Raw genomic sequence first — 56,242 nt, 5'->3', positions numbered from 1 at the left:
GGGGCGGACGAGGCGTTCGTCGCCGCGGCGGTGCTGCACGCGATGGCACCGGAGGCGGTCGAGGTTCCTCCGCCCCTGTTGCATGTGCATTGCCTTCTGGTCGGCTTCCAGGACGGGCGGGGACGGCTGTTGCCCGCCGATCCCGAAATCCTCAACAGGGATTCCGCGACGCGCGAGTACGGGGCGTTCGCGCGGGCGCAGCTGGCCGAGCAACTGAGGAAGCTCGGCTTCCAGCTCCGCGCCCGCACCGGATACGGACGGCGCTACTTCGAGATCGACGGCGTCCCGGACGGGTTGCTGCGCACCGGGGTCTCGGCGCGTGCACGGTGCGGAGGCCCCGTCCAGGAGCCCGAATACGCGTGGGACGAGTACGACTCCTAGGCCCGCGGGTCAGGGGCGGACGAGGACCTTCAGGGCAGTGCGGTCGCTCATCGCCCTGAAACCGGCGGGGACGTCGTCCAGGGCGACCGCCAGGTCGAACATCGCGCCCGGCGCGATCGTGCCGTCGAGCACCTCTGCCAGCAGTTCCGGAATGTAGCGGCGGGCCGGGGCGACGCCACCGGTGATGGTGATGTTGCGCATGAAGACGTCGAAGTCCAGGCGCGCCTCGGCGTACTGCGGGACGCCCACCCGGCTGATCGTGCCGCCGTCGCGGACGACGCCCAGCGCCGTCTCGAACGCGGCCGTGTTGCCGACGCACTCCAGCACGTGGGGCGCGCCGTCGCCGCCGGTCAGGTCGCGGACGGCGGCCACGGCCTCCGCGCCCCGCTCCGGCACGACGTCGGTCGCGCCGAACCGGCGGCCGAGGTCGGTGCGGGCGCGGTGGCGGCCGAGCAGGACGATCCGCTCGGCGCCCAGCCGCGCGGCCGACAGCACCGCGCTCAGCCCGACCGCCCCGTCGCCGATGACGGCGACCGTGGAGCCCTTCCCGACGCCCGCGGTGACCGCCGCGTGATGGCCGGTCGGCAGGACGTCCGACAGCGCCATCACCGAGGGGATCACCGGGTCGTCGGCGCCGACCGGCAGCTTGATCAGCGTGCCGTCCGCCTGCGGGACGCGGGCCGCCTCGCCCTGCCCGCCGTCGAGGCCGTTCAGCGCCCAGCGCCCGCCGTTGCGGCACGAGCCGTACAGGCCCTCCCGGCAGAAGTCGCAGGTGTTGTCGGTCCAGAGGAACGGGACGAGGACGACGTCGCCGCGTTTGACGGAGCTCACGTCGGCGCCGGTGTCCTCCACGACGCCCATGAACTCGTGGCCGATGCGGAGACCCTCGTCCACCGGGTCCATGCCGCGGTAGCGGTGCAGGTCGCTGCCGCAGATGCAGGCGCGGGTCACCCGGACGATCGCGTCCGCCGGCGCGGCGAGGACGGGGTCGGGCACCTCCTCGACCCGGACGTCGCCCCGGCCGTAGATGAGGGTGGCTCGCATCTGTTGATCACTCCTTCGGATCGGCGATGGTGGCGCCCACGAGGTCGCGGACGGGACGGCGGTCGAGGTCGAGGGCGACCGCGATGAAATCGTCCAGCCGTGCGGGCGGCAGCGGTGTCTCGGCGACCATGGCGCGCAGCCGGGCGGCTGTCTCGTCCCGGTCCCAGTCGAACGTGGTCTCGTCAGGGGCGAACGCGTCGGCGCGCGTCCCGTCGTCGCGGGTGGTGATGGTGATCCGGCAGCCGCCCTGCGGGACGTCGCCCGCGGCGGCCACCGTGATCCGGCGGGTCAGGTCCATGAGGGCGGGGTCGTCGAAGCCGGTGAGGTCGTCCAGCTCGATGTCGCCGTTGCGCAGGGCCACGGCCAGACAGTACGGCAGGCTCATCAGGGTGCCGCCGACGTCGCGGAACGGGCCCTGGGCGTCGATGCCGGGGTAGGCGGCGTCGTCCGGGGACAGCTCGGCGGTGACGGACGCGACGTCGTCCGCCTTGACGCCGTGGCGGCGCGCCAGCCCGGTCAGCACGGTGACCGGGACCTGGTTGATCGCGCAGATCGGGTACGGCTTGTAGGTGACGCGGCGGATGCGCCAGTCGTCGCCGAGCCCTGCCGGTTCCTGCGTGTCCTCGGTGCCGGAGAAGGCGCGCAGGTGCCCGGCGGCGCCGTCCAGCGCGTCGGGTGCGCCGGTGACGCCGCGTGCGGCGAGCAGCGCGGCGACCATGCCGTTGCGGCTCGCGGAACCGACCTGGTAGCGCCATTCCTGGGTTCCGGCGAGCCACGTCTGGTTGGTGCCGCCGCCGAACGCCGCGGCGAGTCCCAGCGCGGAGATGGTCCGGGCCGTGTCGAGGCCCAGCAGGCGGGCGGACGCCGCGGCCGCGGCGAGCGGTCCGTAGATGCTCGTCGCGCGGAAGCCGCGAGTCGTGGACGGCCCCGCCCGCCCCTCCGCGATGACCGACGCGGCCTCGTACCCGGCGATCATCGCGGTGAGCAGGTCGCGGCCGTGCAGGCCGGCGCGGTCCGCGAGGGCGAGCAGCGCGGGCAGCGTGGTCGATCCCAGGTGGACCGACACCGAGACCTGGGTGTCGTCCTGCGTCCGCGCGTGGATGAGTGCCCCGGTCGCCAGCGCGCAGGACTCGACGGTCACGGCCGTCCCGTCGACCGGGAGCCGTGCCCCGCGCGACGGGTCGCAGGCGCCGTGCTCCTTCGCGAACGCGAAACCGGTCGCGGCGAGCCGGTGCCCGGCGAGGCCGACGCCGAGGTCGTGCAGCAGCGTCACCTTCGCCTTCTCCACGACGTCGGGCGGGACGGCGGACAGGTCGAGGCCCGCGGTGAACTCCGCGATCCGCTCGGCGAGCGTGCCCTTCACGGTCCCTCCCCGGTGTCGATCCTGGCGATGACCTGGCCCACGACGACGTCGGCGTCCTGGGCGACGAGCAGCTCGGCGACCGTCCCGGCGACCGGGCTGACGATCTCGGCGGTCGCCTTGTCGGTCTCCATCTCGGCGATGGGCTCGTCCTCGGCGATCCGGTCGCCGACGCCCTTCAGCCACTGGACGATCGTCGCCTCGTCCATGGTCGCGCCCCACTTCGGCACCACGACGTCCGTCATGCGCCCTTCCCTTCGATCGTGCCGAGGGCCGCCGACACGACGTCGCCGGGGCCCGGGTAGTAGGCGCGTTCCAGGTCCGGCGCGAACGGCACCGGCGCGAACGGCGGGCGGACCTGCGCGGCCGGGGCGCGCAGGGACGCGAAACCGTCCGTGGCGGCCAGCCGGATGACCTCCGAGCCGACGCTGCACGGGCCCTGCGCGTCCTGGACGACGACGAGCCGTCCCGTCTTGGCCAGCGACCGCAGGATCAGCACCTCGTCGAGCGGGCTCAGCGTCCGCAAGTCGAGCACTTCTGCGCCGATACCGTGATCGGCGAGCGTCTCGGCGGCCTCCAGGGCGGTCGGCACCGTGTCGCCCCAGCACACCAGCGTCACGTCGTCGCCCGGACGGCGGATCAGCCCGGCGCCGATCGGCACCAGGTGATCGGGATCGTCGGGGACCTCACCGCGCCGCGTCCACAGGCTCAGGCTCTCGATGACGATCACCGGGTCGTCGTCCCGGATCGCGGCCTTGAGCAGCCCCTTCGCGTCGGCGGGCGTGCCGCCCCAGACGACCTTCAGCCCGGGGACGGCGGCGAGCCAGCCCTCCAGGCTCTGCGAGTGCTGCGGGCCCGAGCCGCGATGGCCGCCGCAGAGCGTCCGGATCGTCAGCGGCACCGCGAAGGCGCCGTCCGACATGTACGACATCTTGGCGGCCTGGTTCACGAGCTGGTCCATGGCGAGGGTGATGAAGTCGAAGTACATGACCTCCGCGATCGGCCGCAGCCCCGCCATCGCCGCGCCGACCGCCATGCCGGTGAACGTCGACTCGCTGATCGGGGTGTCGCGGACCCGCCACTCGCCGAACCGCTCCCGCAGCCCGCGCGTCGCCGCGAACGGGCCGCCGGGCAGGCCGACGTCCTCGCCGAACAGGTGGACGGACTCGTCCCGCTCCAGCTCCTCGTGCAGCGCGGAATTGACCGCCTGCCAGTACTTCACGGTGCTCATCCGAGGGCACCTCCGTTCACCGGACGGCGGTAGACGTGCGCGGAGACCGATTCGGGCGAGGCGATGGGATCCGCCTCGGCGGCGGTGATGGCGTCGGCCATCTCCTGGCGCGCCGCGTCCTCGATGGCGGCGAACTCGGAGGTCTCGGGCAGGCGTTTCAGCGGGTCCGCCGCCTTCCACTCGGCTACCTCGGTGGCGTCGCGGTAGCGCTGCGGGTCGCCCTCGAAGTGGCCGTGCCAGCGGTAGGTCAGGCATTCCAGCAGCGACGGGCCGCCGCCCTCGCGCGCCCGCTCGACCGCCTCCCCGGCGGCCCGCCGGACGGCCATCACGTCGTTGCCGTCGATGCGGGCGCCCGGGATCCCGTACGGGGCGGCATGGTCGGCGACGCGCTGCGCGGCCAAGTGCACGGAGACCGGGGTCAGCTCGACGTACTGGTTGTTCTCGCACACGAACACGATGGGCAGCTTCCACAGTGCCGCGAGGTTCAGCGACTCGTGGAAGACGCCCTGCGCGACCGCGCCCTCCCCGAAGAACGCCACCGCGACGGCGCCGCGCCCCTGCCGGGCCGCCGCGAACGCGCCGCCGAGCGCGATCGGGATGCCCGCCCCGACGATCGCGTTCGCGCCGAGGATCCCGGCCGCCGGATCGGCGATGTGCATCGAGCCCGACCGGCCGCCGCAGTATCCGGTCGCGCGGCCGAGCAGCTCCGCCATCATCGCCTTCGGCTCGCCACCCTTGGCGAGGCAGTGCCCGTGGCCGCGGTGGGTGGTGGTGATGAGGTCGTCCCGGCGCAGGACGTCGCAGACCCCGGCCGCGACCGCCTCCTGGCCGATCGAGACGTGCAGCGTCCCGGGCAGCCGTCCGGTGGCCATCAGCCTGGACGCGGCGATCTCGAACTGCCGGATCCGCGCCATCGTCCGGAACAGGCGGCGTGTGGTGGCGGTGTCGGTGTCCTGCTGGACGGTCATGCCTAGGCGTCCTCTCTTGGGAGTTCCAGGACGGCGGTTGCGGGGGCGCAGAGCGTTCCGTCGTCCTTGCGTTCCTCCAGTGCGCACTCGACGAGCCCGGCGCCCGAGCCGTCGACCCGGCAGGCGGTCACCACGCCGGTGCAGGTCAGCGTGTCGCCGGGCACGGCGATGCCGCGGTTGCGCCAGCCGAACGAGCGCAGCCGTGCGCGCGGGCCCGCCCAGCCGAGCGCGGTCCGCAGCAGGAAGCATCCGTGCAGATGGGACTGGACGAGCACGCCCGGATACCCCTCCGCCGCCGCGTACCGTGCGTCGTAGTGGATGCGGTGCGCGTTCCATGTCGCCGCGCTGAACCGGAACAGCTGCGTCGGGGTCGGGCGGACCGTCACCGGGTCGAGCGCCATGCCGACCGCGACGTCCTCGAAGGTCCGGGGCGTCATGCGCTCGCCTCCGGACGGGCGATGAGGTTGTCGCGGCAGGTCAGCAGGGGAGTGCCCGACTCGTCGAGGAACCTGCGGAGCCTCGTGATGACCAGGAACGGGCCGGACCGGCCGTCCTTGAGCGTCACGTCCTCGACCGACGTCTCCCGGACGACGCGCACGCCGTCATGCACGGGGTTGTGGAAGTCGAGGTCCTGGCCGGCGCCCATCAGCCGGAGCCCGGCGAGGGGGAGCCCGGCCGTCTCGTCGCCGGTGCCGTCCGCGCCCAGCTCGCCGTCGGGCGGGCCCGCGCCCCAGCCGAGCACGCTGCTGAGGAACAGCGGCGGGGCGATGGCCCCGGGAAGCCCGGCTGCGCGCGCCGCCTCGTCGTCGAAGTACACCGGGTCGGTCTCGCCCGCGGCGATCGCGAACCGCTGGAACTCCGTGGCGGAGACGCGTCCGAGGCTGTCGCGGACGACGGTCCCGACCTGCTTCCGCACCTGCTCGCACACCTCGTCCAGGTTCACCGCTCACCTCCCGAAGCCGTCTCGGACAGCCGCGCCCGCAGCAGCTTCTTCTCGACCTTGCCGATCGAGGTCTTGGGCAGTTCGGGGACGACATGGATCCGCGTCGGCACCTTGAACCCCGCGAGCCGCGTCCGGCAGTGCTCGGTGATCTCCTCGCGGGTGGGCGGCCCGCCGGGCGCCGCCGGGACGACGAACGCGACGACCTCCTCGTCCCGTACCGGGTCGTGCCCGGCGACGACCGCCGCCTCGGCGATCGCCGGATGCGCCAGCAGCGCGAACTCCACCTCGCTCGCTGACACGTTCTCGCCCGCGCGCTTGATCACGTCCTTTTTCCGGTCGAAGAAGTACACGTAGCCCTGCTCGTCGAGGTAGCCGTGGTCGCCGGTGTGCAGCCAGCCGTCCCGGACGGTCGCGGCCGTGGCCGCCGGGTCCTTGAAGTAGCCCTTCATCAGCGTCCGGCCGGGGACCCCGGACACGAGGATCTCGCCGACCGCGCCCGCCGGGAGGTCGCGGCCGTCCTCGGCGACGATCCGGATCCGCCGGTCGAAGTTCGGCAGCCCGATGGACGGCCACCGCCGGTCCCCGAAGACCGGGGACATCGTGACGACGGTGCCGCCCTCCGACAGCCCGTAGCCGTTGATCAGCTCGACGCCGAAGCGGCGCTCGAACTCGTCCTTCTCCCGGTCGGTGACGTTGATCGCGTAGATGGCGCGGTGGACGCGGTGCGCGGCGTCGTCCGGTGAAGGCGGCTGCGCCAGCATGGTCCGCACCTGCATGGCGACCAGGCTCACCGAGGTGGCGCCGTGGTGCCGGACCCGCGACCAGAACCCGCCTGCGTGGTACTCCTCAAGCAGCACGGCCGTCCCGCCGACGGTCAGCGCCGCCAGCACCGTGATCTCCTGCGCGTTGATGTGGAAGAGCGGCAGCGCGGTCAGCAGCCGGTCGCCGCCGTGCAGCGCGGCGCCGCGCGCGACGCGCTCGCCGCCCCACAGGCAGTTCGCGTGCGTGATCATGACGGCCTTGGGGCGGGCCGTGGTGCCCGAGGTGAACAGCATCTCCACGACGTCCTCGGAGCCCACGCCCTTGGCGGGCTCGGCGGGCGGGCCGGACGCCACGTCCGCGAACGGCACGAACCCGTGCGATGTGCCGTCGCCGCGCGCGACGATCCGGTGCCCGACCTTGGGCGCGCCCGCCAGGACCTCGGCGAACATCGGGAGATGGGCGGGCTCGGTCAGGACGCCCACCGCCTCCGAACGCTCGATCAGGTAGGCCAGCTCGGCGGCCGTGTTCGCGACGTTGGACGGCACCATCACGGCCCCGAGCCACGCCAGCCCGAACCACGCGAACACGAACTCGGCGCTGTTGCGGAGCTGGATCACGACCGCGTCGCCGCGCCCGATCCCGAGGCCGGCGAACCCGCCGGCGGTCCGGCGGACGGCGTCGAGCGTCTCCCGGTAGGTGTATTCGGTGACGGCGCCGGTCCGGTCCTCGACGATGAGGCAGGCGCGGTCCGGATGCCGGCCGGCCCGCTCGGTCAGCAGGTCGGCGAGGGTGCGGTTCCCGATCAGATCCACGACGGCTCCCGAGGGTGAGCGGTTCAGTCGCGTGACGACAGGCCGAGCAGGTTACGCGCGATCATCCAGCGGTGGATCTCGGACGAGCCGTGCCCGATCCGCCACACCCGCACCTGCCGGTAGAAGCTCTGGATCGGCAGCTCCTTGCTGTAGCCGAGGCCGCCGAAGATCTGCAGGCAGCGGTCGGTGACGCGCTGGGCCATCTCCGTCGCGTAGAGCTTGGCCATGAACGCCTCGTTGCGGATCGGCTGGCCCTCGTCCGCCATCCACGCGGCCCGGTAGACGAGGAAGCGGGCCGCGTCCAGCTCGACGGCGGAGTCGGCCAGCATCCACTGCACGGCCTGCCGCGTCGCGATGGGCTTGCCCCAGGTCACGCGCTGTTTCGCCCATTCGACGGCCATGTCGATGCAGCGCTGCGCGATGCCGAGCTGATAGGCGGCGATCTTGAGGCGGCCGTGCGTGAGCTGCTCGTTCGCGAGTGCCCAGCCGCCGCCGACCGGGCCGAGCCGGGCCGAGTCCGGGACGACGCAGTCGGTGAACGACAGCTCGTAGGGCTCCCAGTCGTCGCCCATGGTGGGGATCGGCCGGGACGCGTCGAAGCCGGGCGTGCCCATGTCCACCAGGAAGCAGGTGATGCCGCGGCTTCCGGCGCCCGGGTCGGTGCTGGCGAACAGGATGCAGAAGTCGGCCCGGTCCACCTCGGAGATGAAGATCTTGGTGCCGTTGATGACCCAGTCGTCGCCGCTGCGGACCGCCGTCGTGGCGATCCGCGCGAAGTCGGAGCCGGTGCCGGGCTCGGTGAAGGCGTAGCAGCTGCGCCGCTCGCCCGCGATGACCGGATACAGGTAGTTCTTCTTCTGCTCGTCGTCGGCCTCGTAGAGGACCGGTTCGGGGCTGCCGCCGAAGTCGAACATCGCCGGATGCTTGTACAGCTCCTCGGCGACCAGGCAGGCGGCGAGCGTGCCCATGCCCTGGCCGCCGTGCTCCTCCGGGACGTCGAGCGCCCATAGCCCCTGGTCCCTGGCCTTTTCCTGGAGCTCGCGGCGCTCCTCGGGGGAGAGCCTGCCCTCGGCGAGGAAGCGCGGCTCCAGCGGCATCAGTTCCCGCTCGCGGAACCGGCGCACGGAGTCGACGAACATGCTGAGCTCGGCCGGGATGCTGAAGTCCATTACGCCGTCACCCTTCATCCGACCGACTAGTCGGTCGGTTTCGACTTTTACATGGCTTCGAGCCGATGTCAATGCGGGAATCCGGGGGTTGACGATCCCGCGAGGGCGGTTTTTACTAGAGTCGCCCGACCGGTCGGTCGGCATCGCTTGTCTGGCCTATGACCTGCATAGATATCGTCACTCGAATCCCCAGGAGGACGGATGGCCGGCGATCTCACCACAGTGCCGACCGCGGGCGAACTCGTCACCGCCTACGCCGCCGGGACGCTCTCCCCGGTGGAGGCGGCGACCGCGGCCCTGGACGCGATCCGGGAGCGCGACGCCGGCGTCAACGCCTTCGCCCTGGTCGACCCGGAGCAGGCGCTGGAGTCGGCCCGCGCCGCCGAGAAGCGCTGGCGGGACGAGACCCCGCTGGGCCCGCTCGACGGCGTCCCGATGTCGATCAAGGACCTCTTCCTCACCCGCGGCTGGCCGACGCTCCGCGGCTCGCGGCGCATCGACCCCGGCCAGGCGTGGGACGTCGACAGCCCCGTGGCCGCCCGCCTCCGCGAGGGCGGCCTGGTCCTGCTCGGCAAGACCACCACCCCGGAGATGGGGTGGAAGGGCGTCTGCGACAACCCGCTCACCGGGATCACGCGCAATCCCTGGGACACGTCCCGCACCTCGGGCGGCTCCAGCGGGGGCAGCGCGGTCGCGGTCGCCACCGGCATGGGCCCGCTGTCGGTCGGCACCGACGGCGGCGGCTCGATCCGCATCCCCGCCGCGTTCTGCGGCGTCGTCGGCTTCAAGCCCACGCACGGCCGCGTCCCGCAGTACCCGCTCAGCTCGCTCGCCGTCCTGGCGCACGCCGGACCCATCGCCCGCACGGTGGACGACGCCGCACGCCTCCTCGACGTCCTCGCGGCGCCCGACCACCGCGACCCCTACGACCTCGGGCTCCACGACGGCCCCTACAGCCGGGCGGTGGACGGGGACGTCCGCGGGGTGTCGGCCGCCTTCTCCGCCGACCTCGGCTTCGTCCGCGTCGACCCGGAGATCGGTGCCGCCGTCGCGTCCGCCGCGCGGGCGCTCCAGGACGCGGGCATGCGCGTCGAAGCCGCCGACCCGGGCTTCGCCGACCCGCTCCCCGCGTTCGACGTGCTGTGGTGCGCGGGCGCGGCCAGGTGGCTCGACGTCTTCGACGCCCGCGCCGACGACGTCGACCCGGGGCTGCGCGCCGTGATCGAGCGCGGGCTCACCTACTCGGCGGGCGACTACCTGGCGGCGGAGGCGGAGCGGCTGGCGCTCGCCGTCCGGATGGGCGAGTTCCACACCCGCCATGACGTGCTGATCACCCCGACGGTGCCGATCCCGGCCTTCGAGGCCGGGCACGACGTGCCGCCGGGCAGCGGCCTCAGCGACTGGGCGGAGTGGACGCCGTTCACCTACCCGTTCAACATGACCCACCAGCCGGCGATCAGCGTCCCGATCGGCTTCACCGCCGCCGGGCTGCCCATCGGCCTGCAGATCGTCGGACCGCGCCATGCCGAGGGGCTGGTCCTGGCGGTGGCCCGCGCGGTCGAGCGGACACGGCCCGCAGCGGACCGCCGCCTTCCCGTCCCCTCCCCACGCAGCACGACCGCGGCCTAGCGCAGGCCGTCGGTGAACGTCGCCAGGGCGTCGAGGGCGTGGAGGGCCTCGGTCTCCGGCGCGGTGGGGAGGGCGAGGCCGATCCGCTCCACGCCCGCGTCGGCGAGGTCCGTGACCGCGCGGGCGTCGGCGTCCAGGCCGCAGAGCGTGATCGGGACGCCGGGCCTGCCCTGCTCGGCGAAGTGCGCCGCGACCCGGCGGATCTCGGCCGGCGGGGTCGCGGCGCGGGGCAGCCAGCCGTCCCCGTGCCGGACGACGCGGGCGAGCGCCGCCGGGCTCTCGCCGCCGACGTAGATCGGCGGGTGCGGCCGCCGGACGGGCTTCGGCCACAGGTGGATCGGGTCGAAGTCCACGTGCGTGCCGTGGAACTCGGGCTCGTCCTCGGTCCAGATCGCCTTGATCGCGGCGAGCTGCTCGTCGAGCAGGGCGCCCCTGGTGCGCGGGTCGGTGCCGTGGTTGCGCATCTCCTCGCGGTTCCAGCCGGCGCCGACGCCGAGGAGCGCCCGCCCGCCGGACAGCACGTCGAGCGTCGCGACCTCCTTGGCGGTGTGGATCGTGTCGCGCTGGGGGAGGAGCGCGACGGCGGTGCCGAGCAGCAGGGTGGACGTCGCCGTCGACGCGGCGGCGAGCGCCGTGAACGGGGCCAGGGTGCGGTAGTAGGCGTCCGGCAGCTCGGCGCGGCCCTGCCAGAGGGTCTCGCGCTTGACGGGAATGTGCGAGTGCTCGGCGATGAAGAGGGAGTCGAAACCGCGCTCCTCCGCCGCACGGGCCACCACGTCCGGCCGGATGCTCGCCGCGGTCAATAGCGTGTAGATACCGAACTTCACTGGGCCACCCGCCTTTTCAGGATCGACTTCTTGAGCTTAGGAGCGGGGCGCTGGAGCGGCAACCGCACAATGGTAATGGATCATGCTGGTGAGGGTTGACACGCCCCCTCCCACCTGCAATCGTACTTGTACGCCCGACCGGTCGGTCGGGAGGATGGGACTACCACATCGGAAGTGATGTGAGCTGACATCGAGATCGCCGCCTTCAATGACGTCGCGGCCGATCACCAAGGCGCTGCCCGGGGGTATCAGCGCGCACCTGAGCCGAGGCGGAAAATTGTCGACCCGGCGGCACGGAACCCTGGGCCATAAACACTTTTCACGCGCGGCGAATGACCGGGAGACCGCCGGTGGGCGGTCCGCCACGTCGGTGAAAGGAAAACGCGGATGGTCTCCGGAACGACACCCGCGAAAGAAGCGCCCAAGAAGGGCACGCTGCGGATCGCCGCCGCGGCGCTGGCGGCGTCGAGCATCGAGAACTACGACTTCTTCATCTACGGGACGGCCGCGGCGCTGGTCTTCCCCGACCTGTTCTTCCCCGGGCACAGCCCGCTCGCCGGGGCGCTGCTGTCCTTCTCGACGTTCGCCGTCGGGTTCGTCGCCCGGCCGCTCGGCGCGGTGATCTTCGGCCATCTCGGCGACGTCCACGGCCGCAAGCGGTCCCTCGTCATGGTGCTCCTGACGATGGGCATCGGCACCACGCTCATCGGCGTGCTGCCCACCTACGACGCCATCGGCCCCGCGGCCCCGCTCCTGCTGGTGCTGCTGCGGCTCGTCCAGGGGATCGCGCTCGGCGGCCAGACCGGCGGGGTGATCCTGCTGGCGCTGGAGAGCGCGCCGGCCCACCGCCGCGGGTTCTTCTCCAGCTTCGCGCTCGCCGGCGGGCCCGCCGGGATCCTGGTCGGCAACCTCGCCTTCCTGCTCGCGGGCCTGGTCACCACCTCGGAGTCCTTCGACGCCTGGGGCTGGCGGCTGCCGTTCCTCTCGAGCGTCGTCCTGCTCGGGCTGACGCTCTACATCCAGCTGCGGATCGAGGAGACCCAGGCGTTCAAGCGCCTGCAGCGCGCCGCGAAGGCCGACACGGCGGCCGGCAGGGTCAAGGAGCGGCCGAAGCCGCCGGTGGGGCGCTCGCCGGTGCTGGAGGCGCTGAGCCGCTACCCGCGGAAGATCGTGCTGATCGGCGGCGCCTACGTCGGCATCAACGTCACCTACTACCTCTTCATGACGTTCGCCGTCGCCTACGGCACCAACGAGGACATCCTCGACATGCCGAAGAACAGGATCCTGCTGGGCGTGCTGCTCGGCGCCGGGTTCCAGCTCGTCCTGCTGCCCGTCGCCGGGGCGCTGTCTGACCGCGTCGGCCGCAAGACGATGCTGACGGCCGGTTCGGCGCTGGTCGGGGCGTGGGCGTTCGCGTTCTGGCCGCTGCTCAACACCGAGTCGCCGGTCGTCATCGCGTTCGCGTTCATCGTCGGGCTGGGGCTGCTGCACACGACGATGTACGCGCCGCAGGGCGCCTTCTTCGCCGAGACGTTCCCGACCGCGACGCGCTACTCGGCGATGTCGCTGAGCATCCAGGTGGCCTCGGTGGTCGGCGGCGCGCTGGCTCCGCTCATCGCCACGTCCCTGTACGCCTGGACGGGATCATGGCTGTCGATCGCGGCCTACATGGCGGGCGTGTGCCTGATCACCGCCGTGTCGGTGCTCCTGCTGCCGGAGACCTACCGGGACGACATCGAGGAGCCGGTGACGCCGGACGAGGACGAGGCGGGCACGGTCACCACCGCCTGACGCCCACCGCCGGTCTGGGGCCCTGGGCCCTGCTCTCTCAGGGCCTCAGGCCGCGGTAGGCGTAGTCCCAGAAGGCGTCGGCGATCTCGTCGTGGGTGAGCTCGCCGTCCGAGTGGTACCACTGGTAGGCCCAGTTGCTCATGCCGAATATCGCGAGGCTGAACAGTTTGGCGTCGACCTTGCGGAACGTTCCGGCGGCGATGCCGTCGCGGACGACGTCCTGCACCATGGCCTCGTAGCGGGCGCGCTTCTCGGTGGCGACGGCGAGATCGGCGTCCGGAAGCTCGCGGTGGTTCTCGAAGAAGACCCGGCACTGGCCGCGCCGCGTGGCGATGTTGTGCAGAAAGTCCTGGATGACGCCGCGCAGCAGTTCGGCCGGTTCCCAGCCCTGCTCGACCCGGGCCGAGTGCGACTCGATGAGGCCGTCGATCAGCTCCTCGTGCATGTACCACAGCAGTTCCGACTTACTGCGGAAGTAGTGATAAAGAGTGGGCTTGCCGATTCCGACGGCGGCGGCGATGTCGTCCATGGAGGCACGGGCGTACCCCAATTTCTCGAAGAGGTCGGCGGCGACCCGGATGATCTCGGCACGCCGTTCGTCCTTCGACATCTGCCGGCGCCTCGACCGCCGCGCCGACTCAGCTTCCGACATCCGCGTTCACTCCGCATCATTGGGAAACCTCAGAGCGCGAGTATACCAGGATCTTCGCAATTAACTTGCCGGGCGGTCCGGCGGGGCGGCGCAACGCGGCCGAGCCAATGGCGGAATGAATTGCGACCCGCCGGTCGCGCGGCAACGTCGATCAAGGCGGGCGCGGGGGGCAGAATGGGGGCATGACTCGGACTGTGAATCTGCCCGGCGGGACCGCGCTGCCGTTGATCGGATTCGGGACGTGGGAGCTGCGGCGCGATGCGGCGTACGAGTCCGTGCGCGCGGCGCTCGATATCGGCTACCGGCATCTCGACACCGCGACGCTGTACGAGAACGAGACGGACGTCGGCAGAGCCGTGAAGGACAGTGGCGTGGACCGCGAGGAGGTCTTCGTCACCACCAAACTGCATCCGCGGGACGCACGGCACGCCCGCCGCGCCCTGGAGACGAGCCTCCGCAAACTCGGCACCGGCTATGTGGATCTGTGGCTGATCCATTGGCCGACCGGCCCGGGCGAGCTCGTCCCGGCGTGGGAGGAACTGCTGTCCGCCAAGAACGACGGACTGGCGCGCAACGTCGGGGTCAGCAACTACAGCACGGCGCAGATCGACCGGCTGACCGAGGCCACCGGGGAGCAGCCGGCGGTCAACCAGATCTCGTGGAGCCCGGCCCGGCACGATCCGGCCCGGCTGGAGGAGCATCGTCGCCGGGGAATCGTCGTCGAGGGCTACAGCGGCCTGAAGAACACCGATCTGAGCGATCCGGCCCTCACCGAGATCGCCGGGCGGCACGGGGTCACTCCCGCCCAGGTCGTCCTCCGCTGGCATCTGGAACACGACATCGTGATCCTCCCCAGGTCGTCGCGCCGTGAGCGCATCGCCTCCAACTTCGACCTGGAGGGCTTCGAGCTCACCGCGGAAGACGTCGCCGCGATCGACGCGCTCACCTAGGGCCGACCCTTAGGGAGAGGACGCCTTTCCGGTTTCGCGGGCCGTGTCGCCGGGGTCGGTGTCGGGGTCGAGGACGGCCCAGGTCTCGGCGAGGGTGCGCAGGCGATCGTCGTCCAGCCGGTTGAAGAAGAGTTCGCGCAGGTCGGCGTGGTGCCGCTGGCGGGCCCGGCGGATCAGGGCCCGGCCCTCGGCGGTCAAGGTCGCGTCGAAGCCGCGGCCGTCGGCGGCCGACCGCCGCCGTTCGATCAGGCCCCGGCTCTGGAGGCGGTCGGCGAGGCGCGTGAACCCGCCGCTGGACATCAGGCGGCGCTGGGCCAGCTCCGACATCCGCATGCCCTGCGGGGCGGCCTCGTAGAGCAGGGACAGCACGCTGTACTCGGCCATGCTCACGTTCAACGGGGCGAGCCCCGCCTCCAGCGCGCGCCAGAGCCGTTCGTGGGTGTACAGGAACCCGCTCCAAGCCTCCTGCTCAAGGTCCCGCAGCCGGTCGGTCGCCATGTCGGCACGGTATCCGGACGGCGCCCCCGCGGCCAACCGGAATATTTGTCTGCGCACGCAAGTTGTTCGCGTCGTGCCGGCCGGGACCGCTCCGGACCCGCCGGCCGCCATGCAGCAGGGCGCGGCCCGAGCGCCGCGCCGCCGACGAGAGAGGACCGGACATGGCATTCGAGATCGGCATCATGACGTTCGGCGAGATCACGGAGGACCCCCGCACGGGCGCCGCGCCATCGCCGCGGCAGCGCGTCCGCGAGACGATCGAGCAGGCGAGGGTCGCCGACGAGGTAGGGCTGGACGTGTTCGGCGTCGGCGAGCACCATCGCTCCGACTTCGTCGGGTCGGCGCCGTCCATCCTGCTGGCGGCCGCGGCCGAGGCGACCGAGCGCATCCGGCTGACCAGCGCGGTCACCGTGCTCGGCTCGGAGGACCCCGTCCGCGTCTGGGAGCAGTTCGCGACGATCGACCTGCTGTCGGCGGGCCGGGCCGAGATCATCGCTGGACGCGGCTCCTACACCGAGTCGTTCCCGCTGTTCGGCCACGACCTCAAGGACTATGCCGACCTGTTCAGGGAGAAGCTCGACCTGCTGCTCAGGATCCGCGAGCGGAACCCGCTCACCTGGCAGGGACGTTTCCGGGCGCCGCTGGCGGACGCCGACATCGCGCCCCGCGCCGACGGCGCCACGCTGCCGATCTGGGTCGGCGTCGGCGGGTCGCCGGCATCCGCGATCAGCACCGGACGGCTCGGCCTGCCGATGGCGCTCGCCCTGCTGCTGGGGCCGCTGACCTTCCACGAGCAGACCGTCGACCTCTACCGGGAGTCCGCCGCGGAGGCCGGGCATGACGCGGGCGCGCTGCCGATCAGCATCAACACGCACGGTTATGTCGGACGCACCAGCCGGCAGGCGAGAGACGTCATGTACCCGTACTTCGCGAAGGGCATGGCGGAGAACAACCATCAGCGAGGGAAGGGGCTCCTTCTGCCCCGGGCGGCCTTCGACGCGCAGTCCTCACCGAGGGCGGGTCTGCTGGTGGGGAGTTCGCAGGAGGTCATCGACAAGCTGCTCGCCTACCACGAGCTGTACGGGCTGAACCGCGCCATCATCCAGATGGGTTTCGGCGGGATGCCGCAGAAAGAGCACCTTGAGGCGATCGAGCGGCTCGGCACCGAGGTGGCGCCGGTCGTGCGCCGCGAGACCGCCGCGCGCGTGGGGAGGGCGGCATGACCGTCATCGAGGCAGAAGCCCCCGCCACGGCGGGGGACGGCGCGGTCTTGCGGGTCGTGGTCGTCAACGGCAGCCCGAGCCGTCCGTCCAAGACGATGGGACTCGTGGACGTCGTCCTCGACACGCTGCGGGGCATGCTCCCCATCGAGACGTTCCGGATCGACGTGTACGGCCTGGGGCCGGGGTTCACCGGCGCGATCGAGCGCGACGGCGTCCCGCCCGAGGTCGAGGCCGCGCTCCGGCTCGCCGAGGACGCCGACCTCCTGATCGCGGCGGCGCCGGTGTTCCGCGGTTCCTATCCCGGCATGTTCAAGCACTTCTTCGATCTCGTCGAGCAGTACGCGCTGGCCGGCAAGCCCGTCCTGCTCGCCGCGACGGGCGGGGGCGATCACCACGCGCTCGTCCTGGAGCACGCCATGCGGCCCCTCTTCGCCTTCTTCCAGGCGCTGACCGTGCCCGTCGCGATCTTCGCGAACGCGGGGGACTTCGACGGCGCGACGCTGCTCAACCCCCGCGTGTACGGACGCGTCCAGACGGGCCTCGCCGACGTGGCGGACCTCCTCCGGGCCCGCGCGACCTCCTCCGGTCTCGCGCGCCCGGCGCCGCCCGGCGCGTACCGGCACCATTCAAATAATTGATCGAGACGCTCGATGAGCGGATGTCCAGAAATCGGGGTCGCGGCGGCCTCGATTTCTGGACCACTTTCATAAGGCTGGAAGATCGTCCGAGACGGCCAATTGGCCGATCAATGTCAGGGCGGAAATCAGCCATTTTCATGCTGGCTTTTGTTCACCCTGAACGGGCGTGGATTTTGCCATGTCTCCTTACCTTCGGTGATGCCGCGGCAACGGATCGTCTCACCCCCAGCCGTCAGGAGACACCGCCGATGAAACGTCGTACCTTCCTGCGCACCTCTGTCCTCGGAACGGGGGCCGTCGCGTTCTCCGGAACCCTCTGGCAGAACGCCGCCCTCGCCGCCCCCGCCCAGCTCGGCCCCGGCCCGTACGGGGCACTGGGGTCCGCCGACGCCAACGGCATCCAGCTGCCGTCCGGGTTCACCAGCCGGATCGTCGCCCGGTCCGGCCAGCCGGTGCCCGGCACGTCCTACACCTGGCACAGCGCGCCCGACGGCGGAGCCGTCTTCGCCGACGGCACCGGCTGGATCTACGTGTCCAACTCCGAGGTCTCGGGCTCGGGCGGCGCCTCCGCGCTCCGTTTCAACTCCAGCGGCACCGTCACCTCCGCGTACCGGATCCTGTCGGGCACCAGCCGCAACTGCGCGGGCGGCGCCACGCCGTGGAACACCTGGCTGTCCTGCGAAGAGGTCAGCACCGGCTACGTGTGGGAATGCGACCCGTGGGGCGCCCCCGCCACCCGCCGCGACGCCATGGGGCGCTGGAACCACGAGGCCGCCGCGGCCGACCCGGTCCGCAAGGTGATCTACCTGACCGAGGACGCGGGCGACGGCGGCCTCTACCGCTTCATCCCGGCGACCTGGGGCAACCTGTCCACGGGCACGCTGCAGGTCCTCACGGGCGGGACGGGGACGTCCGGCTCGTTCTCCTGGGCGAACGTCCCCGACCCAGACGGCTCGCCGACCCCGACCCGCGACCAGGTCTCCGGCATGAAGGTCTTCAACGGGGGAGAGGGCTGCCACTACGCAGGCGACACCGTCTGGATCACCACCAAGGGCGACAACCGGGTGTGGCAGTTCAACCTGCTCAACAACACCTACGAGCTCGCCTACGACGACAACCTCGTCAACCCCGGCCCGGCGCCGCTCACCGGCGTCGACAACATCACCGGCTCCACCTTCGGCGACCTGTACGTCGCCGAGGACGGCGGCAACATGGAGATCTGCGTGATCTCCCCGGACGACAAGATCTCGGTGTTCCTGCGGGTCAACGGGCAGAGCGGATCGGAGATCGCCGGTCCGGCGTTCACCCCCGCCGGGAACCGGCTGTACTTCTCGTCCCAGCGCGGCACCTCCGGATCCGGCATCACCTACGAGATCACCGGCCCGTTCCGCACCTGACGGCCGGCCCGCCGCCGGCTCGCGGCATCGCGCCCGCGGCCGGCCCGGCGTCCAGCGCCCCCCTCCCCCGGGCGCTGGACGCCATCGGCGTGCGCCACCAGGCAGGATGGGCCCATGCGCCGAATTCTGGATCTTGAAAGCAGTGAGCTCGCCGCGCTGCGCGGGCGGGAGCTGACCGCCTCCGTCGCCGCGAGCGAGGGCCGCGCCGTGGTCGCCGAACTGTGGGCGGACGCCGCGATGCTCGCCGGGGCCCACGGCACCGGCGGGGTCAGCAACATCGAGCTGGTCGCCGCGTTCGGGGCCGACATCGTCATCCTCAACCTGGTGGAGCGGGCGTTCGACGGCACCCGGTGGCGGCTGCCGGTCCTCGGCGAGTTCGGCTCGCTGGCCGAGGTCGCCGGCTCCGTCGGACGTCCCATCGGCGTCAACCTCGAACCCGGTGACGTGCCCCCGGGCCGGAAGGCCACCGTGGACAACGCCCGCCGCCTCGTCGACCAGGGCGCCGCCCTCCTGTGCGTGACGGCCAATCCCGCCACCGGCGCCGATCTGGCCGACATCGCCGACGCCAGCCGGGAGCTGCGGCAGGCCCTGGGCGAGGACGTCGCGATCTGGTCCGGGAAGATGCACATGGCCGGACGCATCGAGCCGCTGGACGCGTCCGGCATGCGCGCCGTCGCCGAGGCCGGCGCGGACGGCGTCCTGGTCCCGCTGCCCGGCACCGTTCCCGGCGTGACCGGCGCGATCGCGGCCGAGGCGGTGCGGGAGATCCACGCCGCCGGAGCGATCGCGATGGGCACCATCGGCACCAGCCAGGAGGGCTCCCATCGCACCCTCGTCCCGCAGCTGGCGCTGAACGCCAAGGAGATCGGCGTGGACGCGCACCACATCGGCGACGCCTACATCGCCGGCGCGATGGACCCCGAGTTCCTCTACGACTACTCCGTCGCCATCCGCGGCCGCCGCCACACCTGGCACCGCATGGCACGCAACGTCCGCCGCCGATGAGTTTTCGAGAGCCGTCCGGTCTGCATGGAATCGGGTGACACAGAAGTGTGCTAGATCGGATCTAGCGGACATCGCGCGGGTTCTAGCGCCTTCTGGGTGAACACCCAAGACCTAGGGGAGGCAACCGATGATCAATGATGCGGCGCCCCTGCGGGTGGCGGTCATCGTCGGCAGCACCCGCGAGGGCCGGGTGGGCGACCGGATCGGCGGCTGGTTCGCGGAGCAGGCCCGGCGGCGCGACGATCTCGACGTGGCCGTCATCGACCTGCTGGACGTGCCGTTCCCGGCCCGCTACCCGGCGGCGGCCACCCCCGGGGTCGCCGAGTTCACCGCCCGGCTGGCCGGGGCGGACGCCTTCGTCGTGGTCACCCCCGAGTACAACCGCAGCTTCCCGGCCGCGCTGAAGGAGGCGATCGACTACGCCTACGACGAATGGCAGGCCAAACCGGTCGGCTTCGTGTCGTACGGGATGGGCTCCACCGGCCTGTACGCGGTGGAGCAGCTCCGCACGGTCTTCACGGGCCTGCACAGCATGACCATGCCGTGCCGGGTGAGCTTCGACCTGCTGGACGGGAGCGTCGACGACTGCGGCGAACCGTGCCAGGCGGAGGCGCCCGCGCAGCGCGTCAAGGCGATGCTCGACCAGCTCACCTGGTGGGGCACGGCCTTGCGGGACGCGCGCGCGGCACGCCCCTACGTCTCCTGAACCTTGAACCACATGCGGAGAGGAACATCATGAGCAAGCAAGATCTGGCGATCGAGACCGAAGGGCTCGTCAAGACCTTCGGGAAGACACGGGCCCTCGACGGCCTCGACCTCCAGGTGCCCACCGGCACCGTCTACGGGGTGCTCGGTCCGAACGGCGCCGGGAAGACCACGGCCGTGCGGGTGCTGGCGACCCTGCTGCGTCCCGACGGCGGTCAGGCGCGGGTGTTCGGCCACGACGTCAAGAAGGAGGCCGACGCCGTCCGCGGCAAGGTCAGCCTGACCGGCCAGTACGCGTCGGTGGACGAGGACCTCACCGGCACCGAGAACCTGATCCTGCTCGGCCGGCTGCTCGGCCACCGCAAGGCGGCGGCCCGCGAACGGTCGGGCCAGCTGCTGGAGGCGTTCGGGCTGAGCGACGCCGCCGACAAGCAGGTCAAGAACTACTCGGGCGGGATGCGGCGGCGCATCGACATCGCGGCCAGCATCCTGAACACCCCCGACCTGCTGTTCCTCGACGAGCCCACCACCGGCCTCGACCCCCGCAGCCGCAACCAGGTCTGGGAGATCGTCCGGCTGGTGGTGGCGCACGGCACCACGGTGCTGCTGACCACGCAGTACCTCGACGAGGCCGACCAGCTGGCCGCCCGGATCGCGGTCGTCGACCACGGCAAGGTCATCGCCGAGGGGACGCCCGGGGAGCTGAAGGCGTCGATCGGCGCCGGCGCGGTGCACGTGCGGCTGCGCGACGCGGCGCAGCGCCCGCAGGCGGAGGAGGTGCTGGCACGGGAGCTCGGCGCGTCCGTCCAGCTGGAGGCCGACCCGGTTGCGCTCACCGCCCGCATCTCCGGCGACGAGACCAAGCTCGGCGCGGCGGAGCAGGCGTCCCGCGCGCTGTCCGAGCTGTCCCACGCCGGGATCACCGTGGACGACTTCTCCCTCGGCCAGCCCAGCCTGGACGAGGTGTTCCTGACCCTGACCGGTCACCCTGCCGAGAACGGGGCCGAGAACGGCGCCAAGGATGAGGAGGTGGCGGCATGAGCACCGCGACACAGGAATCGACCGCTTCGACGTACGTCCCGTCGGCCGACACCATCGGCACCGTGCTGGCCCGGGGCGACCGCCCGGCGAGACCGAGCGCCCTGTCGGCCTCGCTGACCTTCGGCTGGCGGGCGATGCTGAAGATCAAGCACGTGCCCGAGCAGCTGTTCGACGTCACCATCTTCCCGGTGATGATGGTGCTGATGTTCACCTACCTGTTCGGCGGTGCGCTGGCGGGCTCGACCAAGGAGTACCTGCAGTTCCTGCTGCCGGGGATCATGGTGATGAGCGTCGTGATGACCACCATGTACACCGGTGTCGCGGTCAACATCGACATCGAGAAGGGCGTGTTCGACCGGTTCCGCAGCCTGCCGATCTGGCGGCCGTCGCCGATGGTCGGCTACCTGCTCGGCGACATGTTCCGGTACACGATGGCCTCGATCGTGATCCTCGTCCTCGGGCTGATCCTGGGCTTCCGCCCGGACGGCGGCCCGGTCGGGGTGATCGCCGGGATCGCGGTGCTGGTGGCGTTCTCGTTCGCCTTCTCCTGGATCTGGACGATGGTCGGCCTGCTGATGCGCGGCGAGAAGGCCGTGATGTCGGTCAGCATGTTCGTGCTGTTCCCGCTGACCTTCCTCAGCAACGTCTTCGTCGACCCGGAGACGATGCCCGGCTGGCTGCAGGCGTTCGTCGACGTCAACCCGGTGACGCAGGTCGTGGACGCGGTCCGGAGCCTGATGGCCGGCGAGAACGCGGGCAACGAGCTGATGTGGGTGCTGATCTGCGGGATCGCGCTCGTCGCGGTCTTCGGGACGATCACGATGCGGCTCTACAACCGCAAGTAGCCGGAAGGCTGGAGATCGCCTGGTGGTCAGAGCCGCCAGGCGATCTCGCGTTCCGGGCGGTAGGAGCAGGACGAGCCGGTGGAGACCGCGTCCCGCAGGTGGGCGGCGAGCTCGGGATGGCGCCCGTCGAGCTTGCGCAGCGTGTCCTTGATCCGGGCGGTGACCGTCTTGCGGGCGCGTTCGGCCTGGTCGCCGAGGCGCCGGGTGCGTCCGGCGAGACCGGCGGCGGCGCGCAGCTCGTCCAGCAGCGCGGCCCGTTCGCGGTCGTAGCCGGCGGCCCGCTCGTCGTCGCCGAGCGACGCGGCCTGGTCGATCTCCTCGTCCAGGACGGCCAGGCGGCGCTTGTACCGGGCCTTGGCCTCCTCGTCGAGGACGGCGTCGCCGCCCATCCGCCCGGCCGCGACCACGGCCTCGCCGCCGTCCGGGCTCAGCAGCCGCACCGCGGGGACGTCCACGCCCGGGCGTTGCAGCAGCGTGTGCAGGTCGTGCAGGCCCTTGCCGTCGGGCATGTGGACGGTGCGCCCGCCGAACGCGAGCGTCCAGACCTGCCCGTCGAACCGGAACACGTGCTCGGCCTCCGGCGCCGGGGCCGTGGGCCCGGCCGGCTCGGACGGCCGCAGCTCCTCGACGCGCCGGCCGACCTGCCGCATGCCGATCTCGGCGGCGACCCGGCCCGCCTCGTCCAGCAGCCCGGCGGCGGCCTCAGCGTCGCCCGGCCCGCCGCGCCCCAGCAGTGCCTCTGCCAGCCGCGACGCCGCCTCGATCGACCAGGGCCGCGACCGGAGCACGTCGGCCGACCGGCGGGCCTCGGTGAAGCCGGCGATCGCGTCGTCCCAGCGCCCTTCGGCCAGGTCGAGCAGCGCCGACCAGTGGCTCATCGGCCCGCCGATGTCGCAGCCGCACAACGACACCGCCCACAGCCCCGCGTAGGGCGAGAGGTCGGCGCGGGCCTTCGCGCACAGCTCCGGGTCGCGCAGCTCCGCCGCCACCTGCGCCTGGAGCCGCAACCACATCGGCAGGACGGTCGGCGGATACGGCTCGGCGACCCCCTCGTACTGCCGGACGTGCGCCAGCGCCGCCCGCACGTCACCGCGCTGGACGGCCGTCAACGCCTCCATCAGCCGCGCGAACGGGTGGGCGACCTCGTTCAGCGCCCGGTGCACCTCGTCCGAGTCGTCGAACCGGCCCTCCAGCAGCCGCAGCGCCCACCGCAGGTGCTTGAACATCACCGACCACTCGGCCAGGGGCCGCGCGCCGAAGGCGTCCACCTGGTCGAGCAGCTCTTCGGCGGCGGCGAACCGGCCGAGGAAGCCGGAGATGATGCTCTGGTCGGCCATCGAGGCGAGGCTGAACCGCGGCCGCCCGTTGCGCTCGGCCATCGCGACGAAGTCGTGGTACTGGTCGAGGAAGCGCGGGTCGCCCTGCTCCAGCAGCGCCACCCAGCGCAGCGACCCGGCGAAGTACTCCATCATCTGGTTGCCGGTCCGGCGCCCGACCTCGGTCATCACCCTGGTGAGCGCCTCGCGCTCGACGGCGCTGCCCGGCCCCCAGATCAGGGCGTACCGGGCCCACAGGGTGAACGACAGCTCCTCGTCGTTGCCCGCCTCCTCGGCCGCCGCACACAGATGGACGGCCAGCTCCTTGGCGAGGTGGTCGGCGGAGCCGGGGTCGGCCGGCGGCCCGTCGCCGGACGCGCCGCCCATGCGGACCAGCAGGTCGCGCGCCTCGCGGAGCAGGTCGATCTTGAACGCGGTCCGCTCGGCGTTCTCGTCGTAGAGGTGGAGCCCGAGCGCCACCCGGGCGAGCATCTCGGGACGGCCGGACGAGCGGGCCGCCGTGACGGTCTCGTCGAAGATCCGCCGGCTGCCGTCGTGATCGCCCAGCGCCCGGAGCTGGTTGCCGAGGTCGAGCGCCACCCGCAGCCCGGCGACCGTGTCCCGCCCGGCGCGCTCCAGCGCCCGCCGGTAGTGCCCGGCGGCCTCCTCGAACGCCAGCCGGTCACCGGCGTCGCGGGCCGCGGCCTCCAGCAGCGCCACCGCCCGGGCCGGTTCCAGCTCGCCGCCGGCCAGGTGGGCGTGCCGGGCCAGCTCCGTCACCAGCATCTTGTCGCGCAGCGCCGGGGCCGCGTCGACGGCCCGGACGATCGCCGCGTGCCGCCGCCGGGCCGTGTCCTCCTCCAGCGACGCGTACAGCGTCTCGCGGACGAGGTCGTGCGCGAACGCGAACCGCCCGCCGCCGAGCGAGGTCACCAGCCGGGCCGACGACGCCTGGTCGAGCAGCCGGTCGACGCTGGCCACCGGCGCCGCCGCGCACGCCGCGAGCACCTGCCGGTGGAACTCGCGGCCGAGCACCGCCGCGTCGGTGAGCAGCCGCGCCACCGCCGCGGGCAGCAGCGAGAGCCGCCGCCGCAGCGCCTCCCGGACGCCGGGGGCGATGGCCGTGACCGACCCGCCGCTGCGCCACAGCCTGGCCGTCTGCTCCACGAAGAACGGGTTGCCGCCGGTCCGCAGGTGTACCTCGTCGACCAGGCTCTCCTCGGGCTCCCGCCCGGCGGTACGGGCGATCAGCGCGCCGACCGCGTCCCGGTCGAGGCCGGTCAGGGTGACGGTGGTCGCCTTCGCCACGAGCCCCAGCATCCGCGAACGCAGCGGATGCTCGGCCGGCTCGATCTCGACGTCCCGGTAGGTGCCGACGAGCAGCAGCCGCTCGAACCAGGTGTGCTGCGCGGCGAACTCCAGCAGCTTGAGGGACGCCGAGTCGGCCCAGTGCAGGTCGTCCAGGACGACCACGACCGGGCGGCACTGCGACACCGACACCAGCGCGGTGGTGACCGCGTCGAACAGCCGGAACCCTTCGGCGGGGTCACCGCTCCCGGACCCGCCGCTCCCGGAGTCGCCGAGCAGCACCGACAGGCCGCCGGCCGTCGCGTGCTCCACCTCCGCCCACTCCTCCGGGGCGGCGGTCCGGCGCAGCGACCGGATCACCTGGACCCAGGGCCAGTAGCCGGGGGCGCTGTCGGAATCCCAGCACGATCCGCTGAGCACGAGCGCGCCCTGCCGCCTGGCCTCCTCGACGGCCTCGGTCACGAGCGTGGTCTTGCCGATCCCGGCCTCGCCCGCGATCAGCACCAGCCCGCCGTGGCTATCGGCGGCCCGGCCCATTTCGGCACGCAGGACACCGGCGGGGTGGTCCCTCCCGATCAGCACAGGTGTCATCGTGGGCGGTCGGCTTTCGTGGACGGCACTTCCCCTAGAAGGTATCCGCTCCACTCGGGTTTCACGTGCTGAGATAGCTCTCCAACCGCTCGGCGAGCTCCTTCGGGTGGCTGAGCATGACGCAATGGCAGCCGGGGATCTCGTCCGGGACGATGCCCAGCCGTTCGGGCACGAGCCGCCGGAAGAAATCGGCGGGGAAGAGGCGGTCGTCCCTCGCCAGGACGAACTTCGTTGGCACCTCCGGGTGGGCCTTCAACGGCCACGGTTCGGAGTAGGTGATGTTCGACTGGCCGCGCGCATGGCTTAGCGCCTCCTCGGCCAGCGCGCGCGGGACACCGTTGTAGAAGCCGATGAGCGGGTCGTCGTTACCGGTCAGCCCGCCGTCTTTGGCGGACTGCTCCTTGGCGGCCGCGCCGTGGCCGGTGTTGTCCCACCATTGCGCGGGGGCCTCGCCGGGGGCCGGGATCATCGCCGCCAGGTAGACGAGCACGTCGACCGGCAGCCGGCCGGCGATCAGCGGGGCGGTGAAGCCGCCGAACGAATGGCCGACGACCACCAGATCCCGGCGGTCGCCGATCTCCCCGACCACCATGTCGGCGGTCTCGCCCATGCCCTTGGTCTCGTCCTCGCAGGGCAGGTCGGGGGCGACGACGTCGTGCCCCCGCGCGCGCAGCTCGGCCTCCACGAGATGCCAGGACCAGCCGACATCGCCCCCACCATGAATCAGCACAAAGGTAGCCATTACCGAAGCCTAGGTTCGCAGGGTCGCGGAGTGGTCGGGAACGTAGGTCTGCATCTCGCGCGGTGACCGCTCGTAACCCTTCGAGGGAGGCCGCTCGGGCAGTTCCAGCCGCGGCCGCTCCACGGCGCGATACGGGATCGTCGACAGCAGATGGGCGATCATGTTGATCCGCGCGCGCCGCTTGTCCTCGCTCTCCACCACGTACCAGGGCGCCTCGGGAATGTCGGTGTGGACGAACATCTCGTCCTTGGCGCGCGAGTAGTCCTCCCAGCGGGTGATGGACTCCAGGTCCATCGTCGACAGCTTCCAGCGGCGCATCGGGTCGTCGAGCCGGCTGCGGAAGCGGCGTTCCTGCTCGGCGTCACTGACCGAGAACCAGTACTTGCGCAGCACGACGCCGTCCTCGACCAGCAGCCGCTCGAAGATCGGGCACTGGTGCAGGAAGCGCGTGTACTCCTCTTTGGTGCAGAACCCCATGACGCGCTCGACGCCCGCCCGGTTGTACCAGGACCGGTCGAACAGGACGATCTCCCCGGCGGCGGGCAGGCGCTCGGTGTAGCGCTGGAAGTACCACTGCGTGCGCTCGCGGTCGTTCGGCGCGGGCAGCGCCACGATCCGGGCGACGCGGGGGTTGAGATACTCGGTGACCCGTTTGATCGTGCTGCCCTTGCCAGCCGCGTCCCGTCCCTCGAACACCACGACGACGCGGGCGCCTTCGTCGCGCACCCATTCCTGTAGCTTCACCAGCTCCGCCTGGAGCCGCGCCAGCTCCGGCTCGTACACCTTTCGCGGCAGCCGCTTGACCTTGCTCATGCCCCATCCTTACCCGGTCCCCGTCCCTGACCGTTCCGGGCTTCAGTGATCGGTGAGGGGGAGGCCGGAAGCGGCGGCGTGGTCGAAGGTGTCGTCGATGTGCACCACGCGGCGTCCGGCCCGCTGGAGCAGGCTGCTCGCGGCGGCGGCGCGGTAGCCGGAACCGCAGTGCGCCCACACGGTTCCGGACGGCACCTCGTCCAGGCGGTGGGGCAGGTCGGGGAGCGGGACGTGGGTCGCGCCCTCGATGTGCCCGGCCTCCCATTCGCTGCGCAGCCGCACGTCCAGCACGACGTCCGGGGCGGGCAGGTTCCGGGGGGCGTTCCCGGCGCGGGCGGCGGCCAGGTCGGTGAACGACGCCGAGGCCAGCTCGGCGAGGAGCGCCGTGTCCCCGGCGGCCCAGTCCTGCGGTGTGCCGGACGCGGCGGCGGCCGGGCGGTCGATGCCGATGCGCGCCAGCTCCCGCTGCGCGGTCGCGACCTGCTCGTGGCTGTCGCCGAGGAGTGTCAGGGGCGTGCCCCACTCGGCCATCCAGGCGAGCCAGGTCGACATGGGGCCGTCGAGGCCGAAGCTCAGTGTCCCGGCGAGGTGGCGTTGCCCGAACGCCTTGCGGGAGCGCAGGTCCACGACCCACTCACCGGCGGCGATCCGCTCGCGCAGCTCGGCGGCGCCGGCGGCGTGCGCCGGGGTGAGGTCGATCAGGTCGGCGCCGGTGGTGTTGAGGACGCCCATGTGCGCGTAGTAGGCGGGGTAGGCGTCCAGCCCGTCGAGGGTCTGCGCGACGAAGTCGTCGGCCTCCAGCCGCAGTGCCGGGTTGGACCGCTTCTCCTGGCCGATGGTCGAGTCCGTCGCGTCGGACTGGCGCACGGTGCAGAAGCTTCCGAAACCGTGCGTGGGCCAGATGTGCGCGCCGTCGGGCAGGAGGCCGGCGAGGCGGCGCGCAGAGGCGTGCTGCCTGCGGGCCAGGGGACGGGCGTGTTCGGGCCCGACCAGGTCTGTCCGGCCTGTGGTGCCGAACAGCAGTGACCCGCCCGTGAACACCCCGATCGGGCCGTCCGGCCCGGACAGGACGTAGGACAGGTGGTGGAAGGTGTGCCCGGGGGTGGCGACCACGCGGACGCGCATCGTGTCCGACACGGCGATCTCGTCGCCGCCGGTCACGGCCGTCCGGTCGAAGGCGACGTCGTCGTCCACGGCGACCAGGTACGCGGCACCGGTCACCCGCGCGAGCGCCAGACCGCCCGAGACGTAGTCGTTGTGCACATGGGTCTCGGCGACGTGCGTGATGCGGACGCCCAGCCGTCCGGCCAGGGTCAGGAACCGGTCGATGTCGCGCTGTGGATCGACCACCAGGGCGACCCGCCCGTCATGGGCCAGATAGCTGCGGTCGCCCAGGGACGAGGTCTCCACGACCTCGATGCGGATCGCGGGCATGCTCCCCCTCTTTCCTGCCGTTTCCGGTCACGTGCCCCACCGAACCCATCTCAAAAGGGGGCCTTTCGGCCCTGTTCCGGTGACGCGGCCCCGAGGCCGGATGAAAGGCGAAGGTCCTTGTCGATGATTAGCGGCGTCCACCAGGGTGAGAAACGCGGAAGCCGATCATGGCGTTCCGGTCGAGACCAGGGATGAGACGGAAGCGGAGCGGGTCATGAGCCGACGGAAGGGAACTCCGGGGCAGTGAGTTCGACGAAGGGCCGGCCGGGCATGGACGGGCCGCTGGAAGAGGCGCTGGTCGGCACGCGCAGGTTCTTCACCCGCGCGCAGGTGTCGCCGGACCTGCGGACGCTGACGAAGAAGGGCGGCAGGGAGGCGGACGCCTTCTACCGCGACCGCTGGTCGCACGACAAGGTGGTCCGGTCGACGCACGGGGTGAACTGCACGGGTTCGTGCTCGTGGAAGGTGTACGTCAAGGACGGCATCATCACCTGGGAGGCGCAGCAGACCGACTACCCGTCGGTGGGCGCGGACCGTCCCGAGTACGAACCGCGCGGCTGCCCGCGAGGCGCGTCCTTCTCCTGGTACACGTACTCGCCCACACGCGTCCGGTACCCGTACGTGCGCGGCGTGCTGCTGGAGATGTACCGGGAGGCGAAGGCGCGGACGGGTGACCCGGTGGCGGCGTGGCGCGAGATCGTCTCCGACCCGGAGAAGGCCCGCACGTACAAGGGCGCGCGGGGGCGCGGCGGCCTGGTGCGGGCGTCGTGGGACGAGGCGACGGAGATGATCGCGGCGGCGCACGTCCACACGATCAAGGAGTTCGGGCCCGACCGGATCGCGGGGTTCTCGCCGATCCCGGCGATGTCGATGGTCTCGCACGCGTCGGGTGCGCGGTTCATGTCGCTGATCGGCGGGACGATGCTGTCGTTCTACGACTGGTACGCCGACCTGCCCGTCGCGTCCCCGCAGGTGTTCGGCGACCAGACCGACGTCCCGGAGTCGGGCGACTGGTGGGACGCCGGATACCTGATCATGTGGGGCTCCAACCTGCCGGTGACGCGCACCCCGGACGCCCACTGGATGACCGAGGCCCGCTACCGGGGCCAGAAGGTCATCGCGGTGTCCCCGGACTACGCCGACAACGTCAAGTTCGCCGACGAATGGCTGGCCGCGCAGCCCGGTACGGACGGCGCGCTGGCCATGGCGATGGGTCACGTCGTGTTGAAGGAGTTCTTCGTCGACCGGCAGGTCCCGTATTTCACCGACTACGTCAAGCGCTACAGCGACCTGCCGTTCCTGGTGCGGCTGGAGCAGCGCGGCGACGCCTACGTGCCCGGCAAGTTCCTGACGGCCGCCGACCTTCCGGGCGCCGAGGCGGAGTCGGAGCATGCCGCGTTCAAGACCGTGATCCTGGACGCGTCGACCGGCCGCCCGCTGGTCCCGAACGGGTCGCTCGGGTTCCGGTTCGGTGAATCGGGCCAGGGCAAGTGGAACCTGGACCTCGGCGACGCGGACCCGCTGCTCTCGGTCGAGGGCGGGAACGCGGTGGAGGTCGAGCTGGCGCGCTTCGACGCCGCCGACGGCTCCGCCGCGACGCTGCGGCGCGGCGTGCCGGTCACCGAGGTCGGCGGCCACCTCGTCACGACGGTCTATGACCTGCTGCTGGCCCAATACGGGGTCGGGCGGGACGGTCTGCCCGGGGCGTGGCCGTCCGGGTACGACGACGCGTCGCAGCCGTGCACCCCGGCGTGGCAGGAGGGGATCACCGGCGTGCCCGCGCGGGCCGCCGAGCGGATCGGGCGGGAGTTCGCCGCCAACGCCGAGGAGTCCCGTGGCCGCTCGATGATCATCATGGGCGCGGGGACGAACCACTGGTTCCACTCCGACACGATCTACCGGGCGTTCCTGGCGCTGACGACGCTGACCGGCTGCCAGGGCGTGAACGGCGGCGGCTGGGCGCATTACGTGGGGCAGGAGAAGTGCCGTCCGGTGACGGGATGGGCGCAGCTCGCGGGCGCGCTGGACTGGTCGCGCCCGCCCCGGCAGATGATCGGCACCGCGTTCTGGTACGTCCACACCGACCAGTTCCGCTACGACCACTTCGACGCGGGCACCCTGTCGGCGGCGACCGGCGGCGGGCAGCTCGCGGGACGGTCCACGGCGGACGTGATCGCGCAGGCGGCCCGGCTGGGCTGGATGCCGTCCTACCCGACCTTCGACCGCAACCCCCTCGACCTCGCCGACGAAGCGGACGCCGCCGGAAAGCAGGTCGGCGAGCACATCGTGGACGAGTTGAAGGCCGGCCGCCTCAGGTTCGCCGCCCAGGACCCCGACGCACCGGAGAACTTCCCCCGCGTCCTGACGGTGTGGCGGGCCAACCTGCTCGGCTCGTCCGCCAAGGGCAACGAGTACTTCCTCAAGCACCTGCTCGGCGCGGGTTCGTCGGTCCGTGCCACGGAGACGCCACCGGACGCGCGGCCGAAGGAGGTCGTCTGGCACGACGAAGCCCCCGCCGGGAAACTCGACCTCCTCCTCTCGCTCGACTTCCGGATGACCAGCACCACGGTCTACTCCGACGTCGTGCTCCCGGCGGCGACCTGGTACGAGAAGCACGATCTGAACACCACCGACATGCACCCGTTCGTGCATTCGTTCAACCCGGCCATCGCGCCGCCGTGGCAGACCCGCAGCGACTGGCGGGCGTTCCAGGACATCGCCGCCGCGTTCAGCCGCCTCGCCGGGACGCACCTCGGCGTCCGCAAGGACGTCGTGGCGGTCCCGCTGCTGCACGACACGCCCGACGAGCTGGCCACCCCGCACGGCCGCGTCGCCGACTGGGCCAAGGGCGAGTGCGAGCCGGTGCCCGGCGTGACGATGCCGAAGCTCGTCAGCGTCGAGCGCGACTATCCGGCCGTCGCGGCGAAGATGACCGCGCTCGGCCCGCTCGCCGAACGGCTCGGCGCCACCACCAAGGGCGTCACGTTCGACCTGAAACGCCAGGTCGAATACCTGAAGAACACCAACGGCGTGGTGCGGGGCGGCCCGGCGGACGGGCGCCCGTCGCTGCGCCGCGACGTGCACGCCTGCGAGATGATCCTCGCCTTCTCCGGGACGACGAGCGGGCATCTGGCCGTGCAGGGCTTCCGCACCCTGGAGCAGCGCACCGGCACCCGGCTCGCCGACCTGGCCGCCGAGCACGAGGGCACGCAGATCACCTTCGCCGACACCCAGGCCCGCCCCGTCCCCGTGATCACCTCGCCCGAATGGTCGGGGTCGGAGAGCGGCGGGCGCCGCTACTCGCCGTTCACCATCAACGTCGAGCGCCTCAAGCCCTGGCACACCCTCACCGGGCGCCAGCATTTCTATCTCGACCACGACTGGATGGCCGAGCTCGGCGAGCAGCTGCCGACGTTCCGGCCGCCGCTGAACATGCACGCCCTGTTCGGCGAACCGCGGCTCGGCGAGACGGGCGAGCTGGGGCTGACCGTCCGGTACCTGACCCCGCACAACAAGTGGTCGATCCACTCCGAGTACCAGGACAACCTGTTCATGCTGTCGCTGTCGCGCGGCGGCCCGGCGATCTGGATGAGCGGGGCGGACGCGGCCAGGATCGGTGTCCGCGACAACGAGTGGATCGAGGCGGTCAACCGCAACGGCGTGGTCGTCGCCCGCGCGATCGTCTCGCACCGGATGCCGGAGGGGACGGTGTACATGTACCACGCGCAGGACAGGCTGATCGACGTCCCGGTGGCGGAGACGTCGGGCCGGCGCGGCGGGATCCACAACTCCCTCACCCGGCTGCTGATCAAGCCGTCGCATCTGATCGGCGGGTACGCGCAGCTGTCGTTCGCGTTCAACTACCTCGGCCCGACCGGCAACCAGCGCGACGAGGTCACGGTGATCCGCCGCCGGTCCCAGGAGGTGACCTACTGATGCGGGTCATGGCGCAGATGGCGATGGTGATGAACCTCGACAAGTGCATCGGCTGCCACACCTGCTCGGTCACCTGCAAGCAGGCCTGGACCAACCGGTCAGGGGTCGAATACGTGTGGTTCAACAACGTCGAGACGCGTCCCGGGCAGGGCTACCCCCGCCGCTACGAGGACCAGGAGCGCTGGCGCGGCGGCTGGACGCTCAACCGCCGCGGACGCCTCGCGCTCAAGGGCGGCGGACGCCTCCGCAAGCTGCTCACCATCTTCGCCAACCCGAAACTGCCGGGCATCGCCGACTACTACGAGCCCTGGACCTACGACTACCAGACCCTCACCGACGCGCCGCTCCAGGAGCACACGCCCGTCGCCCGCCCCAAGTCGCTGCTGACCGGCAAGGACATGAAGATCTCCTGGTCGGCGAACTGGGACGACGACCTGGGCGGCTCAATCGAGCACGGTGACCAGGACGTCCTGCTCGCCGAGATCGCCGACAAGGTGAAGCTGGAGTTCGACCAGACCTTCATGTTCTACCTGCCGCGGATCTGCGAGCACTGCCTCAACCCGTCGTGCGCGGCGTCCTGCCCGTCCGGCGCGATCTACAAACGCACCGAGGACGGCATCGTGCTGGTCGACCAGGACCGGTGCCGCGGCTGGCGGATGTGCGTGTCCGGCTGCCCGTACAAGAAGATGTACTTCAACCACCGCACCGGCAAGGCGGAGAAGTGCACGTTCTGCTTCCCGCGCGTCGAGGTCGGCATCCCCACCGTCTGCTCGGAGACCTGCGTCGGGCGGCTGCGCTACATCGGCCTGGTCCTCTACGACGCCGACAAGGTCCTGGAAGCCGCGTCCACCCCCGACGACACCGGGCTGTACGAGGCGCAGCGCGAGGTGTTCCTCGACCCGTCCGACCCCCGGGTGATCGCGGCGGCCGAACGCGAGGGCATCCCCGGCGACTGGATCGAGGCCGCGCAGCGCTCCCCGGTGTACGCCCTGATCAACACCTACAGGGTCGCGCTGCCGCTGCACCCCGAATACCGGACGATGCCGATGGTCTGGTACATCCCGCCGCTGTCGCCCGTCGTGGACGTCGTCCGCGACACCGGCCACGACGCCGAGAGCGCCGGGAACCTGTTCGCCGCGATCGACGCGCTGCGCATCCCCGTCGAGTACCTCGCCGAGCTGTTCACCGCCGGGGACACCGCGCCGGTCGACGCCGTCCTGCACCGGCTGGCCGCTATGCGCGCCTACATGCGCGACCTCAACCTCGGCCGCGACCCCGACGACGCCATCCCCGCCCGCGTCGGCATGACGGGCGAGGCGATGTACGACATGTACCGCCTCCTCGCCCTCGCCAAGTACGACGAGCGCTACGTCATCCCCACCGCGCACGCCGAACAGGCCCACCACCTCGAAGAACTCGCCACCGACTGCTCGCTGAACTACGAGGGCGGCCCCGGCATGGGCGGCGCGGGCGCCGGCGGCGGGTCGGGGCCGTTCGGCGAGGCGTCCGGCACCGCCAACCCGATCGCGGTGGAGAACTTCCACATGCTGCGCCAGCGGCAGACCGCCGACCACCCGGCAGACCCCGCCGACAAGCAGAACCGCGTCAACCTCCTCAACTGGGACGGCAAGGGCGCCCCCGCCGGGCTGTTCCCCGACCGCCGCGAGGGGAACCCGCCCGCCGACTCGGGCGACGCCGAAACGGAGCCCAAGCCATGAGGATCAGGAAGGCCGCCTTCGGCGACACCGAGCTGGCCACGGCCTGGCAGGTGGCGTCCCTCCTGCTCGGCTACCCCGACGCCGAACTGCTGGAGCGCCGCCCGCTGCTGCGCCGCGCCACCGGCACCGTGCCCGACCCGGCGAGGACGCACCTGCTCGCCTTCCTCGACCACCTGGACGCCACACCCCCGCCCGACCTGGCCGCCGACTACGTCGCCACCTTCGACCACCGCAAACGCTGCTGCCTCTACCTCACCTACTACGCCTACGGCGACACCCGCAAACGCGGCATGGCGCTCCTCCGGTTCAAGCAGGCGTACGGCGCGGCCGGGCTCGTCCTGGACGACTCCGAACTGCCCGACCACCTGGCCGTCGTCCTGGAGTTCGCCGCCACCGGCGACCTCACCGAGGGACGGCGCCTCCTCCTGGAACACCGCGCCGGCCTGGAACTCCTGCGCCTCGCCCTCACCGAATCCGGCTCGCCCTGGGCGGCCGTCCTGGACGCGGTCACCACGACCCTCCCGCCCCTGACCGGCCGCACCGAAGACGCCGTCGCCCGCCTCATCGCCGAAGGCCCGCCCGAAGAAGAGGTAGGCCTGGCCCCATACGGGACGGGCGACTCCGGCCCCATCTTCCTGCCCGACCCGGTCATGGGAGCCCGCTCATGAACACCCTTACGGCCGCCACCGACTCCGAGCCGGGCGTCCTCGGCACCATGCTGTGGGTAGCCCTGCCCTACGTCACCATCGCGGTGTTCGTCCTCGGGCACATCTGGCGGTACCGGTACGACAAGTTCGGCTGGACGACCCGCTCGTCCCAGCTCTACGAGCGCCGCCTCCTGCGCGTCGGCAGCCCGCTGTTCCACTTCGGCATCCTGCTCGTCCTCGTTGGCCACATCGGCGGGCTTATCATTCCCGACCGCTGGACGGAGGCCGCCGGGATCTCCGAGCACGTCTACCACATCATCGCCGTCGTCCTCGGCACCTTCGCGGGGTTCTGCACCCTGGCGGGCCTGGCGATCCTGATCTACCGGCGCCGCACGGTCGGCCCGGTGTTCCTCGCGACCACCCGCAACGACAAGATGATGTACCTGGTGCTCACCGTCACCATCGTGCTGGGCCTCGCCGCGACGGTCGCGGCCAACATCGCCGGCGGCGGATACAACTACCGCGAGACCGTCTCCCCGTGGTTCCGGTCGATCTTCTACCTGCAGCCGGATCCCGCCCTCATGACGGGCGTCCCGATCCTGTTCCAGCTCCACGCGCTCAGCGCGCTCGCCCTGTTCTGCATCTGGCCGTTCACCCGCCTGGTGCACATGCTCACGGCCCCGATCGGCTACCTGACGCGCCCCTACATCGTCTACCGCAGCCGCGACGAGCAACTCGGCATGCACCGAACCCCCCGAGGCTGGGACCGCGTGACCTGACCCGCACCTCTGAAAGCGAGACGGCGCCCTCCGCCGTGGCGGAGGGCGCCGTCGGGTTCAGCCCACCTTCTGCATGCCCGCCCGCAGCCGGGCGCCGTACAAGGGACGCATGGCTATGCGGAGCAGGACGAGCGCGTTGTCGTCTCCCGCGATCCGGTTGACGCTCAGTTCGCCGCACGACAGGCAGTGATGGATGAGCATCCATTCACCGTCCGGCCGCACGGTGAGGCTGAGCGGGGCCATCCGCCCGCGGCAGCCCGCACGCCGGTCGCCGGGCGTCCGGTCGTCGAGGTGCAGGCTTGTCAGGCAGTGCGGGCAATGGTTGCGATGCGCCGTTCCCGGTGCGCTGAACGGGACGTCGAGACGGCACCCGACGCACCGGAACGCGTCGCGCCGCCCGTTCGGACCGGTCTTGCGCCGCTGGACTCTTCCCTGCCGGGGATTTCTCCGTGGCATACGAGCCTCAAAGATCGCCGAAGGGTTCGAGCGGGAACGGCGGTTGCGCCAGCGGGCGCACGGCCATCCGCATCAGGATGAACTGGTTGTCGTCACCACAGATCGGATTGGACGTGAGCTCGCCGCATCGGGTGCAGCGGTGGACGACCATCCAGTCGCCGTTGCGCAGCACCGCGATGGAGATCGGCGCCATGTGCGACCCGCACCGCGGCGGCCCGCCCTCACGGTCGAGGACGTGCCGGGAGTGCAGGCAACTCGGGCAGTGGTTGCGCCGGACGCCGTCCGGGGCGAACGCGGCCACGTTGAGGCCGCAGCGAACGCAGTCGAATGTCTCGGTGCTGAGTACGGAGCGTGAGACGTCCTTGGACACAGCAGGGTCCTCCTTGCCGATCGATCATGGAACAGCAGCAAGGAAGCGCCGAACGCGCCTGAAAGACCGCCGGGCGCGGCGGTTCTGGCCGTCCAGCCGACAGGGAGAACTGTCAGAAGCGGTGACGGCCCGGGGCATGGGTAAGCGCGCTCGGCGCTGACCGGTGCATCAAAACCTGACTTTCTAGGCACAGAGGCCGAAACATGACTGACGGAACGTCTCGATCCTAGGAACCCCGCACGCAGCAGGTCCAACGATTTTCCGTCCGAGACGTGGACGCCGCCGAGGACGGGAGCTGGACGCCACCACGGCGTTGTCCCGGCTGTCAGAGCTGTTTGAGCGGGCCGGGCTCCGTGGTGTCGTGCCGGGGACGGGGCGCTGCGGATTCGGTGAGTGGCCGCCCGTGTGTTTCCGGGGCCATGACCAGGGAGCACACTGCGCCCACGGCGCTGATGACACCAACGACGATCATCGTGCCGGAGACTCCGGTGTGGTCCAGCAGGAGCGGGACGGCGAAGGTTCCGAGGATGGTGCCGACCCGGCTGATCGACAGGCCGATGCTGAAGGCCGTCGCGCGGATCTCGGTGGGGAAGATCTCGTTCGGGTAGATCCACTGGAGGATCGTCGGGCCGCCGATCGCCATGGCGTACACCGCGAACAGCACCACCACGACGATCGCCGTTGCATCGGCGAAGGCGCCGAGCGCGAGCAGGGCGGCACTGGCGATCATGAAGGGCCAGATCAGCAGTGTCCTTCTGGGCAGCCGGTCGGAGACCACGGTGGCGAAGATGGTTCCGACGAGGAAGAACAGCCCGACCAGCACGGAACCGATGTCCACCGCGCCCTGCCCGCTGAGGTCGAATGCCTCCAGCAGCTTGGGGGCGAATGCGTAGATCGCGTAGACGGGGGTGATCGAGCACGCCCAGAAGGTTCCGACGAAGATCGTTCTCTTGAGGTAGGGCGAGCGGAAGATCAGCCTGAGGCTGGTCGGGGTGGACTCCTCGCCGATGCCGTCAAGGGTTGCGTGCGGTCCGTAGACCTTCTGTACGACGCCGAGCGCCTCGTCCGTCCTGCCCTTGCTGATCAGCCAGCGTGGTGATTCGGGTGTGCCGATGCGCAGTATGGCCAGCAGGGCGCCGATGACGGCGGGGGACAGCAGGATCCATCGCCACGCCTCCGTTCCGAGTTGCAGCAGTGCCGCGCCGACGAGGTAGGCGGCGGCGTTGCCGGCCGTCCACATGATCGTTTGCAGGCCGATCAGCTTGGCTCTGGCCTTGCGCGGGGCGAACTCGGCCAGCAGTGACGAGGCGATGGGGTAGTCGGCGCCGATCGCGATGCCGAGCAGCACGCGCAGGACCAGGAGCTGCACGGGACCGGTGACGAAGAACTGCGCGACGCACAGCAGCGTGATCGCCGCGATGTCGGCCACGTACATGATCCGCCGGCCGAGCAGGTCGGTCAGGTAGCCCACCCCGATGACGGCCGGGACGCCGAGCAGGGGGGCCACGGCCAGGAACCCCTGCCACGTTCCGCTGAGCTGCCACTGGTCGGCGATCTGCGGAAGCGCGAAGCCGATGACGCCGAGCGCGAAGCCGTCCAGGAACGGTCCACCCGAGCAGAACATCGTGAGCTTGCGGTGGAACGCGGTCAGCGGGGCGTCGTCGATGACGTTCGATGCCGGCCCCGCCGCGGTGGCCGGCGAGGTGAGGGGGTCGGGAGTGGTCATGGTTCCTCCCATCGGTGGTTCCGGCAGGCGAGCGCCGCCGAAGTCACGAGGACATTAGATTGCTCAACAATCTGACGTCAATAGGTGAGAACAAAACAGCACTTAGCTCGGGAGTCTCGAAGTTGTGCAGGTCCATCGGCCGGCATGCCCGGCTTGATTGTTGAGCAATCTGTGGACTAGTCTTCCCGGCATGTCACTCGATACCGCCGAGACGGAGGCGCCCAGCGCCGCTGAACGGATCGCCGGCCTGCTGCGCGACCGGATCCTGGAAGGCGAGCTGCCGCCGGGCTCGCCCCTGCGGGAGGTCTCGCTCGCGACCGACCTGCAGATCTCCCGCAACACGTTGCGGGAGGGCCTGCGCCAGCTGTCCTTGGAGGGGCTGGTGGCGCAGGTCCCGAACCGGGGGGCCGCGGTCAGGCGGCTCACGCCGGCGGATGTGCGTGACATCTACCGGGCGCGAAGAGCGCTGGAGGTCCAGGCGGCCACCGCGAGCGCTCTCGCGGAGGACGAGCAGTTCACCGATATGGAGTCGGCGGTCATCGCGGGGGAGCGGGCCGAGCGGGAGCGCGAATGGGCGGCCGCGAGCACCGCGAGCCTGCGCTTTCACCAGGCGCTGATCGCCCTGCTGGGCAGCCGCCGGCTCGACGACTTCTTTCACTCCCTCCTCGCCCAGCTCCGCCTGGCCTGGGGCGAGACGCAGGACGAGGAACTCTTCCAGCGCTCGTGGGCCGGACGCGATCGCGAGCTCCTCGACCTGCTGCGCACGGGCCGCCGGACGCAGGGCGTCGGCGCATTGCTGGTCTACCTCGACGACTCCGAAAGCCAGACGCTCGACACGCTCCGGCGAGCGCGCACGGCATGACCGTCCCCCGACTTCGAGACGGTTCGCCCCCGGCCGTCTCGCACTCCACGATCGAGAGGTATCCGATGAGCCACCCTCCCGCCGCTTACCAGCCGAAGGCCGGCAGCATCCTGGACGTCGACAGGGCCTTCTACGACCGCCTGGCCGAACGGACGGACGAGCGTAAGCCGGTAGAAGAATTCGTCATCCCGATTCGCTCGGGACGCGCGTGGGAGGTCCCGGCCGGTCACCTGTGCCGTGTGATCACTCCCGAGGGCCCGCAGGTCGGCGACTTCAACGTGTGGAACCGCCACAATCCGCGGGAGCGGCTGTGGGCCGCGCGAACCCGCCAGTTGCAGAGCGCCCACGTGACGAGGTACGACCGGCTGTGGTCCACGCTTCCCTACCTGCGCCCGCTGCTGACGATCACTAACGACACGTTGGAGTCCTACGGAGTGGACGATGACGGCGGGCGGGTGCACGACCTGCTCGGCTCACGCTGCGACCCGTACGTGAACCGCATCCTCAGCGGCGAGGACTTCGACTTCCACTGCCATTCGAACCTCGTCCGCGCCGTGCTCCCCTACGGGCTGACCGAGTTCGACGTCCACGACGTGCTCAACATCTTCCAGTGCACCGGCCTCAACGATGAGGACCGGTACTTCATGAAGGCCTCACCCGCGAAGCCCGGGGACTTCTTCGAGTTCTTCGCCGAGCAGGACCTGCTGTGCGCGCTGTCCACCTGCCCGGCGGGCGACCTGTCGATCCCGCTGTGGGGTCCGGACGCCCGCGATCCGCTGGAGGTGTGCAGGCCGCTCGCGGTAGAGGTGTACCGGCCGGACGCCGGGCTGCTCGAAGGGTGGAGCCCGCCGCCGGTCGCGTCCTACGCCGGGTTGCACGGCCTCGGCCTGCCCGCCTGGCCGGCCGATGGTGCGGAGTAGCCGATGCCGGGCACGACACCACGGTCCCTCGACCTGAACGCCGACCTGGGGGAGGGATACGGCCGCTACACCCTCGACGGGGACGTCGACGTGATCCCCCACATCACCTCCGCGAACATCGCCTGCGGATTCCACGCCGGCGACCCGCGCACCCTGGACGCGGCGGTGGCCATGGCGGCCGAGCACCGGGTGGGGATCGGCGCGCATCCCGGCTTCCCCGACAGGGTGGGCTTCGGGCGGCGGATGATGGCCCTGAGCTCCGAAGAGATCATCACCGACGTCGTGTACCAGATCGGCGCGGTGCAGGCGTTCTGCCGGCGCCATGGAACCCGGCTGCGGCACGTCAAGCCGCACGGGGCACTGGGCAATCTGGCCTGGACGGACGATCGGGCGGCCGAGGCGGTGGCGGCCGCGGTGGAGTCCGTGGATCCGCGGCTGACCGTCATGGCATGGCACGGTTCCGCGCTCGAAAGGCAGGCTCGCCGCAGGGGGCTCGCGGTGGCCAGGGAGGCGTTCCTGGACCGCGCCTACGCTCCCGACGGAACCCTCGTCCCCCGATCGCGGCCGGGAGCGGTGCTGCACGGCGAGGGCGCGATCCTGGACCGTGCCCGGCGGTTGGCGCGCGACGGAACCCTCGAAGCCATCGACGGGACGGTACTGGACGTCGCCCCCGACTCCCTTTGCCTGCACGGTGACACGGCCGGGGCGGTCGATCTGCTCGCCAAGGTCGGCGCCGCTCTACAGGCAGAAGGCGTGACCCTGCGAGCGTTCAGCGCAGCAGGGGAGGGCACATGAGCGTGCCGCCCGCCCCGCCCGGCGAGGCACTCGAATTCCGGCGTCTGACCGTGACACCGCGTCCGCCGTCACAACGGGCCGCCGTCCTGGCCGCTCCCGTCTTCGGGCGGACGTTCACCGATCACATGGTGACGGCCCGTTACACCGAGGAGGCGGGCTGGCATGACTTCACCGTCGGCCCCTTCCAGGATCTGCCGCTCTCCCCGGCCACATCGGTTCTGCACTACGGGCAGGCCATCTTCGAGGGCCTGAAGGCCTACCGGCAGCCCGACGGGTCGGTGGCGCTGTTCCGGCCGGAACTGAACGCCGTGCGGTTCGCGGCCTCCGCCGCGCGCATCGCCATGCCGCCGCTGCCGCGGCCCGCGTTCCTGGCAAGCCTCCGTGCCCTGCTCGAGGCCGACCACGCATGGGTGCCGGACGGTGCGGACAGGACCCTCTACCTGCGGCCGCTCATGATCGCGACCGACCCGGCGGTCGTCGCCACCGCCTCCGGCGGCTACCTCTTCGTTCTCTTCGCGAGCCCCGCGGGCGCCTATTTCGACGGCGGAACCCGGGCGCTGCGCGTCTGGGTCGAACGCGACCGGGTACGGGCGGCGCGCGGAGGCACCGGCGCGGCCAAGTTCGCCGGCAACTACGGCGCCGGCCTTCTCGCCCAGAAACTCGCGCGGGAGCATGGCTGCGACCAGGTGATCTGGCTCGACCCCGAGCGGCGCCGCTACGTCGAGGAGCTCGGGGCGATGAACCTCTTCCTCGTCGCCCGGGAGGAGAGCGGGGACGTCCTGCTCACGCCTCCGCTGAGCGACAGCCTGCTGGCCGGGGTGACCCGTGACTCGATCATCGATCTCGCCCGGGACGGCGGCATGACCGTCCGGGAGGAACCGATCGCCATCGAGCGGTGGCGGGACGGGGCACGCGACGGCGGCATCCGCGAGGCGTTCGCCTGCGGAACGGCGGTCGCGGTCGCGCCCATCGGAAGGGTCGATGACGCCACCGGGCACTTCGTCATGGGCGACGGTCGGCCCGGTCCCGTGGCCCGCACCCTCGGGCAGCGCCTGCTCGACCTCCAATTCGGCCGGGCCGAAGACACCCGCCGATGGCGCCACACCGTCTGGAAGGCATCATGACCACCTCTGATTTCCCCGGAGCCGCCTCCGTGCACGAGGCGGCGGGCGGCATCGGGGCACTGCCCGGCAGGCTCCGTCCCGTGACCCCCCGGATGCGGGCCCACGGTCCCGCCTATACGGTGCGCTGCCCCGGAGGCGACAACCTGTGGCTCCACCGGGCGATCGCGACCGCCCCGCCCGGCTCGGTCATGGTCGCCGAGACCGGCGGCCTGGCCGAGTTCGGCTACTGGGGCGAGATCATGACCCGCGCCGCACGGGCGAAGGGCCTGGCCGGGCTGGTCATCGACGGCGGCGTCCGGGACACCACGGCGCTGGCCGCGCTGGACTTCCCCGTGTTCAGCAGCGGTGCGTGCATCCGCGGGACGGGCAAGGACCCGGCACGCGGCGGGGCGCTCGCCGTGCCCGTCCTGCTCGGCGATGTCCTGGTCCGCCCGGGTGACCTGGTGGTGGGCGACGCCGACGGCGTCGTGATCGTCCCGGCGGACGCCGCCGTCGCGGCCGTCGAGGCCGCGCGGCGCCGGGACCTGGCCGAGACCGCGATCACCGCCCGGCTCGAGGCCGGAGAGAGCACCCTCGACATCTACGGGCTCCCGGCATGACCGACCACCATGTCGGCAGGCTGTCCAGGCTGGACACCTGCCTGCTCAGCGATGCGCTCGCCGCCGAAGCGATCCCGGGCACGCTGTCTGGCCTCGTCCCCGTCGCCGCGGGCCGCTCCTTCGCCGGCCGCGCCAGCACCGTCGATCTGGGCCCCGCCGGTCCGGCGACCGCGGGCGCCCGCCATCTCGGTACCGCCGCGCTGGACGCCGCCGTTCCCGGCACCGTCATCGTCGTGGCCCACCACGGGGTGGCCGGCGTGGCGGGCTGGGGCGGAATCCTCAGCCGGGGCGCGGTGCGGGCCGGGGTCGCCGGAATCGTGGTCGACGGCGCGGTACGCGATGTCGACGAGATCCGCGAACTGGGCCTCGCCGTGCACGCCGCCGCCGTCACGCCCCGGTCGGCTCGCGGAACGGTCGTGGAACGCGGCTGGAACCGCCCGGTCGACGTCCAGGGTGTCACGGTGACCCCTGGCGATCTGGTCCGCGCCGACGGCTCCGGCGTTGTGGTCGTCCCCGCGTCGATGGCCGGCAGGGTCCTGGACACGGCCGAAAGGCTCGCCGAAAGAGAAGCCGCCATGGCGGCGGCCGTTCAGGACGGCATCGCGATGAGCCAGGTCATGGGCGCCGCCTACGAGCGCGCCATCCAGGCGCAATTCCACACCGCCACGAAAGGACCCGACGACCATGACAGCACCTGAGGCCGTGCGTTCCTATATAGCGGCCGGCAGCGAAGTGTTCTTCGCCGAACTCGCGGAATGGCTCGCGATTCCCTCCATCTCCAGCGACCCGGACCATGCGGGCGACGTCCGGCGGTCGGCGGAGTGGCTCGCCGCCGCCCTGCGGCGGGCCGGCTTCCCGATCGTGGAGATATGGCCGACCGGCGGCCATCCGGCGGTGTACGCCGAGTGGCCCTCCGCCCTGCCGTCGGCCCGGACGGTCCTGGTCTACGGGCACCATGACGTCCAGCCGGTCGATCCGGTGGAAGCGTGGGACACCCCGCCCTTCACGGCGACGGTCGACGGAGACCGCATGTACGCGCGGGGCGCCTCCGACGACAAGGGCCAGGTGCTCTTCCACGCGTTCGGGGTCCGCGCGCACCTGGCCGCCACCGGCCGGACGGCGCCGGCCGTCACCCTGAAACTGCTCATCGAAGGTGAGGAGGAGGCCGGGTCGCCGCACTTCGACGCACTGGTACGGCGGCACGCCGACCGGCTGGCGTGCGACCTGGTGGTCAACTCCGACTCCGCCATGTGGTCGGCGGACGTCCCGACCACCTGCACCGGTATGCGCGGCATGGTCGCCGCCCAGGTCACCTTCCGCGGGCCTGCCGAGGAAGTCCATTCCGGTTCCTTCGGAGGCGCGATCCCCAACCCGCTCACCGAACTGTGCCGGGTACTGGGCGCACTGCACGACCGCCGATCCCGGGTGACCATCCCCGGCTTCTACGACCGCGTCGTGGAACTCACCGGCACCGAACGCGACCTGTTCGCCAGGCTTCCCTTCGACGAACGGGAATGGCTGTCCGCCGCCCGGTCCCGCGCGGCCCACGGCGAGGAGGGCTTCACCACCCTCGAACGCGTGTGGGCCCGGCCGACCGCCGAGGTCAACGGCATGTGGGGCGGGCACACCGGCCCCGGCATGAAGACGATCATCCCGCGCGAGGCCCACGCCAAGGTCTCCTTCCGGCTGGTCGCGGACCAGGAACCGGCCGAGGTGCGGGAGTCCTTCCGGCAGTGGCTGCGGGAACAGGTGCCGCCGGGCATCGCCGCCGAGGTGGAGTTCTTCGGCGAGGGGAACAAGCCCTGCCTCACTCCACTCGACCACCCGGCCGTGGAAGCCGTGACCCGGTCTCTCGGGCGGGCCTTCGACCGTCAGGTGCTCTACACGCGCGAGGGTGGATCCGGCCCTTCCGCCACCCTGGCAGAGGTGCTGGACGCCGCCGTCGTCTTCCTGGCGGTCACCCTTCCCGATGACAACTACCACGGGCCGAACGAGAAGGCCGAGATGCCGTTGCTCCTCAAGGGCGCCGAGGCGGTCGCCCATCTGTGGTCCGAGCTGGGAAGCGAGAACTAGATGGCCATCGACCTGAGCGAATGGCGCGATCTCGGCACCAGCACGGTCTCCGACGCGCTCGATCGTGCCGGGATCGCCGGGCAGATCCCCGCGATCGCGCCCCTCGAACCGTCCTTCCGGCTCCTCGGCCCGGCTTTCACGGTCCGGTACGGGCCGGTCGGCCAGGACGCGGGCACGGTCGGTGACTACATCGACGAGGTGCCGCCGGGCTCTGTCGTCGTACTCGACAACCAGGGACGCGCGGACGTCACCGTCTGGGGAGATCTGCTCACGCTGACCGCGCACCGCGGACGGCTCGGCGGCACGGTCGTCGACGGGACCTGCCGTGACACCGACATCGCCCTGGAGATGGACTATCCGCTCTTCTCCCGGCACCGGTGGATGCGCACGGGCAAGGACCGCGTCCAGGTCGAGGCGGTCCAGCAGCCCGTCAGCTGCGGCGGAGTCCGCATCGAGCCGGGCGATCTGCTCGTCGGGGACGCCGACGGAGTACTCTCCGTCCCCGCCTCCAGGGCCAAGGAGGTCCTGCGGTCCGCGCTGGACATCGCCCGGGCGGAGCAGGCCATCCGGGAACAGATCGTGAACGGCGCGACCCTGCGGGACGCCCGTGCCGCCGTCGGTTACCACCGCCTGCAGACGCGGCGGTGAACCACGACCCCGTGATCTGCGCCGTCCGCCCGGTCGGAGACCGCGCCGTGCTTCTCGATATGGATGATCCAGAGGCCGTCCGGCGTATCCACGCCTACCTGATGTGTCACCCCGTGGAAGGCATCGCCGATGTGGTGCCCGGTGCCCGGACTCTGCTGCTGATCGCCGAAGAGGGCCGGAGCCGGGCCTTGAGCGTCGCCGTGCGGCGCGCCCGGAAGCCGGCGGGCACGGCGGCGACACGGCCGGCGGAGCGAACCGTCAGGTTGCCGGTGCGCTACGACGGCGCCGATCTGGCCGAAGTCGCCGCACGGTGCGGCATGTCCGTCGAAGAGGTGATCGCCAGGCACAGCCGCCGCGCCTACACGACCGCGTTCCTCGGCCTCGTACCCGGATTCGCCTACCTCACCGGCCTCGACCCCGCGCTCCACCTTCCCCGGCGAGACAGCCCGCGTACCCGCGTCCCGGCGGGCTCCCTGGCCATGGCGAGCGAATACACGGGCGTCTATCCGAGCTCGTCACCGGGCGGCTGGCACCTGCTCGGCACCACCGACGCGGCACTGTGGAATGTGGAACGACGCCCTCCTGCGCTGCTCACCCCCGGCACCACCGTCCAATTCGACCCGATCAGATGAACCCGAGAACGGCACGCCGGGAACTGCTCATACACCAGCCGGGCCCGCTGACACTGGTGCAGGACCTCGGCCGGACCGGCCACGCATCGCTCGGCGTGCCACCCTCCGGAGCAGCCGATCCCCCCGCACTGAAGCTGGCCAACCGCCTGGTCGGCAATCCCGAGAACACCGCTGGCCTGGAGATCACCCTCGGCGGCCTCATCGCCGAGTTCACCGCCGGACACTGGCTCGCGCTCACCGGAGCCGAACTGCCCGCCCGCCTGGACGACACGCCCTTGGCGGCGAACGCCCCCCACTACGCTCGGCCCGGCCAGATCCTGCGGCTCGAACGCCCGCCGGGCCGCGGCCTGCGCACCTACCTGGCGATCTCCGGCGGCATCGACGTTCCTCCGGTCCTGGGCAGCCGGTCAGCGGACCTGATGTCGGGACTCGGCCCACCACCCCTTCGAAGCGGCACGAGGCTGCCACTCGGACCATCGACCACGGCCACGCTCAACGTGGACGTCGCACCCGTCCCCGGCCTTGCCCCGGCACCGGTGCTGGAGATCGTTCCCGGCCCCCGCGACGACTGGTTCAGCGCACCGGCCATGGCGCTGCTGACCAGCTCCGAGTACACGGTCACCAGTGAGGCCAACCGAATCGGCATCAGGCTCAGCGGCCCTGCCCTGACCCGGCGCAGAACCGCCGAGCTGCCCTCAGAGGCCATGATGACCGGCGCGCTCCAGGTGCCGCCCACCGGCCTGCCGATCCTGTTCCTCAACGACCACCCGACGACAGGCGGCTACCCCGTCATCGCGGTCGTCACGACGGCGAGCCTCCCGGCTGCGGCGCAACTCGTCCCCGGCGACACCCTCCGCTTCCGCCTCACGCGATCCCGCCGTCGGACACTGTCATGGACCTGAACCCCGAACCCGCGGATCAGGGGCGATCCGCCGGGGAGGGATCAGGGGTCAGTAGGCGGCCTCGATGCTCGGTCCGGCCTTCGGCTCCTTGAAGACGCGGTGGACCATGTCGCTGAAGTAGTCGAGGTCGAGCGAGTCGTACGACGGATCGAACGCGCTCTGGTCGTAGCGCTCGCAGAACACCACGCAGTCGGCGTAGTAGGGGTGGTCCTTGTACTTGTCCCGCGCGTTGCGGTCGGCGCCGAGGTGGTGGGCGTAGTAGTAGGCCTGGAACAGGGCGTGCTTCTCGATGATCCAGGCGATCCGCTCGGACACGAAGGGACGCAGGATGGCCGCCACCATCGGGCCGTGGCTGTAGGGGGCCAGCTCGTCGCCGATGTCGTGGACCAGGGCGGCCACGACGTACTCCTCGGAGCGGTCGTCGCGCAGTGCGCGCGTGGCCGACTGGAGCGAGTGCTCAAGGCGGTTCACCGGCATCGCCCCCTGGAAGCCCTCGAGTACGCGTACGGCCTCGAGAATGCGATCCGGCAACTCGGCGGCGCCCGCGCGGAAGTCGGCTTCAATCAGCGCGGTGTCGCGCGCGGTCATGTCCTTCATGCGCGTGTAGCTGACCTTTTCCATGGCGTTTCCATCCTCGCTCGAACGGACGTGGCTGCCGGTTCGTCCTGCCCGGTCCGCTGTTCAACGCAACTGTAGATTATTCAACACATCGCGACAAGCCCTTCTTTTACCAGGTCACGACCCTTGACCGGCCCATCTATTGACTCTATCGTCGATTTTCCAACGCTACCGTCATGAGTGAGGGACGCATGCGAAACACGGTCAACCGGCGGACGGCATCGATGTGGTGCTCTGGAGTGTGCGTCGCCCTTCTGGCCCTCGCCGGATGCGGCGGTCAGGCCGCCTCGGGCGGGGCGGGCGGAAAAGTCGACGATCTCTCGATCCGGCTCGAATCCGACTGGGACTCGCTGGACCCGGCGCGGGCGCAGGGGACCTACGCCTTCCAGGTGATCGAGTCGCTGTACGACCGGCTCGTCGCCATCGAGAACGGCAAGGTCGTGCCCTACCTGGCGACGTCGTGGAAACAGGCTCCCGATTCCGTCACCTTCACCCTGCGGCAAGGCGTGACCTGCGGTGACGGCCAGGCCCTGACCCCGGCCGCCGTCACCGAGTCGCTGAAGCGCCTCGGCGACCCCAAGACCAAGGCGCCGTACGCGCAGCTGGTCTTCGGATCGGCCGGCTACACCGTGACCTCCGACGCCACCGCGAACCAGGTCACCGTGCGCACGGCCAAGCCGTACAGCGACCTGCTGGAGGGCCTGGCACAGCCGATGGCCTCCATCGTCTGCCCGGCCGGGCTGAAGACCCCGGACGCGCTCGGCGCGACACCGGCCGGAAGCGGCCCCTACACGCTGACCAAGTCCGTCCGCGGCTCGCAGTACACGCTGACCGCCCGGTCCGGGTACGGCTGGGGCCCGCAGACCGGCAAGGCGCACTACTACCCCGGCAAGGTCACCTTCCGGGTGGTGTCGAACCAGAGCACCGCCGCCAACCTGCTCACCACCGGCCAGCTCGGCATCGGCGCCATCTCCGGCGCCGACACCCGGCGCCTCGGGTCCAGCAAATCGGTGAAGCGGACGAGCCAGCTCACGAACGGCTCCTACTTCCTGGCCTTCAACCAGGCTTCCGGGCACCCCGGCGCCGATCCGGCGGTCCGCAGGGCGCTCGCGCGGGCGGTCTCGGCGTCGTCGTTCAACAAGGCGGCGATGCACGGGAGCTCGACCGAGGCGCGCAGCGTGTTCAGCCCGATGATGCCCTGCTACAAGGCGGTGCTGCCCAGCCCGATGGCGGGCGACGTGAACGCCGCCAGGCAGGCGCTGGCGGCGGCCGGCTGGTCCGGCGGCTCGGGCACCCTCAGCAAGGCCGGGAAACCCCTGCGGCTGAAGCTGGTGGGGACGAACGAGATCGGGCCGGGCTTCGAGTACCTGCAGGTGGCGCTGCGGTCGGCCGGCGCCGAGGTCACACTGCGCAACGGCGACACGAAGACGCTGGCCGAGACGCTCTTCGGCACCGGCGACTGGGACGTGACCGTGTACCCGTTCACGCCGCCCGCCCCCACCCCGAGCGCGCTGAGCCTGTTCGTCACCGGACCGGCCGCGCCGAACGGCACCAACTTCGCCGCGATGGACGACCCGTCCTACGACGCCGCGGCGGCCAAGGCCCTCTCGGCGCTCGGCCCGCAGCGCTGCGAGGCGTGGGGCGAGGCGCAGCAGGCGCTCCACGACGGCGCGAACGTCTTCCCCCTCGTCCACCTCAAGACCGACTGGTTCAGCTCGGTCCCGGTGCGCTTCGGGCTGGCCGACGGCGCGACCACCGTCGACATCCACACCATCACGACGGCGGGATCGTGAAGACGGACGCCGACGCGGGCGCACTCCGCTCCGGCGCGGCCGGGATCGCGGGCTTCGTGGCGTCCAAGGTCGCCCATCTCGTGGCGGTCCTCACCGGACTGCTCGTGGCCACGTTCCTGCTGCTGCACCTGACGCCCGGTGATCCGGCCGTGCGGGTGGCGGGGCTGAACGCCACGCCGCAGCGGCTGGCGGACGTCCGGCACGATCTCGGGCTGGACCGCCCGCTGCTCGCCCAGTTCCTGACCTACCTCGACAACGTGGCGAGGTGGCGGTTCGGGAACTCGTTCCAGACCGGGGAGCCGGTGAGCTCGATCATCGCGGCCCGGCTGCCGGTCACGCTGGAGATCGTCATCGGCGCGATGGTCCTGACCTTCGCGTTCGGGATCGGGCTCGGCGTGTGGATGGCGGCGATCACTCGCGAGGGCCGCCATCGCCGGGTCGAGTCGGGCTTCTCCGCGACGACGTCGCTGCTGGGATCGATACCCGAGTACGTGGTCGGCACCGTCCTGGTCCTGGTGTTCGCGGTGTGGCTCGGCCTGCTGCCCGTCGCGGGCGCCGTCACGTGGCAGGGACACGTCCTGCCGGTGATCGCCGTGGCGTTCGCGCCGACGGCGGTGCTCGCCCGCATCGTCCGCGTGGAGACCCTGGACGTCCTGGCGCAGAACTACGTGCGGACGGCCCGCGCCAAGCACCTGTCCATCCTGCGGACCTACGGGCTGCACGTCCTGCCGAACTCGCTGACCGGGGCCCTCACCGTCGGCGGGCTCATCTTCGCGAGCCTGCTCGGCGGGACGGTCGTGGTCGAGAACGTCTTCGCGCTTCCGGGTCTCGGCAGCAGCCTGGTCCAGGCCGTGCAGGTCAGGGACTACCCGCTGGTGCAGGTGACCGTGCTGGTGCTCGGCTTCTCGATCGTCGTCGTCAACCTCTGCGTGGAGGCGGCGCTGGGCATGCTGGACCGGCAGTCGTCGCTGAGGCGGTCATGACCGGGTCGGGGGCGGTGCGGGCGCGCTGGCGGGCGTTCCGGCAGGCGCCCGCCGGGGTCTTCGCGCTCGCCGTGCTCGCCCTGCTCGCCGTCCTGGCGGTCGTGGCACCGATGGTGTGGGGCGTCCAGGCCCAGGCGGTCCGCCCGGACCTCGGCCCTACCGGGCCCTCCTCGGCGCACTGGCTGGGAACCGACCGCCTGGGCCGCGACGTGCTCGCGCGCGTGGCCTACGCGACCCGGACGTCGATGGAGCTCGCGCTGCTGGCCACCGTCATCGCCGCCGGCGCCGGGCTCGTGCTCGGCGGCCTCGTCGCGGTGCTGGGCCCGCGGGCGCAGGTCGCGGGCCGGCGGATCATCGACGGGCTGCTGTCGTTCCCGCCCATCCTCACGGCCATCTTCCTGACGGCGATCCTCGGCACCGGCGCGGTCGGCGCGGCCGTCGCGGTCGGTGCGGCCTCGGTCCCGTACGTGGCCCGGATCGTGAGCACGCTCGCCACGAGCGTGACGGGCCGGGACTACGTCGCGGCGGCGCGCGGTGCCGGGCTGGGGCGGGCGCGCGTGTTCGGGCGGCACGTGCTGCCGAACATGGCCGACACCCTCGTGGTGAGCCTGTCCGTCCTCGCCGCGCAGAGCCTGGTCTTCGTGTCGTCGCTGAGCTTCCTCGGCGTGGGCGTCCAGCCGCCGCAGGTGGACTGGGGGTCGATGCTCACCGAGGGAGTGCAGGTCCTCTACGTCGATCCGCTGGCGGCGGTCGCCCCCGCGACCCTGATCGCCGTGACCGGGCTCGCGCTGGGGCTCTTCGGCGAGGCGCTCGCGCGCGCCCTCAACCCGGTCGTCTGGACGGTCGGCGCGAACCCCGGCAAGGTCCGGCGGCCTGCCCGGCACGCCGAGACGCGTCCGCCGCGGCCCGCCGGCGAAGACGACGGCGTGCTCTCGGTACGGGACCTGACGGTCGAGGTCCCGACACCGGCCGGGAACGCCGAGCTGGTCAGCGGCTTCGATCTGACGGTCCGGCGCGGGGAGACGGTCGGCATCGTCGGCGAGTCCGGCTGCGGCAAGTCGATGACGGTGCTCGCGCTGGCCGGTCTGCTGCCCTACCCGGCCCGGCTGCGGACCGCCGGGCTCCGGCTGGGCGGTGACGACGTGGCGGCGCTGCCCCGGCGCGCGGCCCGGACGGTGCTCGGGACGAGGCTCGCGCTGGTCTTCCAGGATCCGATGTCGGCGCTCAACCCGGCGATACCGGTCGGCCGCCAGCTCACCGAGGGCGTGCGGACCCACACGCGGACGAGCCGGAGCGCGGCCCGCGAGCGTGCCCGGACGCTGCTGGCCGACGTGCACGTCACGAACGCCGCGCGGCGGCTCAGGCAGTACCCGGTCGAGCTGTCGGGCGGGACGAGCCAGCGCGTGGTCCTCGCCATGGGGCTGATGACCGAGCCCGACGTCGTCCTGGCGGACGAGCCCACCACCGCGCTCGACGTCACCGTGCAGAGCCAGGTGCTGCGGCTGCTGCGGCGGCTGAACACCGAGCACCGGACCGCGGTCGTCCTGGTGTCCCACGATCTGCACGTCATCAGGGGGCTGTGCCACCGCGTCGTCGTCATGTACGGCGGCCGCGTGGTCGAGCAGGGCCCGACCGCGCAGGTGGCGGGCCGGCCGCTGCACCCGTACACGAAGGCGCTGCTGGCGTGCTCGGTGGACATGGCGGCGGACGTCGACGCGCCGATCGCCGCGATCCCCGGGCAGCCGCCGGACCTCAGGGAGCGGCCGGCCGGCTGCCCGTTCGCGCCGCGGTGCCCTGCGGCGATGCCCCGATGTGAGAGCGAAGCGCCGCCGCTGGTGGACGTCGGAGATCGCCGCGTCGCGTGCTGGGCCGTCGACTCCGGCGACGGGTCTTCCCCTGGGAGGGGCGAATGAGTGGTCTGGAACTGCGGGACATCGGCGTCCGGTACGGCAGGGGACGCAGGTCGTCCGTCGCGGTCCGCGGCGTGAGCCTTCGCGTGCCGCCCGGTGGCCGGGTGGGGCTGGTGGGCGAGTCGGGCTGCGGGAAGTCCAGCCTGGCCCGGGTGGTCGCGGGGCTGGTGGTGCCCACTGCGGGCGAGGTGCTCCTGGACGGGCGCGTCGTCCGCGCGGCGGGCCGGCGCTCCGGGGTCCGCCGCGAGATCCAGATGGTCTTCCAGGACCCCAACCGGTCGCTCAACCCGCGCATGACGGTCGGCGCGGTGATCGCGGAGGTGGCGCTCGGCGGCTCGCCCGGCGCCGTGGCCGCGCGAGCCGAGGCCGCGCGGCTGCTCGACCTGGTCGGGCTGCCGGAACGCGCGGCCGGGGCGTACCCGCACGAGCTGTCCGGCGGGCAGCGGCAGCGCGTGGCGATCGCGCGGGCGCTGGCCGCCCGCCCGCGCGTCCTCGTCCTGGACGAGGTCACCTCGGCCCTCGACGTCTCCGTCCAGGCCCTGGTCCTGAACCTGCTCCGCGACCTGCAGACCCGGCTCGGCCTGTCGTTCCTGTTCATCTCGCACGACCTCGCGGTCGTGCGCTATATGTGCGAAACGGTCAACGTCATGTACGAAGGAAAGATCGTCGAGCATGGCCCGCGCGACGACGTGTTCCGCCGGCCCACCCATCCCTACACGCGCCGGTTGCTCGCGTCCATGGCGGACGATCCGGCCGCCGGAATCACCGCGCCGGCGGTGGTGGAGCCGTGATGCGCGACGCGGTGATCCTGGCGGCGAAGCGGACGCCGATCGGCCGGGCGGGCAAGGGCGCGCTGCGCGACGTCCGGCCCGACGACCTCGCGGCGCAGATCGCGACGGCCGCGCTGGCGGCCGTCCCCGAGCTCGATCCCGCGCGCCTGGACGACCTTCTCCTCGGCTGCGGCAGCCCGGGCGGCGAGCAGGGGTGGAACCTCGGCCGGATGGTCGCGCTGCTGATGGGCCACGACGGCCTGCCGGGCACGACCGTCACGCGCCACTGCGCGTCCAGCCTCCAGACCACGCGGATGGCCATGCACGCCGTCCGCGCCGGTGAAGGGGACGCCTTCCTGTCGGTGGGCGTCGAGTGCGGGAGCCGGTACGTACACGGCTACGCCGAGGGCTCGGGTGAGCCGAATCCCGTCTACGCGGCCGCGCGCGAGCGCTCGGCGGCCGTGGCCGCGGCGGGCGACTTCGGGTGGGAGGACCCGCGAGCCGGCGGCGGCCGTCCCGACGCCTACGTCGAGATGGTCCAGACGGCCGAGTACGTGGCCCGGCATCGCGGGATCGGCCGCGAGGAGATGGACCGGTTCGCGCTGCGGTCGTTCCGCCGCGCCGAGGAGGCGCGCGACGCGGGGTTCTGGGCGGCGGAGATCACCCCGGTCAGGCTGCCGGACGGGAGCCTCGTGACGGCCGACGACGGCCCGCGCCGCGGCGTCACCCTCGACGCGCTGGCCGCGCTCCCGCCGGTGCTCGGGGCGGGCGGCCGCGTGACGGCGGGCAACGCCTGCCCCGTAAACGACGGAGCCGCCGCCCTGCTGGTCACCAGCTCCGGCCTCGCGCGGAGCATCGGGGCGAGGCCCCTGGGCCGCGTCGTGGCCACGGGCGTCTCGGCGCTCAGCCCGGAGATCATGGGCCTCGGGCCGGTGGAGGCGTCGCGGCGGGCGCTCGCCGCGGCGGGCATGTCGATCGGGGACGTGGATCTCGTCGAGCTGAACGAGGCGTTCGCCGCGCAGGTGATCCCGAGCATGCGGGACCTGGACATCGATCCGGAGCGGCTCAACGTCCGCGGCGGCGGGATAGCCATGGGGCACCCGCCGGGAATGACCGGCGCGCGGCTGACCGTCACCCTGCTGCACGCCCTCGCCGAGGCGGACGCGACCGTCGGGCTGATCACGATGTGCGTCGGCGGCGGCCAGGGCATGGCCATGATCATCGAGCGGCTGTCCTGAGCCTTGACACCTGTGTCGATTCTTTAGACTTCTCTTTCCGCCGAAGAAGAGGAGGCCCAGACGTCATGGCGACCACGGAGGAGCCCGGCCAGTCGCGCAAGGAGCTGGTGGCGAACCAGCTGCTCGAACGCGCGGCGCAGTTGTTCGTCGAACGCGGCGTCGCGGGGACGAGCGTCCGTGACATCGCCGATGCCATGGGCCTCACCCGCCCGGCCCTGTACTACTACTTCCCCAGCAAGGAGGCCCTGCTCAAGGAGCTGGTCTCGGGGGTGACCGGGGTCGGCGCCGTCGAGATCCAGCGGATGCGGCAGCGGACCGACCTGACCGCCACCGAGAAGCTGACGTCGATCGTCCGCAGCACCGCCGAGGGCATCGCGCAGAGCCCGGTGCGGTTCCGCGTGCTGGAGCGCAACGAGGCGGAGCTGCCCGCCGCGATCCTCGCCGAGCACCGCAAGAGCAAGGTGCGCATCCTCGACGAGCTGTCGGGGATCATCGCCGACGGCGTCGCGAGCGGCGAGTTCCGGCCGGTCGACGAGCGCACGGTCGCCTTCGCGATCATCGGGATGACCAACTGGATCGCCTGGTGGTTCCGCGACGGCGGGCCGAACACGCCCGAGGAGGTGGCCGACGAGATGGTCGCCATGGTCACGCAGGGGCTGATCCGGCACGGGGACCGGGCGCCCGCCAGCGACGGCGTCGCGGGCGCCCTGGGTCTGATCCGTGAGGATCTCGCCTATCTTGAGCGCATTCTCGCTGCTCAGGGCGAGACGGGCCCGTCCGGCGAGTGACGCGTCCCGCGGGTGAGACATGCCACGCGCGAGGCGCCGCGACCGATCCGTAAAACTATTGACGAAAGCGTAAAATAGTTGTCCAATGTGTTGGAGCACTTCTGGACATCTCCCGCTCTGACACGAGGACGGTGCAATGGCGTACGTGATCGGCATCGACGTCGGTGGCACCTTCACCGACGGGATCGCGGCCGACGAGACCGGCGGCGTGATCGCGGCGAAAGCGCCGTCGACCCCGCCCGACTTCTCGATCGGTTTCGAGAACGTCATCGAGCAGCTCGCGGAGCGGGCCGGCCGCACGGTGCACGACCTGCTCGCGGACACGGCCTACCTCGCCCACGGCACCACGGCCGCGCTCAACGCGCTGGTCACCGGCAACGTCGCGCGCGTCGGCTTCCTGACCACGCGCGGCCACCGCGACTCGATCTACATCATGAACGTCGAGGGGCGCTACCTCGGCCTCCCGCCCCACGAGGTGCAGGACACGCTGAACACCCGCAAGCCGGAGCCGCTCGTCCCCAAGCGGCTGGCCCGGGAGGTGACCGAGCGGGTCGACCGCTCGGGCAGCGTCGTCGTCCCCCTGGACGAGGACGAAGCCCGGGCCACCATCGCGGACCTCATCGCCGAGGGCGTGGACGCGATCGCCGTCAGCCTGCTCTGGTCGTTCCGCGACCCCGCCCACGAGCAGCGGCTGAAGGCGCTCGTCCACGAGCAGGCCCCGGGCCTGTACGTCAGCCTGTCCAGCGAGATCAGCCCGCGCATCCGCGAGTTCGCCCGCAACGCGACGACCATCATGAACGCCCAGGTCGGCCCCGCGCTGCGCCAGTACCTGGAACCCCTTGAGGACCGCCTGCGCGGCAAGGGGCTCAGCGGACCGCTCCTGGTGATGCAGGGATCCGGCGGCACCGTCACCGCACGGCACGCCCCGGAGATCGCCATCACGACCGTGGGCTCGGTGCTCACCGGCGGGGTCACCGGCGCCGCCCGGCTCGCCGCGCAGCTGGGGCATCGCAACGTCGTCTCGACCGACGTCGGCGGCACGACGTTCCTCGCCGGGCTGATCGTCGACGGGGAACCCGAGACGACGACCGGTACGGTGCTGAACCAGCACCCCATCAACACCCCGACCCTGCGCGTGCACGCGATCGGCTCCGGGGGCGGGGCGATCGCGTCGGTCGACGCCGGCGGCAACCTGCGGGTCGGGCCCGGCAGCGCCGGGGCCTGGCCGGGGCCCGCCTCCTACGGGCAGGGCGGCCTCGACCCGACGGTCACCGACGCCGACCTGGTCCTCGGCATCCTCAACCCGCAGAACTTCCTCGGCGGCCGCAAGACGCTGTCGCCGGACCTCGCGGCCAAGGCGCTCACCGAGCGGGTCGGCCGCCATCTCGGGCTCGACGCCGAGGGCGCGGCGGCCGCCGTCTTCACGGTGCAGAACTCGCAGACGGCCGACCTCGCGCGCAAGGTCGTCGTCGAGGCGGGCCACGACCCGCGCGACTTCGCGGTCTACGCGTTCGGCGGCGCGGGACCCATGCACGCGTTCTCCTACGCCGCCGAGCTCGGCGCCTCCCAGCTCGTCATACCGCTCGGGCACAGCGCGGGAGTGTTCTCGGCCTACGGCCTGGCGTCGACGGACATCATGGTCTCCGCCGAACTCAGCGACCCGGCGGTCATGCCGATCGACCCGGCGCGCGTCCAGGACAACTTCGACCGGCTCGAAGCGCGGGTACGGGACGTCCTCGCCGCGCAGAAGCTCGACTTCGTCGAGGTCCGCATCCGCCGGGAGGTCGACGCCCGGTACACGCCCCAGCTCGCCGAGGTCGCGACCCGGGTACCCGGCGGGCCGCTCGACGAGGCCGCGGTCGACCGGATCGCCGACGACT

52 protein-coding genes (2 of these 52 only partly in view) are annotated in these 56,242 nt (G+C 71.6%); 32 read left to right on the top strand and 20 right to left on the bottom strand.

Features of this window, described 5'->3' with window-relative positions; all coding sequences use genetic code 11:
• A protein-coding gene (locus ACH34S_RS00745; RefSeq protein WP_395950374.1) for a relaxase domain-containing protein crosses the window boundary here: on the top strand, positions 1-381 show its 3' portion. Its footprint begins 447 nt before the window's first position; 381 of the gene's 828 nt are visible here — the last part of the coding sequence; the start codon falls outside the window, past its left edge; it ends in the stop codon at positions 379-381.
• Between the two features lie 9 nt (positions 382-390).
• Here ACH34S_RS00745 and ACH34S_RS00740 read toward each other — a convergent pair whose 3' ends face one another.
• From ACH34S_RS00740 to ACH34S_RS00700, 9 genes are read right to left on the bottom strand one after another with little or no spacing between them, the layout of a single operon-like run.
• Positions 391-1,425 (bottom strand): zinc-binding dehydrogenase, encoded by a 1,035-nt coding sequence (locus ACH34S_RS00740; RefSeq protein WP_395950373.1) that lies wholly within the window; start codon positions 1,423-1,425, stop codon positions 391-393.
• A gap of 7 nt (positions 1,426-1,432) precedes the next feature.
• A complete protein-coding gene (locus ACH34S_RS00735) occupies positions 1,433-2,788 on the bottom strand; it encodes an MmgE/PrpD family protein (RefSeq protein WP_395950372.1) in 1,356 nt (451 codons plus the stop codon).
• On the bottom strand, positions 2,785-3,030 hold the full coding sequence (locus ACH34S_RS00730) for a biotin/lipoyl-containing protein (RefSeq protein ID WP_395950371.1): 246 nt from the start codon (positions 3,028-3,030) through the stop codon (positions 2,785-2,787). Before ACH34S_RS00730 ends, ACH34S_RS00735 begins: the two co-directional genes overlap by 4 nt.
• Complete coding sequence (locus ACH34S_RS00725) at positions 3,027-4,016, bottom strand: alpha-ketoacid dehydrogenase subunit beta (RefSeq protein ID WP_395950370.1); 990 nt, start codon at positions 4,014-4,016, stop codon at positions 3,027-3,029. The genes ACH34S_RS00730 and ACH34S_RS00725 overlap by 4 nt, the downstream gene beginning before the upstream one ends.
• Complete coding sequence (locus ACH34S_RS00720) at positions 4,013-4,984, bottom strand: thiamine pyrophosphate-dependent dehydrogenase E1 component subunit alpha (protein WP_395950369.1); 972 nt, start codon at positions 4,982-4,984, stop codon at positions 4,013-4,015. The genes ACH34S_RS00725 and ACH34S_RS00720 overlap by 4 nt, the downstream gene beginning before the upstream one ends.
• Positions 4,985-4,986: 2 nt before the next feature.
• Positions 4,987-5,421, bottom strand: a complete 435-nt coding sequence (locus ACH34S_RS00715; protein ID WP_395950368.1) for a MaoC family dehydratase N-terminal domain-containing protein — start codon at positions 5,419-5,421, stop codon at positions 4,987-4,989.
• Positions 5,418-5,927, bottom strand: a complete 510-nt coding sequence (locus ACH34S_RS00710) for a MaoC family dehydratase N-terminal domain-containing protein (protein WP_395950367.1) — start codon at positions 5,925-5,927, stop codon at positions 5,418-5,420. Before ACH34S_RS00710 ends, ACH34S_RS00715 begins: the two co-directional genes overlap by 4 nt.
• Positions 5,924-7,501 carry an AMP-binding protein gene (locus ACH34S_RS00705; RefSeq protein ID WP_395950366.1) on the bottom strand — a complete coding sequence of 526 codons (1,578 nt, stop codon included), beginning with the start codon at positions 7,499-7,501 and terminating at the stop codon, positions 5,924-5,926. Before ACH34S_RS00705 ends, ACH34S_RS00710 begins: the two co-directional genes overlap by 4 nt.
• Before the next feature lie 23 nt (positions 7,502-7,524).
• Positions 7,525-8,670, bottom strand: a complete 1,146-nt coding sequence (locus ACH34S_RS00700; RefSeq protein WP_395950365.1) for an acyl-CoA dehydrogenase family protein — start codon at positions 8,668-8,670, stop codon at positions 7,525-7,527.
• 201 nt (positions 8,671-8,871) lie between these two features.
• On the opposite strand from ACH34S_RS00700, the gene ACH34S_RS00695 reads away from it, so the two are divergent.
• Positions 8,872-10,299 carry an amidase gene (locus ACH34S_RS00695; protein ID WP_395950364.1) on the top strand — a complete coding sequence of 476 codons (1,428 nt, stop codon included), beginning with the start codon at positions 8,872-8,874 and terminating at the stop codon, positions 10,297-10,299.
• Here ACH34S_RS00695 and ACH34S_RS00690 read toward each other — a convergent pair.
• Positions 10,296-11,126: an LLM class F420-dependent oxidoreductase gene (locus tag ACH34S_RS00690; RefSeq protein ID WP_395950363.1), complete on the bottom strand. Its 831-nt coding sequence runs from the start codon at positions 11,124-11,126 to the stop codon at positions 10,296-10,298. The two genes, ACH34S_RS00695 and ACH34S_RS00690, sit on opposite strands and share 4 nt — an antisense overlap.
• A gap of 387 nt (positions 11,127-11,513) precedes the next feature.
• On the opposite strand from ACH34S_RS00690, the gene ACH34S_RS00685 reads away from it, so the two are divergent.
• On the top strand, positions 11,514-12,917 hold the full coding sequence (locus tag ACH34S_RS00685) for an MFS transporter (protein WP_395950362.1): 1,404 nt from the start codon (positions 11,514-11,516) through the stop codon (positions 12,915-12,917).
• 37 nt (positions 12,918-12,954) lie between these two features.
• On the opposite strand, the gene ACH34S_RS00680 is transcribed toward ACH34S_RS00685, so the two are convergent.
• Positions 12,955-13,527, bottom strand: coding sequence for a TetR/AcrR family transcriptional regulator (locus ACH34S_RS00680; protein ID WP_395950361.1), 573 nt, complete (start codon positions 13,525-13,527; stop codon positions 12,955-12,957).
• A gap of 224 nt (positions 13,528-13,751) precedes the next feature.
• Between ACH34S_RS00680 and ACH34S_RS00675 the strand changes: the two genes are divergently transcribed.
• Complete coding sequence (locus ACH34S_RS00675) at positions 13,752-14,519, top strand: aldo/keto reductase (RefSeq protein WP_395950360.1); 768 nt, start codon at positions 13,752-13,754, stop codon at positions 14,517-14,519.
• A gap of 9 nt (positions 14,520-14,528) precedes the next feature.
• Here the strand turns inward: ACH34S_RS00675 and ACH34S_RS00670 are convergent, their stop codons facing one another.
• Positions 14,529-15,017 carry a MarR family winged helix-turn-helix transcriptional regulator gene (locus ACH34S_RS00670; protein WP_395950359.1) on the bottom strand — a complete coding sequence of 163 codons (489 nt, stop codon included), beginning with the start codon at positions 15,015-15,017 and terminating at the stop codon, positions 14,529-14,531.
• Positions 15,018-15,178: 161 nt separating this feature from the next.
• On the opposite strand from ACH34S_RS00670, the gene ACH34S_RS00665 reads away from it, so the two are divergent.
• From ACH34S_RS00665 to ACH34S_RS00635, 7 genes are all read left to right on the top strand, one after another.
• The gene (locus ACH34S_RS00665; protein ID WP_395950358.1) at positions 15,179-16,240 is read left to right on the top strand and encodes an LLM class flavin-dependent oxidoreductase; all 1,062 of its coding nucleotides are present in this window, start codon (positions 15,179-15,181) and stop codon (positions 16,238-16,240) included.
• The gene (locus tag ACH34S_RS00660) at positions 16,237-16,878 is read left to right on the top strand and encodes an NAD(P)H-dependent oxidoreductase (RefSeq protein WP_395950357.1); all 642 of its coding nucleotides are present in this window, start codon (positions 16,237-16,239) and stop codon (positions 16,876-16,878) included. Before ACH34S_RS00665 ends, ACH34S_RS00660 begins: the two co-directional genes overlap by 4 nt.
• 248 nt (positions 16,879-17,126) lie before the next feature.
• Entirely contained in the window at positions 17,127-18,275 is a 1,149-nt protein-coding gene (locus ACH34S_RS00655) for an alkaline phosphatase PhoX (RefSeq protein ID WP_395950356.1), read from the top strand.
• A gap of 114 nt (positions 18,276-18,389) precedes the next feature.
• Positions 18,390-19,280, top strand: a complete 891-nt coding sequence (locus ACH34S_RS00650) for a hypothetical protein (protein ID WP_395950355.1) — start codon at positions 18,390-18,392, stop codon at positions 19,278-19,280.
• Between the two features lie 127 nt (positions 19,281-19,407).
• Positions 19,408-19,986: an NADPH-dependent FMN reductase gene (locus ACH34S_RS00645; RefSeq protein WP_395950354.1), complete on the top strand. Its 579-nt coding sequence runs from the start codon at positions 19,408-19,410 to the stop codon at positions 19,984-19,986.
• 29 nt (positions 19,987-20,015) lie between these two features.
• Positions 20,016-21,026 carry an ATP-binding cassette domain-containing protein gene (locus tag ACH34S_RS00640; protein WP_395950353.1) on the top strand — a complete coding sequence of 337 codons (1,011 nt, stop codon included), beginning with the start codon at positions 20,016-20,018 and terminating at the stop codon, positions 21,024-21,026.
• Positions 21,023-21,871, top strand: coding sequence for an ABC transporter permease (locus ACH34S_RS00635; protein ID WP_395950352.1), 849 nt, complete (start codon positions 21,023-21,025; stop codon positions 21,869-21,871). The genes ACH34S_RS00640 and ACH34S_RS00635 overlap by 4 nt, the downstream gene beginning before the upstream one ends.
• 26 nt (positions 21,872-21,897) lie before the next feature.
• Here ACH34S_RS00635 and ACH34S_RS00630 read toward each other — a convergent pair whose 3' ends face one another.
• From ACH34S_RS00630 to ACH34S_RS00615, 4 genes are all read right to left on the bottom strand, one after another.
• A complete protein-coding gene (locus tag ACH34S_RS00630; RefSeq protein ID WP_395950351.1) occupies positions 21,898-25,086 on the bottom strand; it encodes an AAA family ATPase in 3,189 nt (1,062 codons plus the stop codon).
• Positions 25,087-25,147: 61 nt separating this feature from the next.
• Positions 25,148-25,828 carry an alpha/beta fold hydrolase gene (locus tag ACH34S_RS00625; RefSeq protein WP_395950350.1) on the bottom strand — a complete coding sequence of 227 codons (681 nt, stop codon included), beginning with the start codon at positions 25,826-25,828 and terminating at the stop codon, positions 25,148-25,150.
• A gap of 9 nt (positions 25,829-25,837) precedes the next feature.
• Positions 25,838-26,641 (bottom strand): polyphosphate kinase 2, encoded by an 804-nt coding sequence (ppk2, locus tag ACH34S_RS00620; RefSeq protein ID WP_395950349.1) that lies wholly within the window; start codon positions 26,639-26,641, stop codon positions 25,838-25,840.
• Between the two features lie 42 nt (positions 26,642-26,683).
• Complete coding sequence (locus tag ACH34S_RS00615) at positions 26,684-28,075, bottom strand: rhodanese-like domain-containing protein (protein ID WP_395950348.1); 1,392 nt, start codon at positions 28,073-28,075, stop codon at positions 26,684-26,686.
• Positions 28,076-28,345: 270 nt separating this feature from the next.
• On the opposite strand from ACH34S_RS00615, the gene ACH34S_RS00610 reads away from it, so the two are divergent.
• From ACH34S_RS00610 to narI, 4 genes are read left to right on the top strand one after another with little or no spacing between them, the layout of a single operon-like run.
• Complete coding sequence (locus ACH34S_RS00610; RefSeq protein WP_395951409.1) at positions 28,346-32,011, top strand: nitrate reductase subunit alpha; 3,666 nt, start codon at positions 28,346-28,348, stop codon at positions 32,009-32,011.
• Positions 32,011-33,729, top strand: coding sequence for a nitrate reductase subunit beta (gene narH, locus ACH34S_RS00605; RefSeq protein ID WP_395950347.1), 1,719 nt, complete (start codon positions 32,011-32,013; stop codon positions 33,727-33,729). The genes ACH34S_RS00610 and narH overlap by 1 nt, the downstream gene beginning before the upstream one ends.
• Complete coding sequence (narJ, locus tag ACH34S_RS00600; protein WP_395950346.1) at positions 33,726-34,397, top strand: nitrate reductase molybdenum cofactor assembly chaperone; 672 nt, start codon at positions 33,726-33,728, stop codon at positions 34,395-34,397. Before narH ends, narJ begins: the two co-directional genes overlap by 4 nt.
• Complete coding sequence (gene narI / locus ACH34S_RS00595) at positions 34,394-35,155, top strand: respiratory nitrate reductase subunit gamma (protein WP_395950345.1); 762 nt, start codon at positions 34,394-34,396, stop codon at positions 35,153-35,155. Before narJ ends, narI begins: the two co-directional genes overlap by 4 nt.
• A 57-nt stretch (positions 35,156-35,212) precedes the next feature.
• Here the strand turns inward: narI and ACH34S_RS00590 are convergent, their stop codons facing one another.
• The 3 genes from ACH34S_RS00590 to ACH34S_RS00580 all read right to left on the bottom strand — a co-directional run bounded on the left by ACH34S_RS00590 (position 35,213) and on the right by ACH34S_RS00580 (position 37,707).
• A complete protein-coding gene (locus ACH34S_RS00590) occupies positions 35,213-35,611 on the bottom strand; it encodes an RNHCP domain-containing protein (RefSeq protein WP_395950344.1) in 399 nt (132 codons plus the stop codon).
• A gap of 7 nt (positions 35,612-35,618) precedes the next feature.
• Entirely contained in the window at positions 35,619-35,981 is a 363-nt protein-coding gene (locus ACH34S_RS00585) for an RNHCP domain-containing protein (protein ID WP_395950343.1), read from the bottom strand.
• Positions 35,982-36,306: 325 nt separating this feature from the next.
• Positions 36,307-37,707 carry an MFS transporter gene (locus ACH34S_RS00580; RefSeq protein ID WP_395950342.1) on the bottom strand — a complete coding sequence of 467 codons (1,401 nt, stop codon included), beginning with the start codon at positions 37,705-37,707 and terminating at the stop codon, positions 36,307-36,309.
• Between the two features lie 190 nt (positions 37,708-37,897).
• Here ACH34S_RS00580 and ACH34S_RS00575 point away from each other — a divergent pair, with 190 nt between their 5' ends.
• From ACH34S_RS00575 to ACH34S_RS00530, 10 genes are all read left to right on the top strand, one after another.
• Positions 37,898-38,569: a GntR family transcriptional regulator gene (locus ACH34S_RS00575; protein WP_395950341.1), complete on the top strand. Its 672-nt coding sequence runs from the start codon at positions 37,898-37,900 to the stop codon at positions 38,567-38,569.
• 65 nt (positions 38,570-38,634) lie between these two features.
• Positions 38,635-39,489 carry an urea carboxylase-associated family protein gene (locus ACH34S_RS00570; RefSeq protein WP_395950340.1) on the top strand — a complete coding sequence of 285 codons (855 nt, stop codon included), beginning with the start codon at positions 38,635-38,637 and terminating at the stop codon, positions 39,487-39,489.
• 3 nt (positions 39,490-39,492) lie between these two features.
• The gene (locus tag ACH34S_RS00565) at positions 39,493-40,284 is read left to right on the top strand and encodes a LamB/YcsF family protein (RefSeq protein WP_395950339.1); all 792 of its coding nucleotides are present in this window, start codon (positions 39,493-39,495) and stop codon (positions 40,282-40,284) included.
• On the top strand, positions 40,281-41,408 hold the full coding sequence (locus ACH34S_RS00560; RefSeq protein ID WP_395950338.1) for a branched-chain amino acid aminotransferase: 1,128 nt from the start codon (positions 40,281-40,283) through the stop codon (positions 41,406-41,408). Before ACH34S_RS00565 ends, ACH34S_RS00560 begins: the two co-directional genes overlap by 4 nt.
• The gene (locus ACH34S_RS00555; RefSeq protein ID WP_395950337.1) at positions 41,405-42,007 is read left to right on the top strand and encodes an RraA family protein; all 603 of its coding nucleotides are present in this window, start codon (positions 41,405-41,407) and stop codon (positions 42,005-42,007) included. Before ACH34S_RS00560 ends, ACH34S_RS00555 begins: the two co-directional genes overlap by 4 nt.
• Positions 42,004-42,705: an RraA family protein gene (locus ACH34S_RS00550; protein ID WP_395950336.1), complete on the top strand. Its 702-nt coding sequence runs from the start codon at positions 42,004-42,006 to the stop codon at positions 42,703-42,705. Before ACH34S_RS00555 ends, ACH34S_RS00550 begins: the two co-directional genes overlap by 4 nt.
• Positions 42,692-44,080 carry a dipeptidase gene (locus ACH34S_RS00545; protein WP_395950335.1) on the top strand — a complete coding sequence of 463 codons (1,389 nt, stop codon included), beginning with the start codon at positions 42,692-42,694 and terminating at the stop codon, positions 44,078-44,080. Before ACH34S_RS00550 ends, ACH34S_RS00545 begins: the two co-directional genes overlap by 14 nt.
• A complete protein-coding gene (locus tag ACH34S_RS00540; RefSeq protein WP_395950334.1) occupies positions 44,081-44,728 on the top strand; it encodes an RraA family protein in 648 nt (215 codons plus the stop codon). It abuts the gene before it with no gap.
• Positions 44,729-44,787: 59 nt separating this feature from the next.
• Positions 44,788-45,360 (top strand): allophanate hydrolase subunit 1, encoded by a 573-nt coding sequence (locus tag ACH34S_RS00535; RefSeq protein WP_395950333.1) that lies wholly within the window; start codon positions 44,788-44,790, stop codon positions 45,358-45,360.
• Positions 45,357-46,262, top strand: coding sequence for a biotin-dependent carboxyltransferase family protein (locus ACH34S_RS00530; protein ID WP_395950332.1), 906 nt, complete (start codon positions 45,357-45,359; stop codon positions 46,260-46,262). Before ACH34S_RS00535 ends, ACH34S_RS00530 begins: the two co-directional genes overlap by 4 nt.
• Before the next feature lie 48 nt (positions 46,263-46,310).
• Here ACH34S_RS00530 and ACH34S_RS00525 read toward each other — a convergent pair whose 3' ends face one another.
• On the bottom strand, positions 46,311-46,883 hold the full coding sequence (locus tag ACH34S_RS00525; protein WP_395950331.1) for an HD domain-containing protein: 573 nt from the start codon (positions 46,881-46,883) through the stop codon (positions 46,311-46,313).
• Between the two features lie 188 nt (positions 46,884-47,071).
• On the opposite strand from ACH34S_RS00525, the gene ACH34S_RS00520 reads away from it, so the two are divergent.
• The 7 genes from ACH34S_RS00520 to ACH34S_RS00490 form a co-directional block, all read left to right on the top strand.
• Entirely contained in the window at positions 47,072-48,673 is a 1,602-nt protein-coding gene (locus tag ACH34S_RS00520) for an ABC transporter substrate-binding protein (RefSeq protein ID WP_395950330.1), read from the top strand.
• Positions 48,670-49,656, top strand: coding sequence for an ABC transporter permease (locus ACH34S_RS00515; protein WP_395950329.1), 987 nt, complete (start codon positions 48,670-48,672; stop codon positions 49,654-49,656). The genes ACH34S_RS00520 and ACH34S_RS00515 overlap by 4 nt, the downstream gene beginning before the upstream one ends.
• A complete protein-coding gene (locus ACH34S_RS00510) occupies positions 49,653-51,569 on the top strand; it encodes a dipeptide/oligopeptide/nickel ABC transporter permease/ATP-binding protein (protein ID WP_395950328.1) in 1,917 nt (638 codons plus the stop codon). Before ACH34S_RS00515 ends, ACH34S_RS00510 begins: the two co-directional genes overlap by 4 nt.
• The gene (locus ACH34S_RS00505) at positions 51,566-52,357 is read left to right on the top strand and encodes an ABC transporter ATP-binding protein (RefSeq protein WP_395950327.1); all 792 of its coding nucleotides are present in this window, start codon (positions 51,566-51,568) and stop codon (positions 52,355-52,357) included. The genes ACH34S_RS00510 and ACH34S_RS00505 overlap by 4 nt, the downstream gene beginning before the upstream one ends.
• Positions 52,357-53,574, top strand: a complete 1,218-nt coding sequence (locus ACH34S_RS00500; RefSeq protein ID WP_395950326.1) for an acetyl-CoA C-acetyltransferase — start codon at positions 52,357-52,359, stop codon at positions 53,572-53,574. Before ACH34S_RS00505 ends, ACH34S_RS00500 begins: the two co-directional genes overlap by 1 nt.
• 65 nt (positions 53,575-53,639) lie before the next feature.
• On the top strand, positions 53,640-54,362 hold the full coding sequence (locus tag ACH34S_RS00495) for a TetR/AcrR family transcriptional regulator (protein ID WP_395950325.1): 723 nt from the start codon (positions 53,640-53,642) through the stop codon (positions 54,360-54,362).
• A gap of 136 nt (positions 54,363-54,498) precedes the next feature.
• On the top strand, positions 54,499-56,242 hold the 5' portion of the coding sequence (locus ACH34S_RS00490) for a hydantoinase/oxoprolinase family protein (protein WP_395950324.1). It continues 359 nt past the right edge of the window; 1,744 of the gene's 2,103 nt are visible here — the first part of the coding sequence; its start codon is at positions 54,499-54,501; the stop codon falls past the right edge of the window.

Source organism: Actinomadura sp. 3N508, from assembly GCF_044326375.1.
In the GTDB taxonomy this organism is placed as follows: domain Bacteria; phylum Actinomycetota; class Actinomycetes; order Streptosporangiales; family Streptosporangiaceae; genus Spirillospora.
Note: the sequence above shows the minus strand (reverse complement) of the source record. Positions and strands in the feature narration are given on the sequence as shown.

Bases quoted from the DNA above. Each gene is read 5' to 3' on its own strand.
- ACH34S_RS00700 (WP_395950365.1), bottom strand. From the start codon at position 8,670: ATGGACTTCAGCATCCCGGCCGAGCTCAGCATGTTCGTCGACTCCGTG.
- narJ (WP_395950346.1), top strand. From the start codon at position 33,726: ATGAGGATCAGGAAGGCCGCCTTCGGCGACACCGAGCTGGCCACGGCC.
- ACH34S_RS00695 (WP_395950364.1), top strand. From the start codon at position 8,872: ATGGCCGGCGATCTCACCACAGTGCCGACCGCGGGCGAACTCGTCACC.
- ACH34S_RS00565 (WP_395950339.1), top strand. From the start codon at position 39,493: ATGCCGGGCACGACACCACGGTCCCTCGACCTGAACGCCGACCTGGGG.
- ACH34S_RS00540 (WP_395950334.1), top strand. From the start codon at position 44,081: ATGGCCATCGACCTGAGCGAATGGCGCGATCTCGGCACCAGCACGGTC.
- ACH34S_RS00545 (WP_395950335.1), top strand. From the start codon at position 42,692: ATGACAGCACCTGAGGCCGTGCGTTCCTATATAGCGGCCGGCAGCGAA.
- ACH34S_RS00635 (WP_395950352.1), top strand. From the start codon at position 21,023: ATGAGCACCGCGACACAGGAATCGACCGCTTCGACGTACGTCCCGTCG.
- ACH34S_RS00510 (WP_395950328.1), top strand. From the start codon at position 49,653: ATGACCGGGTCGGGGGCGGTGCGGGCGCGCTGGCGGGCGTTCCGGCAG.
- ACH34S_RS00530 (WP_395950332.1), top strand. From the start codon at position 45,357: ATGAACCCGAGAACGGCACGCCGGGAACTGCTCATACACCAGCCGGGC.
- ACH34S_RS00535 (WP_395950333.1), top strand. From the start codon at position 44,788: ATGGATGATCCAGAGGCCGTCCGGCGTATCCACGCCTACCTGATGTGT.
- ACH34S_RS00640 (WP_395950353.1), top strand. From the start codon at position 20,016: ATGAGCAAGCAAGATCTGGCGATCGAGACCGAAGGGCTCGTCAAGACC.
- narH (WP_395950347.1), top strand. From the start codon at position 32,011: ATGCGGGTCATGGCGCAGATGGCGATGGTGATGAACCTCGACAAGTGC.
- ACH34S_RS00645 (WP_395950354.1), top strand. From the start codon at position 19,408: ATGATCAATGATGCGGCGCCCCTGCGGGTGGCGGTCATCGTCGGCAGC.
- ACH34S_RS00715 (WP_395950368.1), bottom strand. From the start codon at position 5,421: ATGACGCCCCGGACCTTCGAGGACGTCGCGGTCGGCATGGCGCTCGAC.
- narI (WP_395950345.1), top strand. From the start codon at position 34,394: ATGAACACCCTTACGGCCGCCACCGACTCCGAGCCGGGCGTCCTCGGC.
- ACH34S_RS00740 (WP_395950373.1), bottom strand. From the start codon at position 1,425: ATGCGAGCCACCCTCATCTACGGCCGGGGCGACGTCCGGGTCGAGGAG.
- ACH34S_RS00525 (WP_395950331.1), bottom strand. From the start codon at position 46,883: ATGGAAAAGGTCAGCTACACGCGCATGAAGGACATGACCGCGCGCGAC.
- ACH34S_RS00505 (WP_395950327.1), top strand. From the start codon at position 51,566: ATGAGTGGTCTGGAACTGCGGGACATCGGCGTCCGGTACGGCAGGGGA.
- ACH34S_RS00675 (WP_395950360.1), top strand. From the start codon at position 13,752: ATGACTCGGACTGTGAATCTGCCCGGCGGGACCGCGCTGCCGTTGATC.
- ACH34S_RS00665 (WP_395950358.1), top strand. From the start codon at position 15,179: ATGGCATTCGAGATCGGCATCATGACGTTCGGCGAGATCACGGAGGAC.
- ACH34S_RS00720 (WP_395950369.1), bottom strand. From the start codon at position 4,984: ATGACCGTCCAGCAGGACACCGACACCGCCACCACACGCCGCCTGTTC.
- ACH34S_RS00610 (WP_395951409.1), top strand. From the start codon at position 28,346: ATGGACGGGCCGCTGGAAGAGGCGCTGGTCGGCACGCGCAGGTTCTTC.
- ACH34S_RS00650 (WP_395950355.1), top strand. From the start codon at position 18,390: ATGCGCCGAATTCTGGATCTTGAAAGCAGTGAGCTCGCCGCGCTGCGC.
- ACH34S_RS00660 (WP_395950357.1), top strand. From the start codon at position 16,237: ATGACCGTCATCGAGGCAGAAGCCCCCGCCACGGCGGGGGACGGCGCG.
- ACH34S_RS00625 (WP_395950350.1), bottom strand. From the start codon at position 25,828: ATGGCTACCTTTGTGCTGATTCATGGTGGGGGCGATGTCGGCTGGTCC.
- ACH34S_RS00680 (WP_395950361.1), bottom strand. From the start codon at position 13,527: ATGTCGAAGGACGAACGGCGTGCCGAGATCATCCGGGTCGCCGCCGAC.
- ACH34S_RS00495 (WP_395950325.1), top strand. From the start codon at position 53,640: ATGGCGACCACGGAGGAGCCCGGCCAGTCGCGCAAGGAGCTGGTGGCG.
- ppk2 (WP_395950349.1), bottom strand. From the start codon at position 26,641: ATGAGCAAGGTCAAGCGGCTGCCGCGAAAGGTGTACGAGCCGGAGCTG.
- ACH34S_RS00685 (WP_395950362.1), top strand. From the start codon at position 11,514: ATGGTCTCCGGAACGACACCCGCGAAAGAAGCGCCCAAGAAGGGCACG.
- ACH34S_RS00615 (WP_395950348.1), bottom strand. From the start codon at position 28,075: ATGCCCGCGATCCGCATCGAGGTCGTGGAGACCTCGTCCCTGGGCGAC.
- ACH34S_RS00590 (WP_395950344.1), bottom strand. From the start codon at position 35,611: ATGCCACGGAGAAATCCCCGGCAGGGAAGAGTCCAGCGGCGCAAGACC.
- ACH34S_RS00560 (WP_395950338.1), top strand. From the start codon at position 40,281: ATGAGCGTGCCGCCCGCCCCGCCCGGCGAGGCACTCGAATTCCGGCGT.
- ACH34S_RS00630 (WP_395950351.1), bottom strand. From the start codon at position 25,086: ATGACACCTGTGCTGATCGGGAGGGACCACCCCGCCGGTGTCCTGCGT.
- ACH34S_RS00500 (WP_395950326.1), top strand. From the start codon at position 52,357: ATGCGCGACGCGGTGATCCTGGCGGCGAAGCGGACGCCGATCGGCCGG.
- ACH34S_RS00550 (WP_395950336.1), top strand. From the start codon at position 42,004: ATGACCGACCACCATGTCGGCAGGCTGTCCAGGCTGGACACCTGCCTG.
- ACH34S_RS00670 (WP_395950359.1), bottom strand. From the start codon at position 15,017: ATGGCGACCGACCGGCTGCGGGACCTTGAGCAGGAGGCTTGGAGCGGG.
- ACH34S_RS00575 (WP_395950341.1), top strand. From the start codon at position 37,898: ATGTCACTCGATACCGCCGAGACGGAGGCGCCCAGCGCCGCTGAACGG.
- ACH34S_RS00520 (WP_395950330.1), top strand. From the start codon at position 47,072: ATGCGAAACACGGTCAACCGGCGGACGGCATCGATGTGGTGCTCTGGA.
- ACH34S_RS00655 (WP_395950356.1), top strand. From the start codon at position 17,127: ATGAAACGTCGTACCTTCCTGCGCACCTCTGTCCTCGGAACGGGGGCC.
- ACH34S_RS00725 (WP_395950370.1), bottom strand. From the start codon at position 4,016: ATGAGCACCGTGAAGTACTGGCAGGCGGTCAATTCCGCGCTGCACGAG.
- ACH34S_RS00730 (WP_395950371.1), bottom strand. From the start codon at position 3,030: ATGACGGACGTCGTGGTGCCGAAGTGGGGCGCGACCATGGACGAGGCG.
- ACH34S_RS00555 (WP_395950337.1), top strand. From the start codon at position 41,405: ATGACCACCTCTGATTTCCCCGGAGCCGCCTCCGTGCACGAGGCGGCG.
- ACH34S_RS00580 (WP_395950342.1), bottom strand. From the start codon at position 37,707: ATGACCACTCCCGACCCCCTCACCTCGCCGGCCACCGCGGCGGGGCCG.
- ACH34S_RS00570 (WP_395950340.1), top strand. From the start codon at position 38,635: ATGAGCCACCCTCCCGCCGCTTACCAGCCGAAGGCCGGCAGCATCCTG.